At 62.1% G+C, this 57,671-nt stretch carries 49 protein-coding genes and 1 pseudogene (1 of these 50 running past the window's edge); 13 read left to right on the top strand and 37 right to left on the bottom strand.

Annotated elements, in window-relative coordinates; all coding sequences use genetic code 11:
• The 3 genes in view from E4Q08_RS08205 to E4Q08_RS08195 are tightly spaced (at most 40 nt apart) and all read right to left on the bottom strand, a layout consistent with a single transcriptional unit that may run on beyond the window.
• Positions 1-408, bottom strand: partial view of a multifunctional CCA addition/repair protein gene (locus E4Q08_RS08205; protein WP_169070015.1) — the start only. The gene continues 816 nt to the left of window position 1, outside the view; 408 of the gene's 1,224 nt are visible here — the first part of the coding sequence; its start codon is at positions 406-408; its stop codon lies off the left edge, out of view.
• 31 nt (positions 409-439) lie between these two features.
• Positions 440-1,405: a complex I NDUFA9 subunit family protein gene (locus E4Q08_RS08200; RefSeq protein ID WP_169070014.1), complete on the bottom strand. Its 966-nt coding sequence runs from the start codon at positions 1,403-1,405 to the stop codon at positions 440-442.
• Positions 1,406-1,445: 40 nt separating this feature from the next.
• On the bottom strand, positions 1,446-3,344 hold the full coding sequence (locus E4Q08_RS08195; protein WP_248594776.1) for a lytic transglycosylase domain-containing protein: 1,899 nt from the start codon (positions 3,342-3,344) through the stop codon (positions 1,446-1,448).
• Positions 3,345-3,434: 90 nt separating this feature from the next.
• On the opposite strand from E4Q08_RS08195, the gene E4Q08_RS08190 reads away from it, so the two are divergent.
• Positions 3,435-4,058: a 5-formyltetrahydrofolate cyclo-ligase gene (locus E4Q08_RS08190; RefSeq protein ID WP_169070013.1), complete on the top strand. Its 624-nt coding sequence runs from the start codon at positions 3,435-3,437 to the stop codon at positions 4,056-4,058.
• A 25-nt stretch (positions 4,059-4,083) separates the two neighbouring features.
• Here the strand turns inward: E4Q08_RS08190 and E4Q08_RS24540 are convergent, their stop codons facing one another.
• Entirely contained in the window at positions 4,084-4,629 is a 546-nt protein-coding gene (locus E4Q08_RS24540) for an HDOD domain-containing protein (protein WP_308240087.1), read from the bottom strand.
• 16 nt (positions 4,630-4,645) lie between these two features.
• Positions 4,646-4,903, bottom strand: a pseudogene (locus E4Q08_RS26040) (HDOD domain-containing protein); the annotation flags it as partial.
• Between the two features lie 198 nt (positions 4,904-5,101).
• On the opposite strand from E4Q08_RS26040, the gene E4Q08_RS08180 reads away from it, so the two are divergent.
• From E4Q08_RS08180 to dnaE, 5 genes are all read left to right on the top strand, one after another.
• The gene (locus tag E4Q08_RS08180) at positions 5,102-7,291 is read left to right on the top strand and encodes a UvrD-helicase domain-containing protein (protein WP_169070011.1); all 2,190 of its coding nucleotides are present in this window, start codon (positions 5,102-5,104) and stop codon (positions 7,289-7,291) included.
• A gap of 181 nt (positions 7,292-7,472) precedes the next feature.
• A complete protein-coding gene (locus E4Q08_RS08175) occupies positions 7,473-8,447 on the top strand; it encodes a quinone oxidoreductase family protein (protein WP_169070010.1) in 975 nt (324 codons plus the stop codon).
• Positions 8,447-9,787 carry a TAXI family TRAP transporter solute-binding subunit gene (locus E4Q08_RS08170; RefSeq protein ID WP_169070009.1) on the top strand — a complete coding sequence of 447 codons (1,341 nt, stop codon included), beginning with the start codon at positions 8,447-8,449 and terminating at the stop codon, positions 9,785-9,787. Before E4Q08_RS08175 ends, E4Q08_RS08170 begins: the two co-directional genes overlap by 1 nt.
• A complete protein-coding gene (locus E4Q08_RS08165; RefSeq protein ID WP_034909855.1) occupies positions 9,784-10,407 on the top strand; it encodes a nucleotide-binding protein in 624 nt (207 codons plus the stop codon). The genes E4Q08_RS08170 and E4Q08_RS08165 overlap by 4 nt, the downstream gene beginning before the upstream one ends.
• 120 nt (positions 10,408-10,527) lie before the next feature.
• The gene (gene dnaE, locus E4Q08_RS08160) at positions 10,528-13,998 is read left to right on the top strand and encodes a DNA polymerase III subunit alpha (protein WP_169070008.1); all 3,471 of its coding nucleotides are present in this window, start codon (positions 10,528-10,530) and stop codon (positions 13,996-13,998) included.
• Between the two features lie 45 nt (positions 13,999-14,043).
• On the opposite strand, the gene E4Q08_RS08155 is transcribed toward dnaE, so the two are convergent.
• Positions 14,044-17,247, bottom strand: coding sequence for a PAS domain S-box protein (locus E4Q08_RS08155; protein WP_169070007.1), 3,204 nt, complete (start codon positions 17,245-17,247; stop codon positions 14,044-14,046).
• Positions 17,248-17,511: 264 nt separating this feature from the next.
• Here E4Q08_RS08155 and E4Q08_RS08150 point away from each other — a divergent pair, with 264 nt between their 5' ends.
• The 4 genes from E4Q08_RS08150 to E4Q08_RS08135 all read left to right on the top strand — a co-directional run bounded on the left by E4Q08_RS08150 (position 17,512) and on the right by E4Q08_RS08135 (position 22,806).
• The gene (locus E4Q08_RS08150) at positions 17,512-18,039 is read left to right on the top strand and encodes a hypothetical protein (RefSeq protein WP_034911629.1); all 528 of its coding nucleotides are present in this window, start codon (positions 17,512-17,514) and stop codon (positions 18,037-18,039) included.
• Positions 17,961-19,340: a hypothetical protein gene (locus E4Q08_RS08145; RefSeq protein ID WP_169070006.1), complete on the top strand. Its 1,380-nt coding sequence runs from the start codon at positions 17,961-17,963 to the stop codon at positions 19,338-19,340. The genes E4Q08_RS08150 and E4Q08_RS08145 overlap by 79 nt, the downstream gene beginning before the upstream one ends.
• Positions 19,337-19,918, top strand: coding sequence for a plasmid pRiA4b ORF-3 family protein (locus tag E4Q08_RS08140; protein ID WP_034908670.1), 582 nt, complete (start codon positions 19,337-19,339; stop codon positions 19,916-19,918). The genes E4Q08_RS08145 and E4Q08_RS08140 overlap by 4 nt, the downstream gene beginning before the upstream one ends.
• Before the next feature lie 62 nt (positions 19,919-19,980).
• Positions 19,981-22,806 carry an nSTAND1 domain-containing NTPase gene (locus tag E4Q08_RS08135; RefSeq protein ID WP_169070005.1) on the top strand — a complete coding sequence of 942 codons (2,826 nt, stop codon included), beginning with the start codon at positions 19,981-19,983 and terminating at the stop codon, positions 22,804-22,806.
• A gap of 185 nt (positions 22,807-22,991) precedes the next feature.
• Here E4Q08_RS08135 and E4Q08_RS08130 read toward each other — a convergent pair whose 3' ends face one another.
• Positions 22,992-23,312 (bottom strand): sodium-independent anion transporter, encoded by a 321-nt coding sequence (locus E4Q08_RS08130; RefSeq protein ID WP_169070004.1) that lies wholly within the window; start codon positions 23,310-23,312, stop codon positions 22,992-22,994.
• Positions 23,313-23,492: 180 nt separating this feature from the next.
• Here E4Q08_RS08130 and hrpA point away from each other — a divergent pair, with 180 nt between their 5' ends.
• Both hrpA and E4Q08_RS08120 read left to right on the top strand, forming a co-directional pair.
• Complete coding sequence (gene hrpA, locus E4Q08_RS08125) at positions 23,493-27,425, top strand: ATP-dependent RNA helicase HrpA (protein ID WP_169070003.1); 3,933 nt, start codon at positions 23,493-23,495, stop codon at positions 27,423-27,425.
• Between the two features lie 18 nt (positions 27,426-27,443).
• Complete coding sequence (locus tag E4Q08_RS08120; RefSeq protein ID WP_034915787.1) at positions 27,444-28,199, top strand: competence/damage-inducible protein A; 756 nt, start codon at positions 27,444-27,446, stop codon at positions 28,197-28,199.
• Positions 28,200-28,263: 64 nt separating this feature from the next.
• Here the strand turns inward: E4Q08_RS08120 and E4Q08_RS08115 are convergent, their stop codons facing one another.
• From E4Q08_RS08115 to E4Q08_RS08085, 7 genes are all read right to left on the bottom strand, one after another.
• On the bottom strand, positions 28,264-28,812 hold the full coding sequence (locus E4Q08_RS08115) for a phasin family protein (protein WP_034915789.1): 549 nt from the start codon (positions 28,810-28,812) through the stop codon (positions 28,264-28,266).
• 51 nt (positions 28,813-28,863) lie between these two features.
• Positions 28,864-29,415, bottom strand: a complete 552-nt coding sequence (locus E4Q08_RS08110) for a phasin family protein (RefSeq protein ID WP_211203356.1) — start codon at positions 29,413-29,415, stop codon at positions 28,864-28,866.
• 217 nt (positions 29,416-29,632) lie between these two features.
• Positions 29,633-30,247: a lipopolysaccharide transport periplasmic protein LptA gene (gene lptA, locus E4Q08_RS08105; protein ID WP_169070001.1), complete on the bottom strand. Its 615-nt coding sequence runs from the start codon at positions 30,245-30,247 to the stop codon at positions 29,633-29,635.
• The gene (gene lptC / locus E4Q08_RS08100) at positions 30,244-30,837 is read right to left on the bottom strand and encodes an LPS export ABC transporter periplasmic protein LptC (protein WP_034915799.1); all 594 of its coding nucleotides are present in this window, start codon (positions 30,835-30,837) and stop codon (positions 30,244-30,246) included. The genes lptA and lptC overlap by 4 nt, the downstream gene beginning before the upstream one ends.
• Positions 30,834-31,388: a KdsC family phosphatase gene (locus E4Q08_RS08095; protein ID WP_169070000.1), complete on the bottom strand. Its 555-nt coding sequence runs from the start codon at positions 31,386-31,388 to the stop codon at positions 30,834-30,836. The genes lptC and E4Q08_RS08095 overlap by 4 nt, the downstream gene beginning before the upstream one ends.
• Complete coding sequence (locus tag E4Q08_RS08090; protein WP_169069999.1) at positions 31,388-32,371, bottom strand: KpsF/GutQ family sugar-phosphate isomerase; 984 nt, start codon at positions 32,369-32,371, stop codon at positions 31,388-31,390. Before E4Q08_RS08090 ends, E4Q08_RS08095 begins: the two co-directional genes overlap by 1 nt.
• 105 nt (positions 32,372-32,476) lie before the next feature.
• On the bottom strand, positions 32,477-33,175 hold the full coding sequence (locus tag E4Q08_RS08085) for a prepilin-type N-terminal cleavage/methylation domain-containing protein (RefSeq protein WP_034917772.1): 699 nt from the start codon (positions 33,173-33,175) through the stop codon (positions 32,477-32,479).
• 239 nt (positions 33,176-33,414) lie between these two features.
• Between E4Q08_RS08085 and E4Q08_RS08080 the strand changes: the two genes are divergently transcribed.
• Positions 33,415-35,130 (top strand): ATP-binding protein, encoded by a 1,716-nt coding sequence (locus E4Q08_RS08080; RefSeq protein WP_169069998.1) that lies wholly within the window; start codon positions 33,415-33,417, stop codon positions 35,128-35,130.
• Here the strand turns inward: E4Q08_RS08080 and E4Q08_RS08075 are convergent.
• From E4Q08_RS08075 to E4Q08_RS24535, 23 genes are all read right to left on the bottom strand, one after another.
• A complete protein-coding gene (locus E4Q08_RS08075; protein WP_034917768.1) occupies positions 35,127-36,407 on the bottom strand; it encodes an adenylate/guanylate cyclase domain-containing protein in 1,281 nt (426 codons plus the stop codon). The two genes, E4Q08_RS08080 and E4Q08_RS08075, sit on opposite strands and share 4 nt — an antisense overlap.
• Positions 36,407-37,144, bottom strand: a complete 738-nt coding sequence (locus E4Q08_RS08070) for a prepilin-type N-terminal cleavage/methylation domain-containing protein (protein ID WP_034917766.1) — start codon at positions 37,142-37,144, stop codon at positions 36,407-36,409. Before E4Q08_RS08070 ends, E4Q08_RS08075 begins: the two co-directional genes overlap by 1 nt.
• A complete protein-coding gene (locus E4Q08_RS08065) occupies positions 37,141-38,340 on the bottom strand; it encodes a hypothetical protein (protein ID WP_169069997.1) in 1,200 nt (399 codons plus the stop codon). Before E4Q08_RS08065 ends, E4Q08_RS08070 begins: the two co-directional genes overlap by 4 nt.
• A gap of 109 nt (positions 38,341-38,449) precedes the next feature.
• Entirely contained in the window at positions 38,450-38,908 is a 459-nt protein-coding gene (locus tag E4Q08_RS08060) for a hypothetical protein (protein WP_169069996.1), read from the bottom strand.
• A gap of 18 nt (positions 38,909-38,926) precedes the next feature.
• Positions 38,927-39,529: a hypothetical protein gene (locus E4Q08_RS08055; RefSeq protein ID WP_169069995.1), complete on the bottom strand. Its 603-nt coding sequence runs from the start codon at positions 39,527-39,529 to the stop codon at positions 38,927-38,929.
• Positions 39,526-41,058: a hypothetical protein gene (locus E4Q08_RS08050; RefSeq protein ID WP_034917756.1), complete on the bottom strand. Its 1,533-nt coding sequence runs from the start codon at positions 41,056-41,058 to the stop codon at positions 39,526-39,528. Before E4Q08_RS08050 ends, E4Q08_RS08055 begins: the two co-directional genes overlap by 4 nt.
• A 4-nt stretch (positions 41,059-41,062) precedes the next feature.
• Positions 41,063-42,265 (bottom strand): type II secretion system F family protein, encoded by a 1,203-nt coding sequence (locus E4Q08_RS08045; RefSeq protein ID WP_169069994.1) that lies wholly within the window; start codon positions 42,263-42,265, stop codon positions 41,063-41,065.
• A 5-nt stretch (positions 42,266-42,270) separates the two neighbouring features.
• Positions 42,271-43,995 carry a GspE/PulE family protein gene (locus E4Q08_RS08040; RefSeq protein WP_169069993.1) on the bottom strand — a complete coding sequence of 575 codons (1,725 nt, stop codon included), beginning with the start codon at positions 43,993-43,995 and terminating at the stop codon, positions 42,271-42,273.
• Between the two features lie 67 nt (positions 43,996-44,062).
• A complete protein-coding gene (locus E4Q08_RS08035; RefSeq protein ID WP_169069992.1) occupies positions 44,063-45,283 on the bottom strand; it encodes a tetratricopeptide repeat protein in 1,221 nt (406 codons plus the stop codon).
• Positions 45,280-47,109, bottom strand: coding sequence for a type II secretion system protein GspD (locus E4Q08_RS08030; protein ID WP_211203355.1), 1,830 nt, complete (start codon positions 47,107-47,109; stop codon positions 45,280-45,282). Before E4Q08_RS08030 ends, E4Q08_RS08035 begins: the two co-directional genes overlap by 4 nt.
• Before the next feature lie 84 nt (positions 47,110-47,193).
• Entirely contained in the window at positions 47,194-48,603 is a 1,410-nt protein-coding gene (locus E4Q08_RS08025) for an AAA family ATPase (RefSeq protein WP_211203354.1), read from the bottom strand.
• Positions 48,603-50,060: a sigma-54-dependent transcriptional regulator gene (locus E4Q08_RS08020; RefSeq protein ID WP_169069989.1), complete on the bottom strand. Its 1,458-nt coding sequence runs from the start codon at positions 50,058-50,060 to the stop codon at positions 48,603-48,605. Before E4Q08_RS08020 ends, E4Q08_RS08025 begins: the two co-directional genes overlap by 1 nt.
• A gap of 153 nt (positions 50,061-50,213) precedes the next feature.
• The gene (gene murA, locus E4Q08_RS08015; RefSeq protein ID WP_169069988.1) at positions 50,214-51,473 is read right to left on the bottom strand and encodes a UDP-N-acetylglucosamine 1-carboxyvinyltransferase; all 1,260 of its coding nucleotides are present in this window, start codon (positions 51,471-51,473) and stop codon (positions 50,214-50,216) included.
• Positions 51,466-51,711 carry a BolA family protein gene (locus E4Q08_RS08010; protein ID WP_169069987.1) on the bottom strand — a complete coding sequence of 82 codons (246 nt, stop codon included), beginning with the start codon at positions 51,709-51,711 and terminating at the stop codon, positions 51,466-51,468. The genes murA and E4Q08_RS08010 overlap by 8 nt, the downstream gene beginning before the upstream one ends.
• Positions 51,712-51,714: 3 nt before the next feature.
• Entirely contained in the window at positions 51,715-52,467 is a 753-nt protein-coding gene (locus E4Q08_RS08005; protein ID WP_169070092.1) for an ABC transporter permease, read from the bottom strand.
• Entirely contained in the window at positions 52,467-53,390 is a 924-nt protein-coding gene (locus E4Q08_RS08000) for an ABC transporter ATP-binding protein (protein WP_169069986.1), read from the bottom strand. The genes E4Q08_RS08005 and E4Q08_RS08000 overlap by 1 nt, the downstream gene beginning before the upstream one ends.
• A gap of 37 nt (positions 53,391-53,427) precedes the next feature.
• Positions 53,428-53,715: an STAS domain-containing protein gene (locus tag E4Q08_RS07995; RefSeq protein ID WP_248594774.1), complete on the bottom strand. Its 288-nt coding sequence runs from the start codon at positions 53,713-53,715 to the stop codon at positions 53,428-53,430.
• Positions 53,712-54,332 (bottom strand): MlaC/ttg2D family ABC transporter substrate-binding protein, encoded by a 621-nt coding sequence (locus tag E4Q08_RS07990; protein WP_372703566.1) that lies wholly within the window; start codon positions 54,330-54,332, stop codon positions 53,712-53,714. Before E4Q08_RS07990 ends, E4Q08_RS07995 begins: the two co-directional genes overlap by 4 nt.
• Positions 54,333-54,377: 45 nt before the next feature.
• Entirely contained in the window at positions 54,378-55,103 is a 726-nt protein-coding gene (locus E4Q08_RS07985) for an MlaA family lipoprotein (RefSeq protein ID WP_169069984.1), read from the bottom strand.
• A gap of 15 nt (positions 55,104-55,118) precedes the next feature.
• Positions 55,119-55,589, bottom strand: coding sequence for an outer membrane lipid asymmetry maintenance protein MlaD (gene mlaD / locus E4Q08_RS07980; RefSeq protein ID WP_169069983.1), 471 nt, complete (start codon positions 55,587-55,589; stop codon positions 55,119-55,121).
• On the bottom strand, positions 55,589-56,401 hold the full coding sequence (gene mlaE / locus E4Q08_RS07975; RefSeq protein ID WP_169069982.1) for a lipid asymmetry maintenance ABC transporter permease subunit MlaE: 813 nt from the start codon (positions 56,399-56,401) through the stop codon (positions 55,589-55,591). The genes mlaD and mlaE overlap by 1 nt, the downstream gene beginning before the upstream one ends.
• Positions 56,388-57,206 carry an ABC transporter ATP-binding protein gene (locus E4Q08_RS07970; protein WP_169069981.1) on the bottom strand — a complete coding sequence of 273 codons (819 nt, stop codon included), beginning with the start codon at positions 57,204-57,206 and terminating at the stop codon, positions 56,388-56,390. The genes mlaE and E4Q08_RS07970 overlap by 14 nt, the downstream gene beginning before the upstream one ends.
• Before the next feature lie 213 nt (positions 57,207-57,419).
• Positions 57,420-57,671, bottom strand: a 252-nt coding sequence (locus E4Q08_RS24535) for a DUF6399 domain-containing protein (RefSeq protein WP_256435963.1), incomplete at its 5' end; no start/stop codon positions are given.

Below are 57,671 nucleotides of genomic sequence, written 5' to 3'. Positions count from 1 at the left end.
AAGAACGCGCACCGGGTCTTCGGTGAAAGCCGGGCCGACATGACGCAGGACTTGCGCAGCGAGGTCGTCGATGCCGCGATAGGGGTCGATCAGCGAACCGTCGGCAGCGCGCGCGATGGCGTTGATGGTCAGGTCGCGGCGCGCCAGATCCTCGCTCAGGGTGACCTCGGGGGCAGTATGAAAGGCAAAGCCCTGGTAGCCGTGACCGGTCTTGCGCTCGGTGCGCGCCAGCGCATATTCTGCATGTGAATGCGGGTGCAGGAAGACCGGGAAATCCTTGCCCACCGGCTTGAAACCGCGTGCCAGCATCTCCTCGGCGGTGGCACCAACGACCACGTAATCGCGATCCTGGACCGGTAAGCCCAGCAGCTCGTCGCGAATCGCACCGCCAACGGCGAAGATCTGCATGCTTGCCGCGACTCGTGCTTAAATCATTGGCTCAGCGACCGGCACGGTAGCGAAAGCGGTCGAGACGTAGCTGGACTATCTCGTTGGGCGAGAGATAGCCGGGCGCCACGGCTTCGAGGGCTTCCGGATGCCAGCCGGGATAGTCGTGCGTGCCATCGCTGACGCTATCGACTTCCATCGAGCGCAGGTTGTCGGGCGACAGCGGCGGATTCGGCAGCAGCCACATCAGACCGGCCTGCAGGTACGCCCAGCCACCGCTCCCGAGATCGATGATCCTCGGGGATTTGCCGACCAGTTGAGCGGTGTACTCGACCAGTTCGCGCAGGCTGTAGACCTTCGGTCCACAGAGCTCGTAAGTCTTGCCAACAGACGCGCCATTACCCAGGCAGTCGGTGAAAACGCTTGCGACGTCGCCGACATAGACTGGCTGGAAGCGCGCCGTGCCACCGCCAAGCGGCAGGATCGGGAACAGCCTGATGAGCTTGGCGAACATGTTGAGAAAGGCGTCATCCGGTCCGAAGATGACCGAAGGACGAAACACCGTGATTTCCAGTTCCTGCATGGCGGCGTGGACGATCGCTTCGCCCTCGCCTTTCGAACGGAGATACTCCGATGGCGCGTTGGTGGCGGCCTTGAGCGCGCTCATGTGTACCAGGCGGCGAACGCCGCTTTGCCGCATCGCGGCGACGATCTTTCTCGGCAGGTCGACATGCGCTGCAGCAAAACTCTTGCCATACGGCAGGCGCGAATCATGATCGTGGAGAATGCCGACGAGGTTGATGACCGCATCCTGACCGCGCATCAACCGGACGAGTGCCTGTGGGTCGTGCACATTGGCCTCGACCATGCTGATCGTCGGCAGCATGGTCAGCTTTTTGGTGTTGTCACGATGGCGGGTTGGTATGGTCACCCGGATACCACGTTCCGAAAGGCGGCTGGCAATCCAACCGCCGACAAAACCACTCCCGCCGATCAACAACACGTTCTCGAGTTCCATAGTGTCCTACCGGTAAATTGAATGTCAGAAAACCGTCATTTTAGGGCAAATCGTCGATCCTCGCCTCGCCACCTGTGCGCGGCGCAATCACGCCAAGCCGGTTCTTGAGGGTTTGCGGTTTGCCATCGAAGAGGGCCGCGTAATAAACGGAATTGCTCATCACCTTCTTTACGTAGTCGCGGGTTTCGCTGAAGGGAATGGTTTCGGCATAGATGGCGCCTTCCATCGGCCGCTCGGCACGCCACCTGCGCGCCCGACCGGGGCCGGCGTTGTAGGCGGCCGAGGCGAGCACCGGGTGATTGTCGAGGCTTTCGAGGACCAGGCGCATGTAGGTGGTGCCGAGCAGCACATTGGTTTCGGTATCGTTGACCCTGGCCGGCTGGAAATCCTTGAGACCGATCTTGTTGGCCACCCATTTGGCGGTCGCCGGCATCAGTTGCATCAGCCCGGAAGCGCCGACGTTCGATCTGGCGCTGCTGATGAAACGGCTTTCCTGGCGCATCAGGCCATACACCCAGGCGTCATCGAGCGCCTGGTTTCGCGCGGCCGGCCGAACCTGGTCGCCGTAGGGCGCCAGATAGCGTAGCGAGTAGTCGTGTTCATTGCGAGTGCGGTCGGCGGCGGCAATCGCACGGTCATAATTGCCCGCGCGCACGGCGATTTCGGAGGCCGCCAGCAGTTCCCGATCGCTCATGCTGCGCAGAGCCCAACTCCATTCCTTGCTGCCCTCGCTGCGCAGGTTGAGGCGAAAGAAGGTCTGCGCACGCCGCACGCCGGGAATGGCACTGACTTGCGCCAGCTCTTCCCGGCTCGGCGGTGATGCCTTGGGCGGGGTCATGGTGCTGCGGCCGAGTTCATCGTTGGCCAGGCTGCCGTAGAAGTCGGGTTGTCCGGCGATCTTCGCGAACAGCGTGTTGGCGTCTTCCAGGCGTCCGCCGGCGCGGTACGCGCGACCCAGCCAGTACACCCAGGCAGGTTGCGCGGCCAGCGCCGGCGGCATCCTTTCGATGCTGGCGCGAACGCTGCCCCAGTCCTGCACGCGCAGCGCAGCGCGCACCTTCCACTCGGCGGCCTCGTCGGAAAGGGGTGCGTCGCCGGCCTGCCGGTACCACTCCATGGCTTCCGGCAGATGCCGTTGTGCCGCCTGCAAGCCGATCTGACTCCATGCCCAGGCCTTTTCCCCAGACTTCATCGATCCCCCGATTTTCTCGAGTTGATCGGCGGCCATCCGCGGATCATTGCGGGCAAGGCGCTGGATCGCCAGTGCCGCCAGCTCGCGCTGCCCGCGACTACCCGAGAAATCGCCCGGCAATCGCCCCAGCCAGGGGAGTGGCGTGTCGACGACCGTCTGTGCCAGCTTCTTTTCCGGCATCTGGCTGGCGGGCAGGTAATTCATCGTGTACAGGGCGGCTGCGATCTTGTTGGCCTCGAACTGGCGGCGAATGCGCGCCCATACCGCATCGGCCAGCACCCGCTTGTCGATGATCAGCGCTTCGAGGACCGGGTAGCAGGGTTCGGGTGGTTCGAGCAGGGTCAGCCAGAGCGGCAGGGCATCGTCGAGGACGCGCGCGTCGCCCTGCGCGCGCCGACTCTGCAGCGCCTGGCAGGCGAGTTCCTGGTTGGCTTGCGCCAGGCGCGGATACTCGCTGTCAAAGAGCGACCATTGCTGTTTTCTGGCGAGCTGGCGGAGCCAGTCAGTGCGCAGTTTCTCGGCGATGTAGCTGTTTTCGTGGCGGCTGAGGAAGGCCTGCACAGTCGCCGGCTCGCTGTCCTTGAGGTCCGGGAGAAGCTGCCAGTATTCGACGTAGGCTTCGAGTTCATGGTCCTGCAGCAAAGGCGCCAGACGTTCCAGTTTGGCCCGGTCGCCGGCGCGTGCAGCGTCGCGCGCGGCCAGGAACTGCTCGTCGGGCGTCAGCGCGAAGGCCAGGGTGGGTGCCAAAAACAGGGGGGATGAGGACGAGCAGGATCGACTGAGGGAACTTCATGATAAGCTGGGTTTCTCGAAACACACTGCATTTGAGCATATCACATGGCTGCCGGGTTGATGCCGGGAATCGTTGCCGACCGGCGTGCGCTGCGCAAGCTGCTGATCGAGCGTCGGCTGGCCTTGCCGGCCGACGCCTGGGATGGCCATTGCCGGCACATCCGTGCGCTCCTGCAAGCCGGTTTTCCACAGTTCTCGGGAATGCGCGTCGGTTTCTGCTGGCCGTTCAGGAAGGAGCCCGACCTCAGGCCGCTGATCGAAAGCTGGGTCGGCGATGGTCGGCAAGGCTTCGCGGCGCTGCTGCCGGTGGTGATCGATGAAAACCGGGCGCTGGCCTTTCGCGCCTGGTCGCCAGACACGGCGATGGTCATCGACCAGCATGGCATCCCGGCGCCGGCGGCAGGTGATTTCCTGATCCCGCAAGCCTTGCTGATCCCGGTGAATGGCTTCGATGCCGCCGGCCATCGTATCGGCTACGGCGGCGGCTACTTCGATCGCACGCTGGCTTCGCTCTCGCCGCGTCCGCTTGCGGTTGGTGTCGGTTTTGAACTGGCCCGGCTGGAGTCGATCCACCCCGAGCCGCACGATCAGCCGCTCGACGTGATGGTCACCGAAGCCGGAATCTTCTTCCCCTCGCCAGGCGCCGCAATGCCTCGATCGGCAGTATGACTTGTGCGCGGAAGGGTGAGGTCGTTCATTTGAACATGCTGATCAAATCTTCCCGCAGGTCGCAATACTCGTCATCCCGCAGTCCCAGATGATCGAGTACGCGTGCGCCGATCATTCCCCAGCGGCTGTTGCCGCGCATGAAAAAGTAGTCGTCCTGAAAATGCTCGGCCATGGCGTTGATTGCGATCAGGGTCAGTGCCTGCGGGTTGACGCTGTCCTTGTCGTCAAAGACCAGGGGATCATGATGGTAGAGAATGCCTTCGCAGATCGCCTCGGGCAGGAACCAGCCCTTGGCCACCAGATAGCCAACGGTCGCATGGTCGGTCGCGTGCCGCTCATCTTCCACGGCGGTCGATGGCCGGCTGCTGTCCTTGTCCGCCAGCGCCAGCGTCTGCCGGTAATCCGGGAATTTCTGCATCAGGATCGGAATGCCCACGTCGTGGAACAGTCCGAAGCAGTAGGCGTCGTCGCGAGGCCCCCTGGGGATGGTCGATGCGATGTAACTGGCAATGCCGGCAACTTTTTCGGCGCTGTCCCAGAAACGTTCCAGCGACGGTTCCTTGCCCCCCACGGCAGCCCTCAACACCCAGTCCGGTGACGATTTGCGCAGCGGCTTTCATGCCCAGCAGGCTCACCGCCTGAGCAACCGAGCTGATTTTTCTGGACAGGCCGAAGAAAGGAGAATTCACCGTTTGTAGCACGGCCGCCGAGAGGCCGACGTCGCCGCTGATCAGACGCACGATGACCCGCGGGGCCGGGTCGTCTTTCTTGAGTTCGTTCTGGAGATGGAGCAGTGCCTGCGGTCTGGCTGGAATCACGATTCCCTTCAGGGTTTTTTCGATCATCTCGGCTGGGATCAACTTCGCCATTTTTTCCTTCTCCGAGCAGGTGCATTTTTGATGGATCAACAAGGTACTCCACTCCGCTGTGCTCAGCAATGCCACGCACCGATGCCGCCCGCCCCCGTTTGCATTGCGGCAAAGCCGAAGCCAGCACAGCGCGCCCGTTATAATCAGGGCTGCCTTGTCGGGAAACCCTTCGCCATGTCCGATCTGCTCGCCCATCTCAACGCGCCACAACTTGCCGCCGTCACGCTGCCAGCGCAACATGCCCTGATTCTTGCCGGTGCCGGCAGCGGCAAGACGCGCGTCCTGACCACGCGCATCGCCTGGCTGATCTCGACCGGGCAGGTCGGGCCGCAGGGCATCCTGGCGGTGACCTTCACCAACAAGGCGGCAAAGGAAATGCAGTCGCGACTCGCGGCGATGCTGCCGATCAACACCCGCGGCATGTGGATCGGCACTTTTCACGGTCTCTGCAATCGCCTCCTGCGCGCGCACTACCGCGAGGCCGGGCTGCCCGCGCAGTTTCAGATTCTCGATGCGGCGGACCAGTTGGCAGCGATCAAACGCCTGCTGAAGAACCTCAATGTGGACGACCAGAAGTTTCCGCCACGCGAGCTGATGCACTTCATCAACGCGCACAAGGAACAGGGCCTCCGCGCCGCCCAGGCCGAAGCGTACGACGCATTCACCAGCCGCCGGGTCGAGCTGTATACCGAATATGAGGCGCAGTGTCGGCGCGAAGGGGTGGTCGACTTCGCCGAACTGTTGCTGCGCTCGTACGAACTGCTGCAACGCAACGAGCCGCTCTGCCAGCATTATCAGGCGCGTTTTCGGCATATCCTGGTCGATGAATTCCAGGACACCAACCGCCTCCAGTATGCCTGGCTGAAGCTGCTCGCCGGACGCGGCAGCGTCATTCCGGAAAGCAGTGCTGCCTGTCTGTTCGCGGTCGGCGACGACGACCAGTCGATCTACGCTTTCCGCGGTGCCGAGATCGGCAATATGCGCGACCTGCAGCGCGAATTCGCGTTGCCGAACGTGATTCGGCTCGAACAGAATTACCGCTCGCATGGCAATATCCTCGACGCCGCCAATGCCCTGATCCAGCAGAATCGCGGTCGGCTGGGCAAGAAGCTATGGACCGAAGCCGGCGCTGGCGAACCGATCCGTGTCTTTGAGGCGTATTCGGATGTCGACGAGGCGCGTTTCATCGTCGAAGAGCTGTCCGAACTCGTCCGCGAAGGTGTTGGACGCCATCAGATCGCCCTGCTGTATCGCTCCAACGCACAGTCACGCGTCCTCGAGCACCATTTGTTCACGCAGGGAATACCCTATCGCGTACATGGCGGCCTGCGCTTCTTCGACCGGCAGGAGATCAAGCATGCGCTGGCCTACCTGCGCTTGATCGCCAACCCCGATGACGATACGGCTTTTACACGGGTGGTCAACTTTCCGACGCGCGGGATCGGCGGTCGCAGTATCGAAGCATTGCAGGATGCGGCACAGCAGACGAATTCCAGCCTCTACAACGCGGCCGCGAGCCTCGCCGGCAAGGCCGGGAGCGCGGTGGCCCGATTCGTTCGCCTGATCGAGACACTGCGCAGCGAAACCCGCGATCTTCCCCTGCCGGTAGTGATCGATCAGTTGATTGACAAGAGCGGTCTGCGCCAGCATTACCTGGCCGACAAGGAAGGCCAGGACCGACTCGAGAACCTCGATGAACTGATCAACGCCGCAACTGCGTTCCTGCACGAAGAGAGTGGCTCGCCAAGTGATTCGTCGAGTGACGGCGAAGTGGCGCCGGATGGCGGTCCGCTCGCTTCCTTTCTTGCGCACGCCTCGTTGGAGGCCGGCGAGCATCAGGCCGGCGAAGGCGAGGAGGCGGTGCAGTTGATGACCGTGCATGCTGCCAAGGGACTCGAGTTCGATGTGGTCTTCATCACCGGCCTCGAACAGGGTCTTTTTCCGCACGAGAACGCGGCGCAGGAGCGCGACGGCCTGGAGGAGGAAAGACGGCTGATGTACGTTGCCCTGACGCGTGCCCGCCGCCGTCTCTATCTGAGCCACGCGCAGACGCGCCTGCTGCACGGGCAGACGCGCTACTGCCTGCCTTCGTCCTTTCTCGAAGAACTGCCGGCAACGCTGTTGCGCAGGATCAACCGCGGCGGCGGCCAAGTTTCTGCCCGCCCGACCGGCAGCCCCGGCGGGGAGGCGCAGACCGCAGTCGGCGGTCTGCGGATCGGCCAGAACGTGCGCCATGCCCGGTTCGGTGCCGGGGTCATCGTGGCCACCGAAGGGTCGGGGTCCGAAGCACGCGTGCAGGTCAACTTTGGTGCCGGCGGCATGAAGTGGCTGGCGCTCAAGTACGCCCGGCTGACGCCGGCCTGACGGGCGCGCAGTGGGGAGAGCGGTGGATATCTGGCCTCTTTGCCCACCGATTGTGTGGATAAGTCTGTGGAACACCGGTCGCTTAGGGGGTCAAATGGCAGCCCGCAAGGGCTTTTTTGCACTTGCCTAAGAAGCGGGCGCCACACTAGACTGTCGCGTTACGTCAAATGAGGAGATCGCCATGCCATTTGCCATTCGTATGCACCGCACCGGTGGCCCCGATGTGATGTGTTGGGAAGAGCTTGAAGTCGCCGAACCGGCGCCTGGAGAGGCGCGCGTACGCCATCAGGCCGTCGGCCTCAACTACATCGACATCTATCATCGCAGCGGTCTTTACCCGCTGCAGTTGCCGAACGGTCTCGGCCTGGAAGCTGCGGGCGTCGTCGAAGCGGTCGGCGCCGGCGTCAGCGAGCTGCGCCCCGGCGATCGCGTCGCTTACGCCGGGGGTCCGGTCGGCGCCTATAGCCAGGTCCGCTGCCTGCCCGCCGACCGTCTGCTGAAGTTGCCGGATGCGATCGATTTTCGCACCGCGGCGGCGATGATGTTGCAGGGTCTGACCAGCGCCTATCTGCTGCGCCGCACCTATCGCGTCCAGGCCGGTGACAGCGTGCTGATTCATGCGGCTGCCGGCGGTGTCGGTCTGATCGCTTGCCAGTGGGCCAAGGCGCTCGGTGCAACGGTGATCGGTACGGTGTCGACCGCGGCCAAGGCGGCGCTGGCCGCCGCGCATGGCTGCGATCACGTCATCGACTATACACGCGAGGACTTTGCCCGCCGGGTCCGTGAAATCACCGTCGGCGAGGGCGTGGCCGTGGTCTATGACGGGGTCGGCAAGGATACCTTTGCCGGTTCGCTCGACAGCCTGCGCACCTGTGGGATGCTGGTCAGCTTCGGCAATGCCTCCGGTCCGGTGCCGCCCTTCGACCCACTGTTGCTGTCGCAGAAGGGTTCGCTGTTTCTGACCCGGCCGACACTGATGCATTACACGGCCAAGCGCGAGGATCTGCTCGCGCTCGGCGCCCAACTGTTCGACGTGGTCGGTAGCGGGCAGGTGAAAATCGAGGTCCACCAGACTTACCCCCTGGCAGAAGTGGCACAGGCACATCGTGACCTCGAAGCGCGCAAACATAGCGGATCGACCATCCTGCTGCCCTGATGCAGCATTTGCGCGCCCGGCTGATTGCCCTGCGCTATTTGCTGGCGACGGCCTGGCCGATCGTCCTGATCACGGCGATCGGTCTGGCCGTCGCCTACCAGTTCGTCGCGCCCGAGCCGCCCCGACGCATCACCATCACCACCGGCAGCGACACCGGTGCCTACTATGCCTATGCCCAGCGCTACGCCGTCCTGCTGGCTGCCAAAGGCGTCACGCTCGACATCCGGACCTCTGCGGGTTCGCACCAGAACCTCGAACGTATCGAAAAGGGTGAGGCCGACATCGCCTTCGTGCAGGGCGGCATTGTGTCACCAGCCGTTGGCGAGGACGAAGAAGAAGGTCCGCTGCGTTCACTGGGCAGCGTTTCCTACGAACCGGTGTGGGTGTTCTATCGCGGAGAACGACGTGTCGACAAACTGCACCAATTGGCGGGTCAGCGGATCGCCGTTGGTGAGGAGGGCAGCGGTATTCGCGGGCTCGCGCTGAGCTTGCTGGAGGCCAACGAGATCCCGGCCAACAGCCCCAACCTTTTGCCGATTGCCGGCCTGACCGCCGCCGAAGCCCTGCAGCAGGGGCAGATTGATGCTGCCTTCATCGTTGCCGCCCAGGAAGCGCCGGTCGTGCAGGTGATGCTGCGTTCGCCGGGCCTGCGGGTGGTCAGCCTGAGCCAGGCCGAAGCCTATCTGCGCCGTTTTCCGTTCCTCTCGAAGATCGTGCTGCCGCGTGGGGTCGTCGATCTGGTGCGCGATGTACCGCCACGCGATACCCTGCTGCTGGCGACGACGGCCAATATCATCGTTCGTGACGACCTGCATCCGGCGTTGGCGAGTCTGCTGCTGCAGGCGATGAGCGAGGTCAACGGCAAGGGAGGCTTTTTCCAGCGTGCCGGCGAATTCCCGGCCTACAAGGACCACAGCTTTCCGCTATCGAAAGATGCCGAGCACTACTACAAGTCGGGGCCTCCGTTTCTGCAGGTGTATCTGCCTTTCTGGCTGGCGGTGCTGGTCGAGCGCCTGTTCGTGATGATCCTGCCATTGTTGATGTTGTCGCTACCGCTGTTGAAATTCGCGCCGGCGATCTATAGCTGGCGTGTGCGCTCGAAAATCTTTCGCTACTACGGTGATCTGAAGTTCCTAGAAAACGATCTGCGTCATCACTATGACCCGGCTTGCCACCAGCAGTACGTGGGCCATCTCGATCGTATCGACGAAGGGGCTAGTGCGCTGAATATTCCACTGGCCTTCAGCGATCTGCTTTACACTTTGCGCGAGCACATCAATCTGGTGCGTGATGAGCTTCGCCGGCTTGCCACCAACCATGACAAGGACAATAAACAATGAAATCCTTCCTGATTGCGAATCCCAAGGGCGGGTCGGGCAAGTCGACGCTGGCCATCAATCTGGCCGGTCATCTCGCACGCAGTGGCCAGCGTGTGATGCTCGGTGACGTCGATCGTCAGCAGTCGTCGCGGGAATGGCTGCGTTTGCGGCCATCGATCCTGCCACAGATTCGGAGTTGGGAGATCGAGCCCGGAAAAACCGCCAAACCACCGAAGGGCACCACGCATGTGATTCTCGACACGCCCGCTGGTTTGCACGGCAAAGCGCTCGACACCGTCGTCAAACAGGTCAATCGGGTCATCGTTCCGCTGCAGCCCTCGCTGTTCGACATTCTTGCGACAGGCCATTTCCTGGAGACGCTGCTGGCCGAGAAAGCGATCCGCAACGAACAGGCTTTCGTTGCCGTGGTCGGCATGCGCGTCGATCCGCGTACCCGCTCTGCCGCCGAGCTGGAGCGCTTTCTCGCGAAGTACGACCTGCCGGTCCTCACCCATCTGCGCAGTACGCAGCTCTACGTGCAGACAACGATGCACGGGATGACCATGTTCGACCTTTCGGCATCCCGTGCAGCGAAGGATCTGGAGCAATGGCAGGCGATCATCGACTGGGTGAACAGTTAGCACACCGATTGCCTGATCGATCCGGGTCAGGCCAGCAATTCAGCAGTGCGACAGCGCAACGACTGCCGGCAGCATAGCGATCATCGCGTTTGTCGTTTCGCCTCGGGGTAAAATGGCCGGATGCCTGAAGCCCCGTTCATCCACCTCCGCCTGCACAGCGAGTATTCGATCACCGACGGCATCGTCCGTCTTGCCGATGCGGTTGCCCGTGCTGCCCGCTACGGCATGCCGGCACTGGCGCTGACGGACCTCGCGAACCTCTTCGGTCTGGTCAAGTTCTATACCTCGGCGCGCAGTCAGGGGATCAAGCCGCTGCTCGGCAGCGATGTCTGGATTGCCAACGACAGCGACCCCGACCGCCCCTATCGTCTGCTGCTGCTCTGTCGCTCGCGGCAGGGCTATCTGCAGCTCTGCGAGCTGTTGTCGCGCGCCTACCTGGCGCCGCGGGTGCGTGGGCGGGCCGAAATCACGCGCCGGATGCTGCAGGAAATCGGTGTCGATGGGTTGATCGCTCTCTCGGGTGCCGCTGCCGGCGACGTCGGCGAAGCCCTTTTACAGGGCAACCACGAACAGGCTGCGAAGCGCGCGCGCCGCTGGGAGCAACTGTTCCCTGCTGCCTTCTACCTCGAAGTGCAGCGCTATGGCCAGGCGCAGCAGGAGTCGCTGGTCGCCGTCACCGCCGATCTGGCGGCCGATCTTGAACTGCCGCTGGTTGCCACGCATCCGATCCAGTTTCTCGAACGCGAAGACTTCAAGGCGCACGAGGCAAGGGTGTGCATTGCCGAGGGTTATATGCTCGGTGATCCGCGCCGCCCAAGCCTGTATACCGAGGAGCAGTATTTCAAGTCGCCCGACGAAATGGTCGAGTTGTTTGCGGATCTTCCCGAAGCGCTCGAGAACTCGGTGGAGATCGCCAAGCGCTGCAATCTGCAGATCATTCTCGGCAAGAGCTACCTGCCGGCTTTTCCGACCCCGGACGGGGTGACGCTCGACGATTATCTCCGCCAGGAGGCAGTTGCCGGCCTTGAGCTGCGCCTGCAGCAGCTTTTTCCTGACCCGGTCGAACGTCTCGCAGAGCGCCCGGCCTACGACGCTCGCCTGCAGCTCGAGACCGACACCATCGTACAGATGGGATTCCCCGGCTACTTCCTGATCGTTGCCGATTTCATCAACTGGGCCAAGCACAACGGCTGTCCGGTGGGGCCGGGCCGCGGATCGGGTGCGGGTTCGGTCGTCGCCTACGCTTTGGGGATTACCGACCTCGATCCCTTGCGCTACGCGCTGCTCTTCGAACGTTTTCTCAACCCCGAACGGGTGTCGATGCCCGACTTCGACATCGACTTCTGTCAGGACAACCGCTGGCGGGTGATCGAGTACGTGCGCCAGAAGTACGGGGCAGCAGCGGTCTCGCAGATCGTCACTTTCGGCACCATGTCGTCGAAAGCGGTGATTCGTGACGTCGGCCGCGTCCTCGATCTGCCGTACAACTTCTGTGACCAGCTTTCCAAACTCATCCCGGTCGAGACCAACAAGCCGCTGTCGCTGGCCAAGGCGATCGTCGCCGAGCCGCAATTGAAGGCCAGGATCGACGACGAGGAAGAGGTCCGCAATCTCTTCGATCTGGCCGCACGCCTCGAAGATCTGACGCGCAATGTCGGCATGCACGCCGGCGGCGTGCTGATTGCGCCCGGCAAACTCACCGACTTCTGCCCGGTCTATTCGGCCGACGGCGGCGGTTCGGTGGTTTCCCAGTACGACAAGGACGATGTCGAGAAGGTCGGGCTGGTGAAGTTCGACTTTCTGGGTCTGCGCAACCTGACGATCATCAAGCTGGCGCTCGACTACGTCGAGAAACTCAGTGGCCAGCGTCCCGATCTGACTGCGCTTTCCTTCGACGATCCGCTCGCCTATCAGATTCTCAAGGACGGCAATACCACCGCGATTTTCCAGGTTGAATCGGAGGGCATGAAGAAACTGGTCCGGAAGCTCGCTCCCGATCGCTTCGAGGACATCATCGCGGTGCTCGCGCTGTACCGGCCGGGACCGCTCGGTTCCGGAATGGTCGACGACTTCATCCTGCGCAAGAAGGGCCAGCAGAAGATCGACTATTACATCGACGATCTGAAGGTCTGCCTCGAACCGACCTATGGGGTCATCGTCTATCAGGAACAGGTGATGCAGATCGCGCAGATCATCGGCGGCTATACGCTCGGCGCCGCCGATCTGTTGCGGCGTGCGATGGGCAAGAAGAAGGCCGAAGAGATGGCCCTGCACCGCGACCTGATGCGCGAAGGGGCGAGGAAGAAGGGTTACGACGAAAAGCTGGCGATGCAGCTTTTCGACCTGATGGAGAAATTCGCCGAGTACGGCTTCAACAAGTCGCACACTGCCGCCTACGCCGTCGTCACCTACCACACCGCCTGGCTGAAGGCACACCATTGCGCCGCCTTCATGGCGGCCACGCTGTCGTCGGACATGGACGTCACCGACACGGTGAAGATCGTTCATGACGACGCCATCGCCAATGGCCTGCGCATCCTCGGGCCGGATGTGAATGCCTCCGAATACCGCTTCACGCCGGTGGACCGCAGCACGATTCGTTACGGTCTCGGCGCCGTCAAGGGAACCGGCGAACAGGCGGTGAACGCGATCCTGAGGGCGCGCGAGGCCGGCGGTCCGTTCAAGGATCTGTTCGATTTCTGTCGACGCGCCGACAAACGCCTGGTCAACCGTCGCACCATCGAAGCCCTGATTCGTGCCGGCGGTTTCGATTCGCTCGACAGGCATCGCGCGCGTCTGCTGGCTTCGGTCGGCATCGCCATGGAAGCCGCCGAACAGGCCGAGCGCAACGCCATGCAGGTCAGCCTGTTCGACCTCTTCGATGCCGGCGAGCAGAGGGACGAACTGGGCCCGAGGTATGTCGAAGTGCCACGCTGGAGTGAGCGACAGCAGCTCAACGAAGAGAAGCTGGCGCTTGGTTTCTACTTCTCCGGCCATCCCTTTCATGGCGTTCAGGCCGAGGTGTCGCACTTCGTGCGCAAGCCGCTGGCCGCGCTCGAAGCGAGGAAGGAAACGCAGTGGCTCGCCGGCCTGGTGGTCGGCGTCCGCAGCAAATTCACGGCACGTGGCAAGATGGCCTTCATCCAGCTCGACGACGGCACCAGCGCACTCGAAGTCTCGGTGTTCAACGAACTGCTCGAAGCCGAACGTGCCAAGATCAGGGAAGACGAGGTGCTGATCATCGAAGGCCGCGTCCAGCGCGATGATTTCGCCGGCGAAGGCCGCGTCAAAATCGTTGCCGAACGTCTGTTGACGCTCGCCGAAGCGCGCGGCCGTTTTGCCCGTCATCTGCGCCTGTCGCTCAACGGCCAGGCCAGCGGCAGCAACGCGCGCACCGCCGTACACCGCCTGCAAACCCTGCTGGCGCCTTACACTCCCGGCGATTGCCCGGTGCGGCTGGCGTATCGAAACGGGAACGCGACCTGCGAACTGGCTTTCGGCGACGCCAACCGGGTTCGCCTCGAAGACGACCTGCTGACAGCGATACGCGAATGGTTGGGGAGCGACAATGTCAGCGTGGACTACGCGTGAAGGGATGGTCGCGTAGCGCCGGCGGTCCGCTCGCGATCCCGCTCGTCACTCCGGTGTGAGCGGGCCGGTGAGTGCGGCAATCGATGCCGGCCCTGGGGTGAGCGCCCTGGCCAGCGCTGCGACTTCGCCGCCGACGGCATCCATTGCGGCACGCAGCGGAGCGTCGGGAGCCCGCAGGTCGTCGTTGGCGCGCAGCATCTGCTCCAGGCGCGCCGCCAGTTCCGCCAGCCGCCTGGCTCCCATGAGGGCGCCGCTGCCCTTCAAGGTGTGCGCCACGCGTATCGCGCTGACGTGATCCCCCTCGGCCAGGCTCGCCGCCAGCAGCGACATGTCATCGGCGTGCGAGGCGAGAAATTTGCCGATCAGGGCCAGATACTTTCCGGTGTTGCCACGCAGGGCGACGAGAATTTCCTCCGTGTCCATGCCGGGCAAAGCGGTCAGGCGTGCCATGGCGGCTTCAGCCGCTTCTGGTGACGCTGGCGTTGCCGGTAGCGTCACCGCCGATGCTGGCGCCATTCCGCTGTCCGTCACTATGAAAGTCGCGAGCGACTCATGAGCCATCGCGTCAGGCAGCCACTTCAACAAGGCCGCATAGAGCAGGCCGGGAGTCATCGGTTTGCCGACAAAGTCGTTCATGCCCGCCTGCTCGCAGGCACGGCGGACCTCGTCGAAGGCGTTGGCGGTCATCGCCACGATCGGTCTGGTTTGCCAGCCGGGCAGGGTGCGGATGGCACGGGTAGCCTCCAGACCGTCCATGTTCGGCATCTGCATATCCATCAGGATCAGATCGTAGTCGGTGCCCTGTACCATCGCCAGCGCCTGCTCACCATCGGCCGCCGCGTCTACCGCCAGGTCGACGGCACGCAACAGTTCCTCTGCCACCTCGCGGTTGATGGCATTGTCTTCCACCAGCAGGATGCGTTTCCTCGCGCAACGCTGGCGTAGCCTGACCTCGGCATCGGCAATCTCCAGGGTCGGACTGACGGGCACGATGCCACGACCGCGCAGCAGGCGGGCGGTCAGCCAGAAGGTGCTGCCGACGCCGGGCGTGCTTTTGACGCCGATTTCGCCACCCATCAGGTGTGCCAGGCGCGCGGTGATGGCGAGTCCGAGGCCGGTGCCACCGTACTTGCGCGTCGTCGAGGTGTCGGCCTGTTCGAAGGCCTGAAACAGTCGCGCGCTCTGATCGTCGGTAATACCGATACCGGTGTCCTCGACCTCGAAGCGCACCAGCAATTTGTCATCCTGCTCTTCGAGCAGCCTGGCGCGCAGGGCAATCCAACCGTGGTCGGTGAACTTGACCGCGTTGCCCGCGTAATTGAGCAGTGCCTGGCGCAGCCGCGTCGGGTCGCCGCGCAACCACAGCGGCACGGCATCACGTTCGAGGTCGATCCGCAGGCCCTTGCGGCGTGCCGATTCGCCGATGATCGAAGCGACGCTGTCGAGAATCGCCGAGAGATGGAAATCCGTGCTCTCCACCTGCAATCGGCCGGCTTCGATCTTGGACAGGTCGAGGACATCGCTGATGATGGCGAGGAGGTGCTGCGCGGCGCCGTCGATCTTGTCGAGTCGCTCGGCCTGTGCCGGCGTCGCTCCGGTACGCCGCAGGAGGTGCGTCAGGCCGATGATGGCGTTCAACGGCGTGCGGATCTCGTGACTCATGTTGGCCAGGAACGCGCTCTTCGCCCGGTTCGCGGCCTCGGCCGCCTCGGCCCGGCGCGCGAGTTCCGCCTGCATCTCGGCGATCTCACGCTCGCGCCGGCTGCGCTCGCTGTTGTCGACCATCGTCGACCGGCTGAAGAGGAACTCTCCCGCGGCATTGCGCACCAGGTCGGCGCTGATCAGCACCGGCAGGATACTGCCGTCCTTGCGCAGCCAGTCAAAAGCCAGATCACGTACGCGGCCGCTGCGGCTGAAGACGGCAAAGCGCTGATTGAACAGCGCGCGGCTTTCGGCGGTCATGAACTCGCCGACCTTGTGGCCGACGAACTCTTCCCGGGAGTAGCCGAGCAAGTCGAGTTCAGTCTGGTTGACCGCGATGATCGTCCCGTCGGCGGCCAACGAGTGATAGCCGCAGGGTGCGCGATCGTAGAGGTCGGTGATTTCCTCGGCACGCTGCGTCAGTGCGAGATTTGCTTCCGCCAGTTCGGCGGTCCGTTCGGCGACCAGTTGTTCGAGGTGATGGCGATGGCGAGCGAGTTCGTCGCTCATTAACTTCTTCTCGGTGATGTCCTGCACCGTTCCGATCATGCGCCAGGGCTTGCCGTCGGCATTCCTTTCGAGGGCGCCGTGGCCGAGCAGCCAGCGGCTCACCCCGTCGATCGGGCGTGTGCGAAATTCCAGACTGGACATGCGCTGTCCTGCCAGGCAGGCGGCAGACCAGTCGTGCATGCGCGGCCGGTCGTCGGGATGCAGCAGGTCGACGAAACGATCGAAGCTCAGCGATTCACCTGGCCGCGGCGGCAGACCATACAGCCGGAAGGATTCTTCGCTCCAGATCACCTGGCCGGACGCGATGTCCACCATCCAGCTACCGACATGCGCGATGGCCTGCGAATCTGCCAGTAGCCGTTCCTGTTCGCGCAGCTTGTTCTCGGCCTGCTTGCGCTCCGTGATATCGCGGGAGATACCGAACAGTCCGATGACCTTTCCATCGCCATCGCGCAGCGGCCCCTTGGTGGCCAGGAAGGTGCGTGCCCCATCGGCGGTGGAAAGCGTTTCCTCATACGTATTGATCCGGTTTTCGTCAATTGCCCGGCGGTCGTTGGCACGGAGCATCGCGGCCTGTTCTGGCGGAAAGAGCGCCGTGTCGTCGCAGCCCGGAATCTCCTCGGCTTTCCTGTCGATCAGTCGGGCCGCTCCCTGGCTGAAGGCCAGGTAACGACCTTCGAGATCCTTGGCGAAGATGGCGTCGGTCGACGCCTCGACGATCGAGGCGAGGAATTGCTGGCTGCGGAGGCCCTCCTCACGCGCTTCCTGCTCGCGCCGCGACCAGTCCAGCGCTTGCTGGAGGAGGCCGCGCACCAGGCCATAGAGCAGCATCGACGTCACGGCGACGAAGAGCCAGCCCTTCAGCGTGCTGGCGAGAAGGATCCGGTTCGGATCCTGGAAAAGCCAAGCCACCGCCTTGTCGGAGAGCACGATCCAGAGTCCGGCAAAGATCGCGTAGATGAGGACGAGACGCAGGGCGCCGCGGGTTGGAGATGGTCCGGTCGTCGCCTGGGTCGGCCCGGCTCTTGAGGGATTCATCGCTGCGGTTTCCAGGAGGTTCCAGAATCGACCCTTTCGGACCATCGAGGTCTTCGCGTGAATCGTCGACGATCAGGAAGGTGGCACGGTGTTGCGCGGTCATCAACGGTTCTTCTCGACAGAGAAGAAAGCGCAGACGTTGGTTCATTCCAGCAGTATGCACCTGGATGGGGCCTCATGCCAGTACGCTGACCATCGCCGATGTCGCCGACCGGAAGGGGTTTGCTAGAATGCCCCACCTACCAGCCGGTTACGTCGCTCGCCATGCTCTCTGCGGACAATCCCATCCTGAATTCCCCCTATGACGAGCCGGCCCGGCACTATGCCACCGACGCCCAGGGCAACCTGAACTACCGGGACATTCGCCCGGGCCGCCGCCTCTTCACGCCGGATGTGCCGCAGGTGCCGATCGGCCAGCAGAACCAGGGCAGCATGTTCGACCTGAACGACTTCCAGGCCGAGTACGGCGAACACCTGATCAACCGGCTTCGGGACGAACTGCGCACCTGGCGTGACTCCGGCTACCGGGGCGTTACCAGCCGCGTCACGCGCGATCTGCTCGACTACTGGTTTGCCAACCCCGAGCGGGCCGCGCACCAGAAGCTGTTCTTCGCGCAGCAGGAAGCCGTCGAGGCCGCGATCTGGCTCAACGAAGTCGCGGAAAAATCGAACACCGGTACACATCTTCAGAGCGCGGCGAAGATGGCAGGAAAGTGGAAAGCCGAGAGGACGAAAACCAGGTGCTGCGCCGCGTTCTCGGCAGCTTCAAGGCCGGGCGCCGGCTGCTGGTGATCAATGACGAAGCGCACCATTGCTACCTGCCGCGCGCCAAGGGCAGGGATACCGAACTCGACAATTCGGAAACCGAAAACGAACGCGCCGCCGTCTGGTTCTCCGGCCTGCGCGCCTGCACCCGGCGCTTTCAGGTGCGTGTGGTCTACGATCTGTCGGCAACTCCCTACTACCTTTCCGGCTCGGGGTTTCCGGCGTACTCGCTGTTTCCCTGGGTGGTCAGCGACTTCGGCCTGATCGAAGCGATCGAAGCCGGGCTGATCAAGATTCCTTTCCTGCCGATCGACGACAGCAGCCAGGCGATCGACGAGCCGGTCCTGAAAAACCTCTACGAAAACTGCAAGGCAGAACTCCCGCGCAAGGGGCAGCGTACGCAGCGTCGCGAGGTGCAGGAAACCTCCGTCGGCGAAGCCGCGCCCAACTTGCCGGCCGGGCGCTGCGCCGCCGCTACTACTTTATCGACCCGAAGACCGGCAAGTTCCCGCCCGAGTACGCGCACATCATCGGCATCCCCTTCAAGCTGTTCAAGGCCGGCCAGAGCAGCCACACCGAGCCGCCCGAATACGCCACGCTGCGCGCGCTGCGTGAGCGCGACAGCCTCGAAATCCGCTTCCCCAACCGGCTACCGCCTGCAGACCGACAGCGACCACCTTGCCGCCGACTTCACCGGCACGCCCGATTATTGCCTCGACACCACCCGCCTGCCGGTCGAAACCACGCTCGGCACCGCCGTCTCGGCAGACCGCCAGACGATGCGCCTCAAGCTCGACGAACTGCGCGACCAGACCGTCATTTACAAGCTGACCCGCGACTACCTGCGGCGCATCCACGGCGACGAAGCGCAGCGGGCCGACCTGCGTCTCTTCCAGCAGGTCAGGCAGATCGTCGAGCGCTGGTACGAGGAAAAGCTCAAAGTCGTCGGCGAAGACAACCCGATCTACAAGCGCCTGGTGATCTACGAAGACCCGCAGCCGGTCGTCGAGAGCATCAACCGCGGCATCGTTGCGCACGCCGCCGAACGCGAGCGCGTGCTGCCGATTCTCAACCACTACAACCCGCAGGGCAGCACGCGGCACGTCTTCGGCCACACCAGCCGCAATACCTGGCCAACCAAAAAAAGCCACGTCAATCTGGTCGTCGCCGACACCGGCACCTGGGTCAGGATCGAAATCGACGCTGAAGCCTTCGACCGCCTGTATGGCTTCGTTTCCCATCCCATTCCTTTCCGGGCCGGCAGGCGCGTGGCGGTGCGCGTGGTCAGCCAGTTCGGCGAGGAATCGACCAAGGTACTGCAACCATGAACGCAACAGCGAAGAACGCCGGTGGCCGCCTGCGCCTCAAGATCAGCCTCGACTCCTGGGAACCGGCTATCTGGCGCCGCGTCGAGGTCGACAAGGATCTGACCTTCTGGGAGTTTCACCGCGTGATCCAGGAGGCCATGGGTTGGGACGACGACCACCTGCACGAGTTCCGGGCGGCCGGCCGGGTGGTGGGCATGCCCAGCCTCGACGACAACATGTTCGGTGGGCAACCGGCGCTTCCCGAAGACACCACGACGCTCGGCGAGTTGCTGGCGCGACAGCGCAAGTTTCGCTACTGGTACGACTTCGGTGACGACTGGTGGCACACCATCGCCATCGAGACGCGCCTGCCGCCCGACCCGGCGGCGCCGCGCGCCGTGCTGGTCGCCGGCGAAGGCGCTTGCCCACCGGAGGACTGCGGTGGGGTCTATGGCTACGCGAATCTTCTCGACGTCCTGAAGGATCCGGAGCACGAGGATCACGAGGAGATGATCGAGTGGCTGGGCGACGATTTTGACCCGAACCGGTTCGATTTGCCGACACACGCCCAGCGCGTCAGTCAGGTGGTGGCGAGATGAAAAGGACCCTGGCCGGCACCGGCCGGCAGCAGCCGTTCCTTGCCGATCAGGAGGGGTGAGCGATGCCGCCAGCCGACCAGCAGACGACGGAACGCGTCTTTCTCAGCTACAGCCGCGCTGACCAGACGGTGGCGATCGCCTTGCGCACGGCGCTCGAACAGGCCGGGCTGAGTGTCTTCAAGGATGACGATTCGCTGCGCACCGGCGACAGGTGGCTGGAGCGCCTGCAGGAGGCCCTGCACGGCTGCTCTGCGTTCGTCGTTCTCATCGGCAGGGAAGGCGTGCGCCGCTGGGTCGGCGCCGAGGTGCAGGTGGCCCTGATCCGCCACCTGGCGCCGGCGAAGGACGCCGAGCGCCTGCCGCTGTTCCCGATCTTCCTCGAAGACGCCAGGCCGGAGACGCTGCCGCCGTTTCTCGTCCTCTTCCAGGCCACCCGCTGGCGGGCGGCCGAGGCGCTGCCGGCCACACTGCTCGACGCCATCCGGGCGCGCGCCATCCGCCTCGACTCGCCGCCGGCCATCGAAGGCTGCCCCTTCGTCGGCCTCAACGCCTTCACCAGCAAGGATTCCCGGCTGTTCTTCGGACGCCGCAAGGAAACCCTCGAGGCGCTCGCGTGCCTCGGCGAGCAGCAGCCGGCCGACCCCGACAGGCTGCGCGCCGGCGGCGCCGGCTTCTGCCGCTGGCTGCAGATCGAGGGCAACAGCGGCGCCGGCAAGTCGTCGCTGGTCAATGCCGGCCTGTTGCCGATGATCGAACAGGGAGCGCTGTGGGCGCGCACCGGCTGCGAGCGCTGGCGAATCCTCGGGCCGATGATGCCGGGCAGGGACCCGCTGGAGAAGCTGGCGGAGGTCGTCGAGCACGCCCTGATCGCCGCCGGCGAGCGGCGCGACACCCGCGCCCGCGCGCAGCGCTTCGCACAGGACGAGCGCGCACGCGTACTGGCGCTCGACCTGCGCGACGCACGGGAAGAGCAGACCGCATTCCTGCTGATCGTCGACCAGTTCGAGGAACTGTTCACCTTCGCCGACCCGGCAGCGCGCAAGCAGTTCGACGCCCTGCTCGCCGGGGCGCTGCAGGACCCCGAGTGTCCGCTGTTCCTGATCAGTACCGTGCGCGCCGATTTCCTCGATCGCTTCGAACAATTGCCGCGCCTGCAGGAAATCTACAACAGCCTCTGCAAGCGCTACTTCCTGCCGACGATCTCCGAGCACGGGTTGCGCGAAGTCATCGAGCAACCGGCGCGGCTCGCCGGCCTCGACGTCAGCGAAGTCAGCACGGCGATCCTCGCAAACGCGCTTGACGAGATCGGTTCGCTGCCGCTAGTCGAGAACGCGCTCTACACGCTCTGGCAGCAGCGCCAGGGAAATGTCCTCAGCGGCGAGCGCTACCGCGAGTCGAACGGCATCGCCGGCATGCTCAGTGCGCAGGCCGACGCGCTGCTGGCGCGCATCGACGGCGAGGTCGCCAAGGGCAGGCAATCGGCGCTCGAACTGCTGCTGTGGCTGACCCGCATCAACGACGAGGGCCGCCACACGCGGCAGCGCATCCCGCGCGACCAAGCGGCGAGGATTGCCGGTGACGGCAAGGCGGCGGCCGGCGAGCGCGTGCTGCGACTGCTCTCCGGCGAGCGCCGCGCCGACGTCGCCGCGCCAACGCACGCCGGTTCGCTGCGGCTGATCACGATCGGCACCGAGCAGGACCAGCAGTACGTCGACCTGATCCACGAGACGCTGATCCGCGCCCGCGTCAAGGATCCGAAGACCGGTAAGGCGATCGGCTACTGGCCGACGCTCCACGACTACATCGAGAAGAACCGCGATCGCGACATGCTTCGGCAGCAGCTTCGTTTCCAGGCCGAGCAGTGGGGCCGCAGCGGTTCTCTCGGACGCTGGTGGAACCTTGCCGGCTGGTACGACCTCTGGCGCTACCGGCGGCTGCGCATCGACCTGCTCGGTGCGGAAGAACGCCGCTTCGTGCTGTGGAGTCGCTGGTCCGGAGCGATGAAGCTCGTCGTCCTGCTGGGGGTGTTCGGCAGCGTGGGCGAAGGCGTATGGTGGGCCAGCCGCAACAACCTGCCATTCGACTACGCGGTGCAGAAGCCGCTCTGGTTCTTGAGGTCGCTTGCCGGCCATCCGCTGCTGCCGGAGATGGTGGACATCCCGCCGGGAAGCTTCACGATGGGCTGTCTGGCGGGACGCGACGACGTCGAAGGCGCGACCTGCGGCAAGGACGACGTCGCGCATCAGGTGACGCTGTCCCGGCCGTTCGCTCTCGGCAGGTACGAGCTTACCTTCCGCGAGTACGACTACTACGTGTGGGACCAGCAGCGCCACGGAAAGGAGGTCGAATACCCGTCGGATGGCGGCTGGGGACGTGCCGATCGCCCGGTCATCAACGTCAGTTGGCACGACGCCAGGGCTTACACGCAGTGGCTGAGCCAGCAGACGGGCCAGGCCTACCGATTGCCGACCGAGGCCGAGTGGGAGTACGCCGCCCGCGCCGGGACGGATACGGCGTACTGGTGGGGGAAGGACTTCGCGCAGGACAAGGCCAACTGCCGGGGACGCAGGACGACGCCGGTGCGGGATCGTCATCCGAACCCCTGGGGACTGCACGACACCGCCGGCAATGTCTGGGAGTGGGTCGAGGACCGCTACGCCCCGTATTCTGCAGATCCGGCAAGGGATCCGTCGGGACCAGACGAAGGCGTGTCCCGCGTGCTGCGCGGCGGGTCCTGGAGCAATAACCCGAGGTACTGTCGCGCGGCGAACCGCGTCGACCTCGCTCCGGACGACCGTTACGACCTCATCGGCTTCCGGGTGTGTCGTGGTGCCCCCATCGAACCGCTGCGCGCTGCGCCGCTGGCCACTGAAACGCTGCCGCGCTGATCACTGGGCGCCGCGTAGCGGCGCCCGCGAAATTTTTTGACCCCGTCGTGGCATCACCCCGGCTTCGCGGCACGTCGCCAGGCGTCAGCACCAACGGTGCCAGCAGGTGCTGGCGCAATCCCCACGATTCATCCACCGGGCCAGGGATACTCGCTCGCTTCGCTGCCTGCCTGCGCCACTGATGGTCAGTGGGGCTGACCGCCGAGTTTCTCGAAAGCTTCATTGGCCGACAGAAAGACCTCTCCGGATAGCGATGCCCAAAGGGGCGACTTCATCAGCCGGTCCTGGACCGGCCCCTTGACCTCGGCAAGGTGCAAGCGCTTGTTTCGTTCGGCGAGGGCCTGGTTGAGTTCGCTGAAGACCGCTACTGCCGTGGCATCCATCCGGTTGACTGCGCTCATCACCAGCACCAGGTCGCGGATTGCGGGGGACGCTTCCAGTTGCTGAGTCAGGCGAAGTTCGACGGCGCCGAGGTTGCCGAAGAAGAGGCTTTCATCGATGCGCATGAACCTAGTTCCTTAGCCAGGCGGGAAGAAATCGGTTTGCGAGAGGCATTGCGCGCTTGGCAATCCAAGAAGGTGGTAGTCTTGACAGTCCTTCGACAGTATCTGTTGTCGACTTGGACCCTGTCAATCGACGAATCGAGAACCCTTTTCAACTCGGTTGTACGCCTGCTTCGCTGACCGATGACCCCAAAAACCGCATCTTCCTCGCACACCCGCCAGCCAGCCAATCCCTTTGCCGATTGCCTGGCGCTCGATCAGCGCCGGCTGCGCTCGCTGGCGCGCGATCTCCGGCACCTCTTCGGGACGAAACGCGATGCGCTGCAGGCCGAAAGCGACCGCCTGCTCGACCGTTCGCAGGCGGCCGTCGTCGCCCGCCGCGCACGGCTACCCCGGCCGGAGTTTGCCGATGATCTGCCCGTCAACCTGCGCCGCGACGAGATCACGGCGCTGATCGTCAGGCATCAGGTGGTGATCGTCTGTGGCGAAACGGGTTCAGGCAAGACCACCCAGATCCCGAAGATCTGTCTCGACATTGGACGCGGAACGACCGGTCTGATCGGTCACACGCAACCACGCCGAATCGCTGCGCGCGCCACCGCCGCGCGTATCGCACAGGAGTTGCAGAGCGAGTTCGGCACGCTCGTCGGCTACAAGATTCGTTTCAGCGACCGTACTTCTCCAGACGCCTTCATCAAGCTGATGACCGACGGCATCCTGCTCGCCGAGACGCAGGGTGACCCCTGGCTCGAACAGTACGATACCTTGATCATCGACGAGGCGCATGAACGCAGCCTGAACATCGACTTTCTGCTTGGCTACCTCAAGCAGCTCTTGCCGAAGCGGCGCGACCTGAAGCTGATCATCACTTCGGCGACGATCGACGCCGAGCGTTTTTCGCAGCATTTCGACGCTGCGCCGGTCATCGAGGTCTCGGGCCGCCTGTATCCGGTCGAAGTGCGCTATCGCCCGCTGCAGGTGGAGAAGGAGGAAGCGGCTCCCGACGACGAACGCGATCTCTACGATGCGATCGCAGACGCCTGTGATGAGTTGCATCGCGTCGGGCCGGGCGACGTGCTGGTGTTTCTGCCGGGTGAACGCGAGATCCGCGAGGCGGCCGAGGCGCTGCGCAAGCACCACCCGCCACACACCGAGATCCTGCCACTGTTTGCTCGCCTTTCGGCAGAGGAACAGAGCCGGATCTTCAAGCCGCACGTCGGTCGGCGGATCGTGCTGGCGACCAATGTGGCCGAGACCTCGCTGACCGTGCCGGGAATCCGCTACGTCGTCGATTCGGGTCTGGCGCGCGTCAAGCGCTACTCGTATCGCAACAAGGTCGAGCAACTGCAGATCGAAAAGATCGCGCAGGCTTCGGCCAACCAGCGGGCCGGGCGCTGCGGCCGGGTGGCGGCAGGGGTGTGCATCCGTCTCTACGAAGAGCAGGACTTCGCGCTGCGGCCGGCATTTGCCGATCCGGAAATCATGCGCTCGTCGCTGGCCGGGGTGATCCTGCGCATGAAGGCGCTGCGCCTCGGCGACATCGAGGATTTCCCGTTCATCGAGGCGCCCCCGCGCAAGGCGATCAGCGATGGCTACCAGTTGCTGCTCGAACTCGGTGCGGTGAATGCCGAGCATGCGCTGACCGCGACCGGCCAGGAACTCGCGAAGATGCCGCTCGACCCGCGGCTCGCGCGGATGATCGTCGCTGCTCGCGACGAAGGCTGCCTGCGCGAGGTGCTGGTGATTGCGGCCGCACTTTCCGTACAGGATCCACGCGAGCGGCCACAGGAGCGACAGGGGGCGGCCGACGCCGCGCACCGGAAATTCGCCGACGAGAGGTCGGAGTTTCTTTCCTGGCTCAGGCTCTGGGACTGGTATCAGGCCGAATTCGAGCACCGCAAGTCGCAGCGCAAACTCGTCGAGGCCTGTCACGACCATTTCCTCTCGGCCCTGCGCATGCGCGAGTGGCGCGAAGTGCACAGCCAGTTGCACGCCGTCGCAGCCGAGCACCAATGGCAGGAAAACCAGTTGCCGGCGACTTACGACGCAATCCATCGCGCGCTGCTCGCCGGCCTGCTCGGCAACCTGGGATGCAAGTCGGAAGAATCTGCACACTACCTCGGCGCGCGCGGCATCAAGTTCCTGATCCATCCGGGATCGACGCTGCAGAAGAAGGCCGGCAAATGGATCGTCGCCGCCGAGATCAGCGAAACGACGCGGCTCTTCGCGCGCTGCGTCGCGCGCATCGAACCCGCATGGCTTGAGCAGGTCGGCGCACACCTGCTCAAGCGCAGCTGCTTCGACCCACACTGGGAGAAGAAGGCGATGCAGGCGATTGCTTTCGAGCGGATCACCCTGTATGGCATCGTCGTCGATGCGCGCCGGCGAGTGAACTTCGGGCCGTTGAATCCACAGGAGGCGCGCGAGATCTTCATCCGCCAGGCGCTGGTCGGCGGCGAGGTCAGTGAAGAGTTCGAACGGCGCTGGGCCTTCCATCAGCACAACCAGCAGTTGATGCTCGAAATCGAGACACTCGAACACAAGTCACGCCGGCCCGACGTGCTGGTCGACGACGAGCTGATCTTTGCCTTCTACGATCGGATCGTCCCCGCGGGCATCTACAGCGGTGCCAGTTTCGACAAGTGGCGACGCGACGCCGAGCGCGCCACGCCACGTCTTCTGTACCTGCAGCGCGAAGACCTGATGCGGCACGAGGCTGCCGGCGTGACCAGCGAGGCCTTTCCGCATCAACTGCGGCTCGGCGGCGTCGATTATGAGCTGGCTTACCACTTCGACCCCGGCAGCGCGCGCGATGGGGTGACGCTGAGCGTGCCGCTGGCGCAACTGAACCAGATTCCGGCCGCGCGCTGCGAGTGGCTGGTGCCGGGATTGCTCAAGGAAAAGGTCGTGCAGCTGGTGAAGACGCTGCCACAGCGCTTGCGTGCCAAACTGGTGCCGGTGCCCGACTTCGCGGCCGAGTTCGTCGCGCAGGTGTCGCCTTCGGACAAGCCGCTGGTAATGGCCTTGATCGCCTTCATCCTGCAGTCGCGAGGACTCAACGCGCGCGGCTGGGAGATCACGCCCGATGCCTTCCGCCCCGACGCCTTGCCCGCGCATTTCTCCCTGAATTTCCGCCTGCTCGACGAAAACGGGCGCCAGCTCGGAATGAGCCGTAGCCTCAGCGATCTGCGCGCCGAGTGGGGTCGTGAAGCGAAGCAGGAGTTCTCCGAGCTGCACGAAACGCCTGGCGAGTACTCGGGAATGAGCGACTGGACCTTTGGCGAACTGCCCGAGCGGATGGAAATCGGGGTGGGCGGCGGACAACGGCTGCTCGGCTACCCTGGATTGGTCGACGATGGCGACAGTGTCTCGCTGTGCGTCTTCGATTCTCCCGAAGAGGCGCGCCAGGCGCATGCAGCCGGGCTGTTGCGACTGTTCATGTTGCAGTTTCGCGAACAGCAGAAGTATCTCGAGAAAAATCTGCCGGGGCTCAACCAGATGGCACTGCAGTTCATGGCGCTCGGTACGCTCGATGAGTTGCGGCGGCAGTTGATCGATCTGAGCTTCGCACGTGCGTGCCTGCTCGATCCCTGGCCGAACGATGCGGCCACTTTCCGCGCGCGTTGCCTCGAAGCCAAGCCGCGGCTCGGGTTGCTGGCGCAGGAGATCTGCCGTCTGCTCGGGCAGATTCTCGGCGACTGGCAGGCGCTGCAGAAAAAGCTGCCGGCATTCAAGGCCTTCGCCAGTACGCTGCAGGATATCGAAGGACAATTGGCGCGCCTGATCCACAAACGTTTCATTGCCGAGACGCCTTTCGAACGCCTGCAGCAGTATCCGCGCTACTTCCAGGCGATCGCCCTGCGTCTCGACAAACTGAAGGCGGGCGGTGTTCCAGGTGCAATTCGGGATGCACGCCTGCTGGCCGAGTTCGCACCGCTCTGGACAAATTACGAGCGCCGTGCCAGTGTGCTGGCCAGGCAGGGGGTGAGTGATGTGCGGCTCGAACAGTTCCGCTGGTTGCTCGAGGAATTGCGCGTGCAGTTATTCGCGCAGGAACTGCGCACGCCGGTACCGGTATCGAGCAAGCGCTTGCAGAAGATGTGGGAAGGCCTGTGAACCGTTGAAGGAGTGAGCATGAGTTTCGGGGCAATCATCATCGGTGACGAGATCCTGTCGGGGAAACGCGTTGACCGGCACTTTGCGAAAATCGCCGAACTGCTGTCGGTGCGTGGTTTGCGCCTGGCGTGGGCCGAATATCTGGGCGACGAACGCGCACGCATCACGGCGACGCTGCAGCGCAGCCTGGCTGCCGGGGACGTGGTCTTTTGTTTCGGAGGCATCGGCAACACGCCCGACGACCACACCCGGCAAGCGGCGGCGGCGGCGCTCTCCGTCGATCTGGTCCTGCATCCCGATGCGGAGCACGAAATCCGCGCCCGCTTTGGCGCCGAGATCACCGACGTTCGCCTGCTCCTGGGCACCTTCCCGCGCGGTGTAGAGATCATTCCGAACCCGTTCAACCGCATTCCCGGATTTCGCGTACGCGATCACCACTTCCTGCCGGGCTTTCCGCAAATGGCGCATCCGATGGCCGAATGGGTGCTCGATACTTTCTACGCGCCTTTGTTCGCCCCGCAGGCTTGCGTGGACAAGGCATTCTTGCTCACTGGAGCGAATGCCTATGAGAGTGCGCTGCTCGATCTGATGGAGCGAATCGTCGCCGACTTTCCTGCCTTGCGGCTGTACAGCCTGCCGTCGATGTCCGACGAGGGGCAGCGACGTTATCTTGAACTCGGGGTCGAAGGGGCTCCGCCACTCGTTGACGCAGCCATGGAGTCGATACGGCAAGAGGTAGAGAGGCGGGGCATCCGTTGGCAATGGCGGGCCTGATCCTGTAAACGAACAAACCCCGGCCGTAGCCGGGGTTTGCGGAAGTCAGGTGCCAGGGGGCGGATTACTTCTTCGGGGTCAGGGCGGCAGCAGCCTGAGCGGTGGCGTTGGTAGCCGCCTTGACATTGGTGTCGACGATGTCGGTCATCTGCTTGGCCATCTGCGAGATGTTTTCAAAGGCCGTGCTCGAAGCCGTCATCATCTGCTTCATCGCTGCGCCGAAGACATCGCTCGAGATCGGGTTGGCAACACCGACCTTGTCGATCAGGCCGGAAGCGTTGTGCCGCATGGTGCTGTACTGATCTTCCATCACCGAGGTGATTTCGCGCTGCATGTTGGCTGCCAGATCGTAGAGGCTGCGGGAGTACTCCATCAGCTTGTCGACGTTGGGGCGGGCCAGAGAACCGGCGATGTTGCTCAGCTCTTTTGGATCCTTGACGCCCAGCAGTTGTTGCGCACCGCTGGCAGTGCTGTTGAACAGCTCGCGGCTGGCGGCGAGGTTGAGTGCTGACAATTGTTCGAGACCGTGGAAGGCCGTGCGGACCAGCGTCATCATGACTTGGGCGTTGGCTTTCTGGCTCTGGGCGAGTTGTTCGAGGTCGATGGTGCTCATGGAGTTCTCCGTGAATGGCAATGGTAAGGCGTATGCAGGATGCTAACAGGCCTATTTCTTGGCGGCTGCAGCGGCGGTGCCAACTGCCTTGACGGTGGCGTTGGTTGCTGCGGCGACGTTCGTTTCTGCAATATCAGCCACCTGCTTGGCAGCCTTGTTCATGCTGTCAAAAGCGGAGGTCGCTGCGGCGATCGCCGACTTGACGGCGTTAACCGCAACATCTGAGCCAGCGGGGGCATTCTTGGTTGCCTTTTCGAGCAGACCGAGAACCTGCTTCTGGAAGTCACTGAATTGTGCTTCGAGAAGTTTCGAGATCTCTTCCTTCGATTGCGCCGAGATTTCATAGACGCTGCGGGAATAGGCCACGGCCTTTTCGAGGCCGGGTTGTGCCAGCGAACTCTGCAGCGAGAAAAACTCCTGCGGGTCCTTGGCACCAAGCATCGCCTTGGCGTTGGCAACGCCATCCTCGAGCATCGAACGGGCGGTATTCAGGTTGAGCGCAGCAATGCGCTCGGCACTGGCCAGCGCGGTATTGGCAAGGGTCAGCATCGCATCAACGGAAGCTTTGTTGGCGGCGGCGAATTGTTCTGGGGTGTTGAACATGGTCAATCTCCTCGATTAAAGTGGGGGCACAACACAACATGTGCAATGGTTAACTCACCGATCGCCGCGCCATTCCGCTTGACGATCTTTTTGCTGCACTGCACCATGCGTTGCATTATAGACTTTCGTTGAGCCATGTCAAGCATTTTTGTTGCGCCGCACCAAAATGGCCGGGGTTTCTTTTGACACGGTCCTTCGTGCCATGTGGCAGCTCGCTTCAGTCGGCTCTGGGGCTGATTTTTGCAGCGGGTTTGAGGGTCAGGGGCTCGCTCTTCTTGTCCGCTGGAGAGGGCTCTACGTTCTTGGCTTTGGGCTGGATGATTGCGCGCACGCGTGCCTGCCCTGTGCCGGTGGCGCTTTTGCTGGTGCCGCCAGCGGTGGTGACCAGGTATTTTTCGTTGAGTGCATCATAGGAGATGTACGCCCCCTTGACCTCGTCCAGGCCGTTGCGGACCCAGGCGCGAACAAAAAACTGCGTGATCTCGCTGCGTGCATCGTATTCGATGCGCTCGGCCTCGCCTTCGGTGAATTCATCGACGCCCTCCCGCTTCTGCCTGAAATGCGCAAGCCCGTTGGCACCACCAGTGGCGACGGCTTTCTGGAAGCCATCGGCGTCCTGGGTAACCACCAGGCGACTGGTGCGAAGCTCCATGCTGCCCTGGATCAGGACCGCATTACCCTCGAGAATCTTGACGTTTTTGATGTCATCGATGCTCAGGCGGTCCCCTTCCAGGTGGATCGGCTTGTCGCGGTCCGCGCGCTCGGCTTGCGCCGGCAGGGAAAGAGCGAGCAGGAGGCTGCTCGCGCAGGCACCGTAATGGATCTTGTTCATGTCAGAGGTTTCTTCCTGGCGAAATGGCTTTCGATTTGTCCGGTGACCGCGGATTCCAGCAGGTAAGTCTGCAACTTGTTGTTGACCTGCATGCCGACACCTTGCACCCAGGAGTTGGTCTGGGTGATCAGCACTCTGCTCTTGGTGAAAGCCCTTTCCTCGTCGGTCAGCACCGTCAACTCGGACATCGTGGCCACCAGTGGCCCGTCTTTGGCGGTCGCGGCACGGTGTATCTCGACCTGTTCCCAAAGCTCGATTCGCTCGGCTTGCGAACTCGTATGGCCATGCACCGAGTGGATGCTTACTGGCGGTCGCTTGGGGTCCAGGTAGATCAGCGTCGGCTTGAGCAGGTCGGTGGTATCATCGTCAGGGTAGTGACGAATCTCGTCAGCGGTCAGTATGTACAGCAGGTTTCCTGCGGTATCGAGCTTGCGCCCCCGTACATCGCTGATGATGTAGTCGGGATCGTGACGATTCCTGCCGTCATTGCGCACTTCCGGGAACTCGGTGACGTAGCGCAGCCAGGTAGTCAGGGCGACCAGAACGAGCAGAATACTCAGCGGCAGCAGCGCGCTACTCCACTTCCTCATCGGCCGGTCATCGTCAGATACGGTGCCAGCGCGGCAGCCAGCTTGTCTTGCGCATCGAGAATGAACTCACAGGCTTCGCGTACTGCACCGCGGCCGCCGTGACGTGCGGTGGTGAGCGCTGCATAACGCTGTACCAGCACATGACTATCGCCCGGCGTCGCAGAGAAAGCACATGCGGTCATCACCGGCAGGTCGAGCACATCGTCGCCCATGTAACCGGCATCATCGGCAGCGAGTCCGAGTTCGGCAAGTAGCGAACGCATGCAATCGAGCTTGTTGTCGACCGCCTGATAGAGGTGCTGGATGCCCAGGTCCTGCGCTCGCAGCTCGACGCAGCGAGCACGCCGGCCGGTGATGATGGCGACCCTGATCCCGGCCTGCTGCAGCATTTTCAGGCCAAGCCCGTCGAGCGTGTTGAAGGCCTTGATCTCGATCCCGGAGTCGCTGTAGAACAAGGAACCGTCGCTGAGTACCCCGTCGACGTCAAAAGCCATCAGTTTGATCCGGCGCGCGCGCGCCCTGGCGTCGTCGTGTTCGGAATCGTCTGGCATCAGATGACCTTGGCCTTGAAGAGGTCGTGCATATTGAGTGCGCCGACGACAATGCCCATCCCGTCGACCACGGGCAACTGGTTGATCTTGTGCTGCTCCATCATCTCGACAGCTTCCACAGCGAGCCGATCGGGACCGATCAAACGCGGCTCTCGCCCCATGATGTCGCTTGCCGACAGGGTGCGCAGGTCCAGGTTCATGGCGAAGGCACGCCGCAGGTCGCCGTCGGTGACGACGCCGATCACCCGTCGTTCGGGGCTGAGCACGGCGGTCATGCCGATGCCGCCGCGTGACATCTCACGAATGGCATCAGGCAGGCTGGTGCCGGCAAGCACTGTCGGAATGGCCGAACCGACGCGCATCACGTCGCGCACATGCGTCAGAAGGCGACGACCGAGCGAGCCGCCAGGGTGGGAACGGGCAAAGTCTTCCGGGCCAAAACCGCGCGAATCGAGCAGGGCTACCGCCAGCGCGTCGCCGAGGGCGAGGGCGGCGGTGGTACTGGCGGTCGGTGCGAGATTGAGCGGGCACGCTTCCTGCGCAACTGCGGCATCCAGGTGCACATCGGCTTCGATCGCCAGTGACGACTGCGCATTGCCGGTCATGCTGATCAGCCTGGCACCCTGACGCTTGATGCTCGGCAAGATGGCCAGCAACTCTGCGCTCTCGCCGGAATTGGAAAGCGCAATCAGTACGTCGTCGCGGGTAATCATCCCGAGGTCGCCATGGCTGGCCTCGGCCGGATGAACGAAAAAGGCGGGGGTGCCGGTGCTGGCCAGGGTCGAAGCGATCTTGCGTCCGACATGACCGGACTTGCCCATGCCGCTGACGATCACGCGCCCATGGCAATTGAGAATCAGCAGCAGTGCCTGCATGAAGTCGCCATCGATGCGGTCGACCAGCGCCAGTACGGCGTCGGCTTCTATGTGCAGAACCTGGCGGGCCAGGTCGAGCGCTTTCGGCGAGGGCTGTATTGGGCTCATGAGGTTGTAGTGGTGATCATGGGGCGAGTATAGCAGAAGCCCTTGGAGCACTCATCCCGAGCCGGCAGTACGGTGTGATCGCATTCGCCGGGCGACGATCCCTGCTCAGAAGGCGGCGCAGACCGTATACGGGGTGCCATCCTGGATGGCTTGGGTCGCCACGGCTGCAGTGCCGCGAGCGGCACCATTCGTTACCGCCTGGACCGATCCGCCAGCGGTATTGCCGTCGTCCATGGTGGTATCGATCTGTTTGACATGGCGGCCGAGGATGCTATCCGAGCAAACAAAAAACGAGCCACGCATGCCGGAAATGTATGGCGTCGGAACGCCGGCACTGTCGGTAATCACTCCCTCGATACCGATGAAACCGCCATCGGCATTGGTCGGGCGGTAATCGGCAGCAGCAGTTGCCGTGGGGCCTGTGGCCAGATTGGCGAAGCGAACGTGCTGCCAGAGCATGAAGCTCTCACTGTTGACGGTGGTCGCATTCCATGCGCCGTCGATGCGACCGTTGTTCGGTACGCAGCTACCGGCAGTTATCGTGCATTGAATCGCGGTATTGGCGCCAAAAGCATCCGTCAGTTGCGTCTGATTCTGGTCGCCCGGGAAGGCCTTGAAACGATCCTGGTAGGCATAGATCAGGGTCGAAACGGTGCGAAAGTCATTGATCAGATTTTTCACCTTGGCGCTGTTGATCAACTCCTGTCCCTTCAGCACCCCGCCGAGCAGCAGGCCGATGATGACGAGTACAATGGCAATCTCTACGAGAGTAAAGCCTGACTGTTGTTTGCTTGGCTGGTTCATGTCATTCTCCGGCGACTGTCGAATATGGTGTTCCATTCAAAGCACGTTTCGTGCCCGCGTTGGTGCCCGCGTTGGTGCCCGCGTTGGTGCCCGCGTTGGTGCCCGGATATGTGCCGGGAAAGTACCGGCGATTTGTCCGCCAGGGTCTTTGGACCTGTCGGTTTTTCGACACCCCTGACCAGAGTTGGACTGATTCCAGGCTTGCGAATCGGGCCGCCGGCAGTCGGCAGGAGCGCTGCATGACCCTGCTCCAGCGCATGGGTGGCGCTTTGCGTCAGCGCCAGCGCTGGCTTTTGATTTCCTTGCTGGGGGTGTTGCACCTGGCGCTGGTCGCCGGGGCCAATACGACGATCGGTTTGCCGTGCTGGCTGATGAGTGTCGGACTGTTCATTCTCTGGCAACCATTCACTTACGCCGAACGAAGTGTCGATTTGAGCGGGCTGGCGGTGCTTGCCCTGGTGCTCGGCTGCGGCGTCGCCTGGTACGGCTGGTGGCTGTTGATCGTCTGGGTGGTCATGCTGGCTGCCCTGGTCGGCGGGCGGGTGATGTTCATCGATCATCGACCGACCCGTATATTCTACCTGGTCGCCTTTGCCTACCTGCTGGCCGCGCTGCTGCTCTGGCTGGTACCCCAGGTGGTACCCAATGCCGCCTTGACCGGTCCGGCGCTGGATCGCGAATTCGCCTGGGGAATGCCTCTGTTCTTGCTGGTGATGTTGTTGCTGCTGCCACTCTCGCGGGAAAGCGATCGGCCCGGCGGCAGGATGATCGACCTGTTCTACAGCCTGTTCATCTTTCTGTTGATTGCCGTCCTGATCCTCGGTAGTCTGTCTTTCATGCTGATGCGCCAGTCCGGGTATCTCGAGGCGGTACTCAACGCCTTGATCTCGATTGCCCTGCTGCTGTTGCTGATCGGCTGGACCTGGAATACGCGGCCCGGCTTCACCGGTATTGGCGTCTTCTTTTCGCGCTATCTGTTGAGCATCGGCCTGCCGTTTGAAGCGTGGCTACATCGCCTGACGACCCTGGCCGGCAACGAAAGTGAGCCGGACCAGTTCCTGGCAAAGGCTCTCGCGGAGATGCTCGATCTACCGTGGGTCGATGGTGGCAGCTGGACTGCCGGAGCGCGCAGCGGCGCCTTTGGCAGGGAGTCGCGCTTTCATCATGATTTTTCGGGACAAGCCCTGCAACTCACGCTGTACACTCGCCACAAGCTGAGTCCGGCGCTGGTCTGGCATTTTCATCTGCTGGCGCAACTCGCCAACGAACACTACATCGCCAAGTTGCGCGCTCGCGAGTTGCAGCAGGTGAGCTATCTGCGTGCGATCCATGAAACCGGCGCTCGCCTCACGCATGATGTGAAGAACCTGTTGCAATCGCTGAGCAATCTGTGTTACTTGGCACAAACGATGAATGGCCAGGATGGCCGGCTCGATCGCTTGTTGCAGCACCAGTTGCCACAGATCACACAACGCCTGCAGCAGACCCTGGCCAAGCTCCAGAAGCCACAAACCGAGGTGGGTGGCGTCCTGCCACTTGCGATGTGGTGGCAGATCCAGCAGCAGCGTTACGCCACTTCGCCAGTCATTTTCCTTGCCAGAGACCTGGACCCCGATGCCTTGCTGCCGGCTGCGCTTTTCGACAGCGTTACCGACAATCTGTTGCAGAACGCGCTGCAGAAGGCGCAAGCGGATGGCTCTGTGCAGGTGCGCGTCGCGATCAACACCGACGCCTCGGTATTGCGCATCTGCGATACCGGCAGTGCGCTTGACCCGAGCCTTCTTGGCGATCTGCTGCGCGCGCCCGTGCCCTCCGAGAACGGTCTTGGGGTCGGGCTCTATCACGCGGCTCGACAGGCGGAAAGCTGCGGCTACGAATTGCGACTGGCAAGCAATGTCCCGGGCCAGGTGTGCTTCGAGTTGCAGCGACTGCGGCCGGGCATGCCAGCCGTTTAAACGCTTCCTGCGGTGCGGCGGCCGATCAGGCGATGCACGACCATGTTTCCTTTGCCCTTCAGATAGATGGTCCGGGGTTCCTGAAAAGTGAAGCTCTGCTGCAGGCGTCGATAGGTTCGCTCATCGACCTGGACCATGCCGGGAATGCCCTCGGTGGTCACCCGGCTGGCGATGTTCACCGTGTCACCCCAGAGGTCGTAGATGAATTTCTTCTTGCCGACGACGCCGGCAACCACCGGGCCGGTACCGATGCCGATGCGCAGTTCGAGATGCATCTCGTTGATACTGAAGTCATGGCGAAGCAGATTGCACATTTCCAGCGCCATATCGGCCAAGGCCTCGGCTGGATTGCCGACCGCAGCGTCGAGACCGGCGGCGACCATATAGGCATCACCAATGGTTTTGATCTTTTCGAGGCCATACTTTTCGGCGAGTTCGTCAAAGCAGGAGAAGATTTTGTTCAACATGGCGAAGACCTGTTGGGGGGTCAGACCTTCGGCAACGCGGGTGAAGCTCACGATGTCGGCGAACATCACCGAGACTTCGGCAAAGCCATCCGCAATCGTCTGGTCGCTGTTCTTCAGGCGCCTGGCGATCGGCGCGGGAAGGATGTTCAGGAGGAGGCGTTCGGAGCGATCCTGTTCGCTTTGCAGCAGTCGGTGGGCTTCCTGCAGGCGTTGCTGGGCCCGGTGCTTTTCGGAATCCGAGTAGCGAAGCAGCAGAAAGACAATGGTCGATACGGCCGCAAAGTTGAGGGCGAAGAAGAATGCGGTGGTCTGCAGCGGCACTTTGTGCTGCGTCACACTCAGCGAGTCGGCGAGGTAGTAGTCGAAGGCGCCAGAAAGCGCAGTGAGAAATACATAGGCAAAAAACCAGGCCCCCGACTCTCTCGGGCCAATGAACAGTACCGCGCCGATCGGTGCCAGCAAGGCCCAGAGGCTGATGCCGCTGGCGGTGATGAAACTGCCGATGCTCCATTGCGCGACGAAGGGTGTGAACAGGAACAGCGACAACTGGATCCAGCGGAAGGCATTGAAGTTGAGCGTTTTCAGGTAAATGAGCAGATTGCCGACGAGCAGCAACTGCAAGGCAAAAGACAGGTTGGAAGGGAACCGGGGTCCGAGTTGCCAGTAGAGAAACAGCCAGACGACCGAGGCCAGGCAGATCAGACCAGTTGCAAAAAACAGCAGGGACTTCTGCAGACGCAGTTCTTCATTGTCGGTGTCAGCGATGCCGGCGTTGCGCAGCCGGTCAAGAAAGGTCCGGCCGGCAGTCATCAAGGCAGTTTGCCGGCAGTGATCATGCGGTTGAAGAGGACACCAGGGGAGATCCACACGACTTCATCGTCGTAAGTGGCAGTCGGTGCCGCTCGTTTGACAAACTCCTTCGCAACGGAAGCGTCCGACCATGTGCCTGTAGACGTGATCAAGACCCGGTTTTCGAGTTCATCCACATCGCTGCCTGCGGGTAACTGTGTTCCTTCTGCGGTGAAGGCTGCGTTGCCATTCTTGCCGTGCGAGATCACGACTGCCGGTACGGCGGTGGCGACAGCGATGCCGCCGGCTGAAGACGAGACCTTGATGTCGCCGGTGGACGAGAGTTTGAATAGGGGCAGGGGAGGGGCGTTGCTGAATTCCGGGGTCACCCGGTAGCTATAGCGCCGTCCCCAGGCGTCTTTTTCTGCCACTCCCAGTGTTGCCCATGGCAACACCCCGGCAGGATTGACGCAGGCGCCGGCATTGCGGGCGCCGGCAAGTCCGGCATTGGGACTGCCGCTGGCGATGGTCGGTAGAGCTGGGCAGGGGAAGTAACCGTTGACGGCGACATAGCCCAGCAGCGCCTCACGGATCTCGGCCATGGCTGCCTTGGTGTCATTGCTGTTGCGCATCTCGATCTGCGACGACAAGGGTAGCAGCAGCCCGCCGATCAGGATAGAGATGATGACCAGGACGACTGCCAGTTCGGTCAAAGTGAATCCTTGCCTAGTCGGAGTCTGGCAGGGCAAGCTATTCATGGCAGGCACCTGACGAGATCGGTACTCGGGCTGGCCGCGTTGAAATTCCCTGTGCTGCCGCTGAAGCTTGTCGAAGACGCATTGGGTACATTGAACGAAGTGAGGTTGTTGCCTTCCAGGTAGTTGTTCTTGTCCGCCTTTTCGGTTGCCGTGTTGCGAATCTGGCCGACCGTCTTGCGGCCGCCGAAAATCAGGACTCGGCTGCAAATCTGCGAAGACGGCAAGCCGTTGATCGTGATCTGCGACGGCGGAGAGAGTTGCGCAAGAAACAGCATCTCTTTCCAACTGTTACAGAAGTCGTCATCCGGGGCAAAGCTGCTGCAGCTGAGTTTGTCGGTGCCCTTGCTGCCAGTCACATCGATGCTTCGCAAGTGGTTCTGGAATGCTGGATCGTCGAGCAGCCTGCCGATGGCATCGCTGAAGTCGTTGCGGCGGATCAAGGGCTTGAAGATGTCGTCAACCGTGATGTAGAGAAACAGGTCATTGTAGTGGTCGCTGTCGGCGATCACGAAACGCTTGTTGTTGGTATTCGGGGCAAGCCTGTGGTTCGTGCTGCCGGCAAAGTAGTTGACTTGAGCGCTGGTGGACTCAGTGGCATTGAAGGAATCGAGATAATTGCGGGCGTCGTAGTTGCCCCCGCATTCGGTATAGATGGGATCGGCCAGCGCACGGTTCTGGCCGTCGAGCGCCTGCCCTGGAGCCACCAGCAGCGCGGCAAGGTTAGTAGCAATGAGATTTCCGTTGCTGTCGATGATGTCGATCTGCCCTGCTGTGTCCCAATTCATTGCGTCCGTCTTGGGGACGATCTTGAAACGCCCTGAAACTACATACCATAGACATTCTTGCTGCGCATCACGAAGGGGCGGAGAGGCCAGTTGGCCGGTTTTGGTTTTCCAGGGAAATTTTCCGATTACCGAGAGATCTTTCTGGTTGCCCAGGAAGCTGGGTGAAGGGCCGCCCTCAGCCGGCACCCAACCGACTCCGGAATCGAGATCGGCACCCAGGTCGGGCAAGCGCAGATATCCTGCATCGCTGACAGGTGAGCGCGAGATTGCATCGCCGATCAGGGCGTCTCTTGCCTCTGCCATTGCTGCCAAAGCACTCTGCGTACGCCCCATCCTGACCTGGAATGTGCTGAGTTGACCGAGAAACAGGTACATCCCCCAAAGAGTCAGCAGGGTCAGCATTGCCAGCATGGCGACGCCACGCTGGCGCTGCCGGTAAACTGCCCTGCCGGCACCTGGCCGACTCGCCAGCATGCGCGACCGCCAGTCGATCATCGCACGAGGTCTTCTGCGCATGCGCTTACTTCGTCGCCAGTGGCCGCGAATGTACCAGCACCCGACCACCATTCAGCAGGTCGTTTGCTTCGCCGGTGTTACGGTTGAGCGTATCGCCGATGCGCGCCGTGACGTTCGGTGAAACACCGGATTGCACCACCAATCTTCCCGGATCGCCGCGCCGCTGGGTCACGGTCAAGCCGTTACCGGTCTCATTCTCATGCTGTGGGCTGCCGTTGATCCAGGTCGTGCGCTTGCCGCTGCTGCGGGTGACGATGCCGTCTACCGTGAGCGTCGGAACCGTCATGATCTGCGGTTTGTCGAGTGTGTTCCTCTCGCGCTGCTGATCGAGCTGCTGGCGGAGTTCGGGGGTGAAGAACAGACGACCCAGAGCCTCCTCGGCAGTGACCGCCGGAGCCGCCAGCAGCCAGCCAGCCAGCCCCATACAGAGGGTTTGCTTTGCTGCGCGCGCGAACCTGGTCATGGACTGGCCTCTCCTTCCCTACTTCCGGCTCACTTCGTGCAAGGTCAGCCAGTCGATTTCACAGTTGGCGAGAAGATTCTCTCGGCCACCCCAACGTTCGTCAGCGTTGGCCGGCAGGCGCTCGACGGCGCAGGCCTTGATCAGGATCAGCGCCTTCGCCTGACTGCGCAAATCGCCGAGTAGCCGCGTCAGATCCTCTTCGTGGAGCAATTTCAGCTGCACTTTCATGGTACTGACGGCAAAGGAAAAATCGCCGGCCGAGTTGCTGTCGAGCAAACGTTGTGGAGAAATCTCGTACTGCAGATCAAGCAGGCGACGTGTGTCACGAATGTCCTTGAGCAGTTCCACCCAGTCCAGACGCTGCTCTTCACCAATCATGCCACGCTCTTGCAGCTTGTTGAAAAGAATTGACTTCTGCCTGATCTCGCTTTCCTCGTCACGCACCCTTTTGAGCTTGCCGTCCGCCTCTTCGCGCTGTGCGGTGGCGACCAGCCTGGCGAGTTGTTCGCTGTCCAGGGTGTGCTGCGAGACATACAGCACCGCCAGCGCTGCGGCAAACATCGCCACGCTGGCCAGGATGCTCGCCTGCAGCTTGCGAAGGTCGGTGAGGTCGATTTTCATGAGCCGGCCGTCTTCTGGATCTGCAGTTTGAACGAGCGCGGCCGCAGGTCGTCGACCGCCGCATCACCACCTTTGAGCGACTTGCCCGAATCCAGGTCAAAAGGCTGTTGCAGTACCTCCACCTGCAGTTTCGGATTGCGCTTCAGGGTTTCGACCAGTTGCTTGAAAACGCTGAGTACCTGCCTTGGATGGCTGTCCGGACCTGGCCGCAGAGTGCCGTGCACGATCGCGATCTCGCTGCCGACAGGAGGCGTATGCAGCGCCTCTGCCGTGGCGGCCTCACGCGACGCCAACGCAGCCACTCTCCAATCGATGCCCTCGACTTCGACCGATGCGTCGCCCTGCAGGGCGTGACTGATTTCACGCCACAGGTACTCGGGCGAGGTGCTGCCTTTTTCCAGCTCGACGTAGCGATCGATGACTCGACGCAGGTTCTCGGTGGAGGTCGGAATCGCCGGGAAGGTTTTGACGATGTCATCGTAGCGCTGGCGGGCCAGAGTGGTTTCCTGTTGGATCATTGCCACTTCCCGCTTGAGCTGGTAGGCATCGTGGAACTGTTTGACGGACCACAGCAGGCAGCCGAGCAGTACGACTGCGCCCGTATTCTGGAGAACCGAGCGGATCAGCCAGAGATGATAGTTGTGGCGCTGCTGGTCGCTGGCAAACTGGGCACCTGGCGGGGCAGTGGCCAGGAGATGGAGGATGAGGGTCTCGCAGCGAGTATCCGGTGGCGGTGTTTTGAGGTGGCAGATGCGCGCGCAGTCCTCCATGTCGAGGATCGCAAACGACAAGGTTTCGCTGTTCACACAATGCCTCTCGATGGCATTTCTGGCGTTCGCATGCACGAGAAGATACGCGCTGATCGGCTGTTGGCGACCAAGGAGGCGCTGACTGACGAGGTACTGTTGCAGTTTGCGCGCTTCACTGGAAAATATCTGCGCAATGCCGTCAATGCTGTAGTTTTGCAGAGGAGTGAGGCGGCTGAAATGCAGTTCGCCCTTTTCCACGTAGGTCTGCCGGATGCTCTGGTCCTGAATCGTCAGCAACAGGCAGCGCTCGTCCAGAACACCAATTTTCCTGAGCAGCAAGGGGCCCAGCAAGGGCAGCGAATAAACGCCGGCGAGGGCCACCTCGGCACCGGCCAGAGCCGCCAGCCAGGGAGCGAAGGCCTCCTTGTTGGTGAGTGCGGCAAGCATGATGCGCTCGTCTCTGCGCCGGGATTTTTCATGTCCGAGCGAGATCGATGTGGTCAGTGAAGCATTGAAAAACTGCTGCCCGAGCTTGCGCGTGATGATCGAGCGTCGGTCCTCACCACGCAGGAAGGGGATCGTTTCCATGTGGAAACCTTCTTCCGAGACATTGGCCAGGAGGGTAAAGATGCTCTTCGAATGTTCTGCAAGGTAGCGGGTGAATTGCAGCCTGCCAGCTTCCGTGGCTTCGAAAACGCCCTCGTTGGTCAACACCCCGGCTCGCCAGTGGAAGGCCGTCAGCCGATGCGCACAGAGATAGATGAGGCGGCGGGCGGGCATGGCCTCAGGCCTTGATCTTGCTGATCACGTCGTAGACCGGCCCGAGAACAGACAGCATGATCCATCCGAGCAGGCTGCCCATCACCACGGTCAGCAGCGGTTCAATCAACTGCTGCATTTTCTGGACCGATTCCCGGACGTCACGAGTATAAAAATAACTGACATTCAGGAGTGCCTCGTCAAGCGCGCCGGTGCTTTCGCCGACGCGCAGCATACGGATCACCAGCGGCGGGAAGAAGCTGGTGCTGCGAAAGGCAGCCGTCACGTTCTGTCCATCACCAATCAGTTGTTCGACACGCTCCAGACCCTGGCGAATGACCAGGTTGCCGACGACGTCCTGCGTCGTTCGGATCGACTCGAGGATCGGTATTCCGGAGGCGTAGAGGAGGGCGAAAGTGTTGGCGAAACGCGAGAGGACGATCTTTCGCTGGATGTCGCCAAGTATCGGCAGGCTCAGCTTCAGGCCATCGAACCGGAAACGTGCCAGGGGATTGCTGTGCAGCAGTATTCGCAGCCCGAGAACCGCCAGTACCGGCAGTAGCAGTAGCAGGTACCAATAGGCGACCATCAGGTCGGAAATGAAAAAGAGGATCTGCGTCTGCATCGGCAGGACTTGCCCCATGTTTTTCACAAACATCTTGAGCTGTGGAACCAGGAAGACCATCAGGAAGAAAGTGGCGGCAAGAACCGTCGCGGCGACGAACGCCGGGTAGGCGATCATCTTCTTCAGTTGCGATGCGAGTTCGTCCTCCCACTTCAGCGATTCGTCGAGGCTCTGCAAGACTTCCGGCAAGCGGCCAGTGGCTTCGCCGGCGCGAATCAGGCTGACAAAGACTTTGTTGAAGACGCTCGGATGACTGTCCATGCCTTGAGAGAGTTTCTGGCCACCTTCGATCGATTCGATCAGGCTGGCCACCACCTCGCGGAAGCGCGGGTGTTCGAGACTGTCGCGCAGATCAGTCAAGCCTTCCAGGATGGGCACGCCGGCACGCACCAGTTGCTGCAGATGGAAGCAGAAGTGGATGAGTTCCCGGCGCGGAACCTTGTTGCTGGCAAGCCCGCTGCGGGTACTGAGCGGCTCGCCGTTGACCAGGTCAAGCTGCATGCGCCGCAGTCGCATTTCCAGATCCACGAGGTTGATGGCGTCCATCCTGCCCAGAACCATGCGTCCCTCGGGACTGACCGCCTTGTAGGTGTAGAGCGGCACGGCGGCTACATCCGGTTGGTCAGGTCGACGACCCGAGCGACTTCTTCGAGCGCGGTGGATCCGTCGAGAACGCGGCGCAGACCGTCATCGGCGAGGCTGACGAAACCCTGGCGGTCGGCGAGCTGGCGCATTTCGCGGAGGGTGCTGCGACGAGAGATCAGTTCGTCCATGTCGCCGTTGATCCGAAGCAACTCCATGATCGCCAAGCGTCCACGATACCCCTGGAAGTCACAACGTTCACAGCCGCCTGGCCGGTAGATGACCGGCCGCGGTGCATCGGCCGGGTTGCCCAGCAGGCGAGTCTCGTGCGCTTCGGGCTGGTAGGGGATCTTGCAGTGCACACAGAGACGCCGCACCAGCCGTTGCGCGATGATGCCGATGATGTTGCCGGCCATGATGTCCGGCAGGATGCCGATATCCAGCAGGCGCGGAATGGCCCCCAGTGCCGAATTGGTGTGCAGCGTCGAGTACACCTGGTGACCGGTCATTGCTGCACGCAGCGCCATCTCGGCGGTGTCGGCATCGCGTACTTCGCCAACCAGGATGATGTCCGGGTCCTGACGCATCATCGAGCGGATGCCATTGGCGAAATCGAGCTTCACCGAGTCGGCAGCGGAGGTCTGCCGGACCAGCGTCATCGGGTACTCGACAGGATCTTCGAGCGTCATGATGTTTACGCCCTCGGAATTGATGTGGTTGAGTACCGAATAGAGTGTTGTCGTCTTGCCGCTGCCGGTTGGCCCAGTCACGAAAACGATTCCTTCGGGACGGGCGATCATCAGTTTGAGCTGGTTGAGCTGCGTCTCGGAAAGACCCAGTCCTGCGAGCGGAACGATCCCCTTCTGACGGTCGAGAATACGCAGAACGATGTTCTCGCCGTGAATCGTCGGTTGTACCGAAGCCCGAAAATCAACCTGTCGGCCGCGCATGTTGAGCGAGATGCGGCCGTCCTGGGGGGCACGCGTTTCGGCAATGTTCATTCCCGACAGAACCTTGATGCGCACCGCCATCGCTGGCCAGTAGGTCTTGTGCAGCGAGCGAATCTGCCGCAGCATGCCGTCGATCCGGTAGCGGATGCGCAGGAATCTCGCTTCCGGCTCGAAATGGATGTCGGAAGATTCCTGCTTGACGGCATCCGTCAGGATCGAGTCAATCAGGCGGACGACCGGCTGGCTGTACTCGTCAGAGGAAGACTGCAGGCTGCGGAAGTCGATCTCGCCGGTTTCGATTTCGTGCAGGATGCCGTCGATCGACAGCTCATGACCATAGCACTGGTCGATGCTGCGATCGATTTCGCTCTCGCCGGCGAGCAGAGTGTCGATCACGATTTCATCGCCGGACAGGCTACGGATCCTGTCCAGTGCAACGATGTCGTTGATGTCGGCAATGGCTACCGTCAACCGCAGATGTTCTGCATCGTAGTCGAGCGGCAGCACATGGTGACGCTTGGCGAGGTCGCGCGGGACCAGCTTCAGCGCCGAGGGATCGATAATCGCATTCGATAAATCGACACCCTGTTTGCCCAGGCTTTCAGAGAGCGCGTCGCGCAGCGTCGCCTCGGAGACGAAGCCGAGTGAGACCAGGAGCTTGCCAATCGGGTGATTCGACTTGACCTGCTCCAGCAAGGCGATGCGCAACTGATCCTCGCTGAGGATGCCCTTGCTGATCAGGATCTGACCCAGCGGCCGCGAATGGGAATGGTCGGCAGGAGAGTTCGTGTAATTCATCATCGAGTGGGTCTGACAAAGCCATGACTCTTGGGCAAGCGCATGCAAGGATCGCTGCACGCGGGCAGGATCACGGTTGCAATTCAAGGATGCGTTTCTCGGCGGCTTGCCGGTCGAAGGCACTAGGCCGCGTTGCAGCGACGCTCAGCGCCATCTGGTAGTATTGTGTTGCCAGCTTGCTCTGGCGCAGATGGTCCAGGCTGACCGCGACGTTGAAAATGTAGTCGGCGTTATCGGGGTCCGCCGCATAGGCCTGAAAATACGCCTGTTGCGCGTCGCTCCAGCGACCCTGCCGGGCGTACAGATTGCCCAGCGTGAAATGCAGAGCCGACGAGTCCGGCTGGCTGGCGAGCAGGGTCTTCAAACGGCTTTCGGACGAACCCGTGTCGTTTTGCGCGCGCAGGTTGATCAGTGCCGCCTGCGCGCTGACGTCGCCGGGGTCGGACTCGAGGACCTGCAGGTACAATTCCTGCGCACGCTCGAACTGGCCGCGGCGGGTGGCGATCGCCGCCAGGCCGAGGAGCGCGTCCGAATTCCTGGCGTCGCTACGCAGTACCTCTTCGTAGCCGCCTTGTGCGTCACCGAGCCGATTTGCCTGCCATGCTTCGTAGGCCAGGCTCAGCGTCTGGTTCTGGATGGCCCGCTGGCTACCCGGACGGAAGACGCCCGCAGCTTCGCCTTGATGGGCACTCGCTGCACCCCTGCGCAGCCGCTCCGGATGCATTGCAAGCTTGCTCGGCGCTGGCTCTGGGCGCGGCAAGCCCGCAGCGCTTGGCGGCCGGGCCGGAGGTGCCTCTGCCACCGCCATCAGCGGTGGCGGCCGCGGCGGACCTGGCGGCTGGGCGGCCGGCAAGGTGGCGACCAGTGGTCTGGCCAGCGAGCCTGCGGAGATGGCCTGTAACTGCCACCAGAAGTAGACGCCGATCGCCAGCGTCGCGATGCCGCCGAGCCCGAGAAAAAGCCATAGGGCGGTGCGCGACCGCGGTGCCTGCTTGACGGCAAAAACATTTCTTGCCGCTGCCCGTGCCGCGGCGTCGTTACTGCGGGGGTCGGCCGGTGTCGGTCCCGGCAGGGGTCGGCTCGGCGGCGACCGGGTGGCTTCGGCTGCCGGGCCCGTGGCGTCTGCATCGGGGGGGCTGGAGAGCGGCGGCAGTGTCCAGGGCTGAGGACCAGACGGTGCTGATTCCAGCGGGTCTAGGCTCAGTTCGAGCGGGTCGTCGCTGCCGGTCGGGCTGGCGGCCTGCCGTTTGGCTTCTTCGGCGCGACGCAGCGCATCCATCAGCAGGCTCACTGCAGCGGCTCCGGAGGCTGGCCAGGCGGCGAGAAAGGCCGGTAGACCTGGTCGTTCCTGAAGAACTCCCGGTTCGGCAGGGACTCCCTGAAGCTGCTGAAGTCGCCCTCCACCGAAGCGTCCCGGATTACCGTCGGGCGCAGGAGAACGACGAGTTCCGACTTGGCCGAGGAGTTTGAGCGGGTATTGAACACCTCGCCAAGAAACGGGATGTCGCCGAGGCCTGGCAGGCGACCGTCACGGTTATCGAGCCGGTCTTCCATCAGGCCGCCGAGAACCGCGATGTCGCCACTCTCGACACGCATCATCGACTCGATCTCGCGCATGCGAATCTGCGGCACCAGGTTTTTGATGTTGTTCTTGGCGAGTTCCGGATTGGGATCCTGCTTCAGTTCGGCGATACTCGAAATCGATGGCCGAACGCTCAGGGTGACGGTGCCGTTGTCACTGATCTGTGCGGTCAGGCTCATGAAAAAGCCGATGGAAACGGACTGTGGCGTCGTCGTCGTGGTCACGGTGGCGTTGGTGTTGGTGTTGCCGGGAACGACGTCCTGCTTGACGTTGAAGTAGACGAAATCTTCAGAAACCTTGAGCGTTGCCGTCTGGTTGTTGAGCACCGCGAGCTTGGGACTGGAGAGTACCTTGACGGTGCCAAAAGCACGCAACAGCTCCACGGTTGCCAGCAGATTCAGCGGGTTGATCTGTCTGTACTTGATGACATACGGCGTCACGGCACTGGGCACGTTGGTCGTCAGCGTCGGTTTGTTGATGCTGTAGTCGGTTCCACTGGTCAGGCGGCTCCACTCGATACCTTGCTGGTAGCCATCGCTCAAGGTGACTTCGATGATCGTCGCTTCGATCAGCACCTGCCTTCTTGCGCCACTCATGACCCGATCGAGGAACTCCTGCACTTTTTCATGTTGCCTGGCGGTGGCCCTGACAGTGATCACCCCGCCTTCCGGATTGGCGATCACCGACGCCGCTTCGCGGAAGGTCATGTGCTTGACGATCGTTGCGCCAGCGTTCTGCACTGCCGCGGGATTCGGACTGGCCGCCAGCGACGGCACGATCTGGCTGCCGCGAGCAGCGGCGATTTTTGCAGCAGGCGCACCGGTGCCGGTCGTGCTCTGTGATGAGCTTTGCTCGGTCACCGTTTCGGTCGAGCCTTCCGGGAAAATCTTGTCGGTTTCGTGCAGCAGTTCTTTCAGGTTTTTCTCGAGAGTTTCCCAAAAGCGGTTTTTCGACTTGTTGTCGATCTGGATGCGCGAAGTGTTGCCGGTGCCGGCGGCACCCCCGCCACCGGTCGTCAGCGAGCTGGTCGAAATCTGCGTACTGGTCGATACCGTTCCCGTGACATCGCGGGCGATATTGACGTAATCGACCCTGTAATTCTTGAGGTATGGCGAGTCAGGCATCACCACCAGGTTCGGGCCATCCATCTCGAAGCGCATGTCGACCTGCTTGGCAATGCGGGTGAGCAATTGTGGCAGCGTCTGGTCAATGGCGTTGAGGGTCACCAGCCCGGTGAGCCCAGGATGGATGTCTACGTTCAGCCTGGCATCCCGGGCGAGGGCAAACAGCAGGTCGTGAACCTGCACGTTGTTGACGACGACGCTGTAGGTTTCCGTCTTGCCGGTGACTTTCGGCCTGGGTAGTGAGACGCTTTGCTGAACGGGCTGGGGAATTGCCCCCTGGCTCCTGGACACACTGTCGGCCTGCAGATGTCCGGCCGATGGCCCCTTGCTCAGCGTGGTCGGTGTGCAGGCGCAGAGCAGCAGTGCAAGAGAGATGAAACCAGGAATGCGCAGTATGCGCAGTTTGTTCATGGACACGCTCAAGCTTGATCCAGTCAAAGGGTGGTTTATGATACCATGCCGACACGTCGATACAAGTACATGATTTTTAGTGTATTAAGGATTGTCCATCGGGGCTCGCGAGAGCCGCTGCGAGCGAACTTTGGCGACCGCTCGCACATAGGGCTTGCTCGACGGGCTGATCTCTCCAAGCATCGCCAGCGCCGCGTTCGCCTGTTCGCGGGAAGGGTAGTCGCCGTAGATGACGCTGAGTCTTTCTCTGCCGCCGAACCGTGAACGATAAACCCGAACTTGCCGTAAATCGAGCGTCCTCATGTGCTTGATGATGAAATCGCTCACCTCCTGCTGGCTGCCGGCGTCAGTCATCAACAGTTGAATGAAATAATGACTGTCCGGGGTCTGCGTCAGCCAGTCCTCGGTCGCGGCAATTCGCTCGGCGAGCGTGCCTGGTTTGGTAGCACCGAGTGTTGCCGTCATTGGGGAAACCGGCTCAGGCGCTGCCACGGAAGAAACGGGCGAGGTCGTGCTGTCCAGCGGCCTGGTCATAGCCCATGCTGCTGCGTCGATCGCCGCTGCTGCCGGTAGGCTGCTGGCATGGTGGCTGCCGGCGAGATAGGCCAGACCGCCTGTCGTGCAGAGGGCGGTGGCGGCGCCAGCCCACAGCCAGCGTGCGCGCGCCGGGCCAGCGATGCGCTGGAACCGGGCGTCGCGAATTGCCGCCCGGACCTGCCTGCCATTGACCTGATGCAGCCCTTCGGAAAATGCAGCAAGCAGGGCTTTGTCGGCAAGAATGTTGATGCGCCGGGTCAGCCCCTCGGAGGCCCGGCTGATCAATCGAATGGCGCCCTGGGTAAACAGATCCGGGCCGTGGTAGCCGGCAGCGCGCAGACGGAACATCAGATAGACGGCGACGTCGTTGCGGTGCAGCGGTTCGAGCCTGAAATGATGGGTGATGCGGTCGTTGAGCTGGCGCATGGCGGTTTCACCCAGGCGTTGATCCAGCTCGGGTTGACCGAAGAGCACGATCTGCAGCAGCTTGTGCCGGCTCGATTCCAGGTTGGAAAGCAGACGAATTTCTTCGAGTGCTGCCGGTGGCATGGCATGCGCCTCGTCGATCAGGGCGACCACCTGGCGACCGTCAGCGTAGATTTCCAGCAGACGTTCCTGCAGCGAACGCAGCAGCAAATGAGCATGCCCTTGCTGCAGCGGCGGCGTCACAATTCGCAGTTCCCCGGCAATGGCCAGGAGGATTTCGTCCTGCGACAGCAAGGGGTTGGCCAGATAGACCGTCTCGACGTGGCCCGGAAGTTTTTCGAGCAGCATCCGGCAGAGCATCGTCTTGCCACTACCGACCTCACCGCAGACCTTGACGATTCCCTCATCGTGGGTAATCGCATAGATCAGCGCCTCGAGCGTGGCACCTCGCTGGGCCCCTGCGAAAAAGAACTCGGTGTGCGGTGTAATGCGAAAAGGCGCCTGCTGCAATCCGAAATGATCCAGGTACATCACTGCTCCCGCGCCGAGGATTCCATGCGATTGTAGAGCGTCGTGCGATGGATGCCGAGCAGGCGTGCCGCCTGACTGACATTCCCGTGCGCCAGCTTCAACGCGGCCTCGATGTAGCCGCGCTCCGTGGCATCGAGCAGGCGATCGAGGTTGAAGGGATCTTTTTGCCGCAGGCGATGCATTGCCGCAGCGATGAGCGCATCGCTGGTCAGTGCATCCGCACCGCTGGGCGAATTCACCGTGAACTCCTGCGGTTCGTCGGGGAGATCGAGTTCTGCGGCCAGCGCTGTGGCGTCGACGAGCCGACCCGAGTGCCGGGTGGTCAAGCGGATGACGATGTTGCGTAGCTCACGGACATTGCCGGGGAAGGGGTAGCTGCACCACAATTCTGCCGCTTCTGCAGAGAGGCTGAACGGCTGCTGCTGAGTTTGTGCCGCATAGTGTTGCCGGAAGTGGTCGAGAAGGACGAACCGGTCGTCGCCCATCTCGCGCAAGGGCGGGGCGACGATTGAACAGACCGACAGCCGATGGTAGAGATCAGCACGGAAGTTGCCCGCTTTGACCTCCTTGCGCAGGTCGCGGTTGGTGGCGGCAATGATGCGCGCCCGGCTGACACGCTTCTGGGTTTCGCCGACGCGCTGGTACTCGCCATTTTCCAATACTCGCAGCAGCTTGGCCTGGAGATCGAGTGCCAGTTCACCGATCTCGTCGAGGAAAAGCGTGCCGTCGGCAGCGTCTTCGAAATAGCCGGCTTTCTTCGTTACTGCACCGGTGAAAGCACCTCTGGAGTAGCCGAATAAGGTCGCTTCAACCAGGTTGGGCGAGATCGCGGCGCAATTGATCGCCAGGAATGGCCGGTAGCGACGACTGGTATCGTAATGCAGACAACTGGAAGCGATGACCTCCTTGCCGCTGCCCGATTCCCCCTCGATCAGCACCGGGAACGGTAAGTCAGCATATTGCAGGAGTTGCAAGTGCAGTTTTTGTATGGCCGGGCTGTTGCCGAGCAGTGGCGATGAGCCCTCGTGGCGCCCGTTGTCCACCGCACGAAACTCCAGCGCGCCCGTGAGGACTTGCTGCAGGTCGCCGGGGCTGCACGGTTTGGCGACAAAATCGGCAGCGCCGAGCGTTCGTGCATGGCGTGCATTACCCTCGTCGCTTTGTCCGGAGAGGACCACGATACGTATCCTGGGTGCAAGCTTGAGCAGGTCGGCAATCAGCGCAAAACCCTCATCGGGACGGTGCGGTACGGGTGCCAGGCCGAGGTCGACCAGCGCCAGTTCGGGCGCTCTGCGCAATTGTCGAAGCAGTTGCAGACAATGCGGACGCGAATGGCTGGTGAGCACTTCGAAAAGCGGGCTCAGCGAAATACTCAAGGTGTCACAGATCAGCGCATCGTCATCAACGATGAGCAGTAGTGGCTTTTCGGGCAGAGAATTTCCTGGGAGGGTGGGCATGCAATGCTTGTGATCGTGACCGAAGGGGGCTGTCGGACATTATTTCACAATTCTGGGCGCCCACCAGGCGCTGGTAACGCTCGAACCAATGGTCGCCAGCACCGACAGGAGGTGTGCACGGAGCGGCCATGGTGACGGTCAGGCGTCGTCGTCTCAGCGAATCCGCCTGACCTGCGCTCCGATCTGACCGAGTTTTTCCTCGATCCGTTCGTAACCCCGGTCGAGATGGTAGATCCGCTCGATCAGCGTCTCACCCTGCGCCACCAGCCCGGCGATGACCAGGCTGGCAGATGCGCGCAGGTCGGTGGCCATCACCGTCGCGCCTTGAAGACGCTCGACGCCGGTGACCATCGCGTTGCTGGCATCGATCTTGATGTCCGCACCGAGGCGGATCAGTTCGACGGCGTGCATGAAGCGATTTTCGAAAATCGTTTCGCGGATCACTGCGGACCCTTCGGCAACGCAGTTGATGGCCATGAATTGCGCCTGCATGTCGGTCGGAAAGGCCGGATAGGGCGAGGTGCGAATGCTGACTGCCTTGAGCCGCTGCGGTGCCTTGAGGGTGATCGCTGCGCGCTCGGTAACGATCTCGCAGCCGGCGTCGAGCAACTTGTCGACCACGGCGTCAAGGCAGGCTGCCGAAGTCCCGGTCAGACGAATGCTGCCACCGGTCGCTGCTGCGGCACAAAGATAGGTACCGGTCTCGATGCGATCGGCCATGATCGGATGCGCGGCCCCGTGCAGGCGTGTGACGCCGCGGATGCGAATCTTGTCGGTCCCGGCACCGGAAATCTGCGCGCCCATGGTAATCAGGCAGTTGGCCAGATCGACCACCTCTGGCTCACGCGCCGCATTCTCGATGATCGTTTCGCCCTCGGCGAGGACCGCCGCCATCATCAGGTTTTCGGTACCGGTGACGGTGACCATGTCGGTCACGATGTGCGCCCCCCTGAGGCCTCCGGCACCTGCCGTGGCATGGATGTAACCGTGCTCGACATGGATTCTGGCACCCATCGCCTGCAAGCCCTTGATGTGCTGTTCCACCGGCCGGGCACCAATCGCACAGCCGCCCGGCAGCGATACCCTCGCTTCACCATGACGCGCCAGCAAGGGGCCGAGCACCAGGATCGAGGCGCGCATGGTCTTGACCAGGTCGTACGGGGCAAGCGGGTTGTTGAGGCCGAGGCTGTTCAATAGCACGCCATCGTCGCCCTCGTGAGCAACCATGACGCCCATTTGCTCGATCAGGCGCAGCATCGTCGAGATGTCCTTGAGCCGCGGCACATTGCTCAGATGCAGCGGCTCGGGCGCGAGCAGGCTGGCGCAGAGAATCGGCAGCGCCGCATTCTTGGCACCGGAAATGGCGATTTCTCCACGGAGCGGCGTACCGCCCTGGATCAGCAGCTTATCCACGCGCCGCACTCCACTCTTCAGGGGTCTGGGTTTTCATCGACAGGGCGTGCAGTTCGCCGCTGTCGAAATGCCCGCGCAGCACTTCGTTGACGCGCTGCTGCCGCTGCACGCGATTTCTGCCGACGAACTCGGCACTGACGATCAGCGCCTCGAAGTGATGGCCGTCGCCCACGACTTGCAGATGCTCGCAGGACAGACCTGCGGCGATGATGTTCTGGATTTGTTCAGGCTGCATCATGATTCAGGACCTCAGTTTGTAACCACTGCGGAGGAGCGCCAGCGTCGCCGCAGATACCAGCAGGAAGCTCATGCCAACGACCGCCAGACTGTTTTCTGGCGGCACATCGGAGACGCCGAAAAATCCGAAGCGAAAACCGTCGATCATATAGAAGACGGGATTGAAACGCGATACTTGCTGCCAGAATTCAGGCAGCGAATGCAGCGAGTAGAAAACGCCGGAGAGCATCGTCAGCGGCATGATCAGGAAATTCTGAAAACCCGCCAATTGGTCGAACTTGTCAGCCCAGATGCCGGCGATCATGCCCAGTGCTCCCATCGTTCCGCCACCGAGAACGAGGAACGTCAGAATCCATAACGGTGCCACGAAGGTCGGCACGGCAAACCAGATCGTCACCAGCAGCACGCCCAGGGCCACCATCAAGCCGCGCAGCATCGCCGCGACGACATAGGCGAGAAAGAATTCGACGTAGGAGATCGGTGGCAAGAGAACGAAAATCACGCTGCCAGTCACCTTCGACTGGATCAAACTCGAAGAACTGTTGGCAAAGGCATTCTGCAGCGCCGACATCATCACCAGGCCGGGAACCAGAAAACTGGTGTAGGCGACACCATGCACCTGCACGTGCGCTTCGAGGACATGCGAGAAAATCATCAGATAGAGCATTGCCGTCAGCACCGGCGCGGCTATCGTCTGAAAGTTCACCTTCCAGAAGCGCAGCACTTCCTTGTAGAGCAGGGTCTGGAAACCGGATATCACGGTGCGGATTCCTTCCGGCGGTCACTGCTCTGCATCACGCCCAGGAACACATCCTCCAGGTCGGTCTGCGTCAGGCGCAGATCGTCAATCACGCAACCGGCCTCGCGCACGGCGGTGAGCAACGGTTCGATCTCGCCGAGATTGCCAAGAGGAAAGGTCCAGGTGCTCTCGCTTTGTGTTGCGCGCGCAGAGAGCATCGCTGGCAAGCTCGCGGCAGGCGCCAGGCGCAGGGTCAAAGTGTGGCCGGCGAAGCGTGCCAGCAGGTTGCTGGTCGTATCCAGAGCCACCACACGCCCCTGTTTGAGCATCGCAATCCGTCCGCACAAGGCTTCCGCTTCCTCGAGATAATGCGTGGTCAGGATCACCGTGTGCCCGTCGCGATTCAGGCGCCGGACGAATTGCCACAAGCCCTGCCGCAGTTCGACGTCGACCCCGGCGGTCGGTTCGTCGAGAACGATCACCGGCGGTTTATGCACCAGTGCCTGGGCGACGAGAACCCGACGCTTCATGCCGCCGGACAGGCGGCGCATGTTGGTATCTGCCTTGGCGGTCAGATCCAGGTTGGCGAGAATCTCGTCGATCCAGTCTTCATTGTGGCGAATTCCAAAATAGCCGGACTGAATGCGCAGGGTTTCGCGTACCGAAAAGAACGGGTCGAAAACGAGTTCCTGAGGCACCACGCCAAGCAGGCGGCGTGCGCTGCGGTAATCGCTGAGCACATCATGCCCCATCACCATCAGCTTGCCGGCATCTGGACGGGAGAGACCAGCCAGGCAGGAGATCAAGGTGGTCTTGCCGGCACCGTTGGGTCCCAGCAGACCAAAGAACTCCCCTTCGGCGATCTGCAGCGACACGCCGGCCAGTGCCAGCAGGGAGCCAAAGCGCTTTTCAACGCGCTCAATTGCAACTGCGACGCGCATGGAATTACGTTTTTCGACGGAGAATTTGCGGACCTGCTCAGGCGAGCGGGAGCAGTTCGGCGACGCCGTAAAGCGTCGCCAGGCTGATCAGATTTGCCGGCGGATGGGTAATGCGCAGGGCAAAGCCGTGCGCATCGGCCGTGCGCAGCCAGGCCAGAAGTACGCTCAGGGCCGAGGAATCCACTTCGGCGACCGCTGAAAGATCGACCTCCGTTGGCAACATGCGTGCCCGCAAGACAAGGCGCCCGGCCTCAAGCTGGGTGCGGGCGTTGGCGATGACCATCGGCGCGATGACGCGCAGGCCGCCCTCTGCCTGTTCGATCATTTCCTGCCGGATTCGAGTTGCTTGTTCCGATTGCTCAGCATCGTGATCAGCCCGTCGATGCCGTTGTTACTGACCTCCTGCTTGAAGGTGTCGCGATAATTGGTCACCAGGCTGACCCCGGCGACGATGACGTCGTATACCTTCCAGCTGTCGCCCAGCTTCTCCAGCGAGTAATCGAGCTGAACCGGCCGGTTTCCCGGCTGCACGATTTCGGTCTTGACCACCGCTTCGGCGTCGCCGGCCGCCACCTTGCTCGGCTTATAGACCACTGTCTGATTCTTGTAGGAAGTCAGCGCGTTCGAGTAGGTACGCACGAGCAGGGTCTTGAATTCCTCGGACAAGCGCTTCTTCTGTTCCGGAGTCGCTTTCTTCCAGTCTACTCCGACCGCCAGCGCGGTCATTCTCTGGAAATTGAAATACGGTAGAACCTTGCTTTCGACCAGATCGATGGCCTTCCGGGTATTGCCGCTCTGGATGTCCTTGTCCTGGCGAACGACGGTCAATACATCCTCGGTGACCTGCCGGACCATGGCGTCCGGTGCCAGTTCCTGCGCACTGGCGGAACCCAGCACGAGCAACAGACCAAACAGCAGCGACAGTAGGGACTTCATGGGCATTTCCTGGCAAATGGTGAGTGATGCTTGACGCTGCGCCTGAGCGGTCTAGCGGAGCGAGTCATCGTCAGACAGCTCGTGCGGCAACGCGCCATCGAAAATCTCGCTGCGGCGATGTTGCAGGTAGGCGTCCCTGATGTAGTCGTATTTGTCGAAAGCGGCTTCCTCGACCACCTTGTCGGAAGGCAGCAGGCTTGCGCGCCGGTCGATATATCGCGTCGCCACGAGGCTGTTGCGCCAGGCGATGTTGTCGATGCGCCATACCGGGTCGAAATAGGTGTCGGCCAGCCAGCCGAAGCTGTCGCGCGTCGTGCGCGGTCCGATGATTGGCCAGTAGAAGTAGGGGCCGTCACCGATTCCCCACTTGCCAAGTGTCTGGCCAAAGTCTTCGGAATGCTTGGTCAGGCCCACTTCGGAAGCGACGTCGAAAGCGCCGCCGATACCGGCGGTGGAATTGATCAGGACCCTGCCGACGTCTGAAACTGCCTGCCCAGCCTTGCCCTGCAGCAGATTGTTCACCGCCGTCCAGGCGTCCCAGATGTTGCCGAAGAAGTTGCCGATGACGACCTTCACGGGCAGCGGAGCCGCCGCGTCGTAGCCCTGTGCGACGGGCTTGACGATGACATCCAGGCCTTCATTGACGGCGAACATCGCCCGGTTGAAGCCCTCGAATGGATCCTTGGGGTTGTTCGCAGTGGTCGCGCAGCCGCTGCCAGCAAGGATCGCTACTGCACAGGCCAGGCAAGATACCGAGTTTGAAAGGGATGGCTTCACTGATTCTCCTTTGCGTTATTTATCGCTCTGCCCTTCGGAAGCCTTGTTGAACATGAACTGGCTGATCAGTTTTTCCAGGACCACTGCCGACTGTGTCTTGGCGATCGTGTCGCCGTTCTGGAGCATCTTTTCGTCACCGCCCGGATCCAGTCCAATGTACTGCTCGCCGAGCAAGCCGGCGGTCAGGATCAAGGCAAAGGTATCCTTCGGAAAACGATAGCGTGCGTCGATGGTGAAGCTTACCACGGCCTCGTACGTTTCCGGGTCGAAACGGACCTCGGCCACCCGGCCAACGACGACACCGGCGCTTTTGACCGGGGCACGCACCTTCAATCCGCCAATGTTAACAAACTTGGCCGTCAGTGAGTACGTATCGGAAAAGTTTGCTGCGGAGAGATTGCCGACTTTCAGTGCCAGAAAAAGCACTGCAGCCAAGCCCAGGGCAACGAAAAAACCGACCCACAGGTCGAGTAACTTGCGACTCATCAAGCCTCCCGGAGCATGAACGAGGTCAATACGAAGTCGAGCGCCAGAATCGCCAAGGCCGACTTGACGACTGTACCCTTGATCGAGCTTGACACGCCTTCAGCGGTTGGTTGCGCGTCGTACCCCTCAAAAACGGCAATCAGGGAAACGGCAATCCCGAAAACAAAACTCTTGACGATACCGCTCCAGATGTCGTGACGAAAATCAACCGAAGCCTGCATCTGCGACCAGAATGCCCCTTCATCGACGCCGATGAAAATGACTCCGATCAGATAGCCGCCGAAGACCCCGGTGGCAGAGAAAAGCGCCGCCAGCAAGGGCATGGAGATGACGCCTCCCCAGAAACGGGGCGCCACCACACGGGCAATCGGATTGACCGCCATCATGTCCATTGCGGTGAGTTGCTCGGTCGCCTTCATCAACCCGATTTCGGCCGTAATCGATGAGCCGGCGCGCGAGGCGAAGAGCAGGGCAGCCACCACCGGGCCCAGTTCTCGGACCAGCGACAGAGCCACCAGAATTCCCAGTGCATCGGCCGAGCCGTAACGCTGCAGGGTTTCGTAACCCTGCATGCCCAGCACCATGCCGATGAACAGTCCGGAGACCATGATGATCAGCAGCGACTGGAAACCGGAAAAATAAATCTCGCGGATCGTCAGGTGCAGACGACGGAAGGACTGTCCGGAGTGACGCAGCAGCACGAAAAAAAAACGGGTCGCAAAGCCCAGGCGCTGCAGGGCGTCGTTGACGCGGTGCCCCAGACCGGCAATGGCCGGCAGGATGGAGCCCCGGCGCTGGCTAGGAGCGTCCATTTGCGCCTCTCCCCAACAGTTCCCGAGCAAGAGGATCTGCCGGATAGTGGAAGGGTACCGGTCCGTCTGCCTCCGCGAAAACGAACTGATGGACGAAGGGATGCCGGGAGGCCCGGATTTCGTCCGGTGTCCCGAGCGCGACGATTTTTCCTTCAGACATGAAATAGATGAAATCGACGATCAGCAAGGACTCCTGAATGTCATGGGTGACCATGATCGTCGTCGCGCCCAGTGCGTCATTGAGCTGGCGGATCAACTGACCGATGACGCCCAGTGAAATCGGATCGAGACCGGCGAACGGCTCGTCATACATGATCAGCATCGGATCGAGAGCGATCGCCCGTGCCAGCGCTACCCGTCTGGCCATGCCACCGGAAAGCTCGGCCGGCATCAGATGATGCGCGCCGCGCAGGCCAACGGCGTTGAGTTTGAGCAACACCATGTCGCGAATCAGTTCTTCCGGCAGGTCGGTGTGCTCGCGCATCTGGTAGGCGACGTTGTCGAATACCGAGATGTCGGTGAACAGCGCACCGAACTGGAAGAGCATGCCCATGCGCCGGCGCAGCTCGTAGAGATCATCATCCTTCAGTTCGGGAACCGACTGGCCGTCGACCAATACTGCCCCGCGGCTCGGCCTGAGCTGTCCGCCGATCAGCCGCAATAAAGTGGTCTTGCCACACCCGGAACCACCCATGATGGCCACGACCTTGCCGCGCGGGATCTGTAGACTGATGCCCTTGAGGATCGATCGATCCTCATAGGCAAAGTCGAGATCACCGATCTCGACGAGATTATCTGCAGTCACAGCATATCACTCTGAGCAAAGCACGAATTATACCTGAGCACTGCGGCGATTCACCGTGAAATACTTGCCGCCCAGGGCAATCGCTTACACGGATAGCATGATGTCTTCGCTCGCCGTCGCCGAGAAAGCGAGACTGATCAAGGATTCGCGGTAATCCTGATGCCGGTCGGCGTGAACGCGTCGGCGGCGCAAACCCATCTTCGGGCTACCCACTTAAGCCGGGACAGATTGCAATTTCAATGGGTTACGCACGACCCGTTGGCGGGCTTTCCGAGGCATGGGAAGTTCCCCCATCTGGCTGACCAGCCAGTCGAAAAGATCAGGGAACGATGTACCAAACAAGCGTGCGGCCGCCGTAGTTCCGTCATGGCGTCTCAACCCATAGTGGTGGATGACCGTCAAAGCCTTCAGACGCCTTTCCGTCCACCCACGCCCGTTATGGTACATCTGGGAAAGGCAACCATT

Source organism: Candidatus Accumulibacter contiguus (genome assembly GCF_012940005.1).
In the GTDB taxonomy this organism is placed as follows: Bacteria; Pseudomonadota; Gammaproteobacteria; order Burkholderiales; family Rhodocyclaceae; genus Accumulibacter; species Accumulibacter contiguus.
This window is presented reverse-complemented; position numbering and strand designations above follow the sequence as displayed.

What these genes read in the sequence shown, in the direction of transcription:
- E4Q08_RS08200 (WP_169070014.1), bottom strand. Translation starts at nt 1,405, where the DNA reads ATGGAACTCGAGAACGTGTTGTTGATCGGCGGGAGTGGTTTTGTCGGC.
- E4Q08_RS08190 (WP_169070013.1), top strand. Translation starts at nt 3,435, where the DNA reads ATGGCTGCCGGGTTGATGCCGGGAATCGTTGCCGACCGGCGTGCGCTG.
- E4Q08_RS08180 (WP_169070011.1), top strand. Translation starts at nt 5,102, where the DNA reads ATGTCCGATCTGCTCGCCCATCTCAACGCGCCACAACTTGCCGCCGTC.
- E4Q08_RS08175 (WP_169070010.1), top strand. Translation starts at nt 7,473, where the DNA reads ATGCCATTTGCCATTCGTATGCACCGCACCGGTGGCCCCGATGTGATG.
- E4Q08_RS08170 (WP_169070009.1), top strand. Translation starts at nt 8,447, where the DNA reads ATGCAGCATTTGCGCGCCCGGCTGATTGCCCTGCGCTATTTGCTGGCG.
- E4Q08_RS08165 (WP_034909855.1), top strand. Translation starts at nt 9,784, where the DNA reads ATGAAATCCTTCCTGATTGCGAATCCCAAGGGCGGGTCGGGCAAGTCG.
- dnaE (WP_169070008.1), top strand. Translation starts at nt 10,528, where the DNA reads ATGCCTGAAGCCCCGTTCATCCACCTCCGCCTGCACAGCGAGTATTCG.
- E4Q08_RS08155 (WP_169070007.1), bottom strand. Translation starts at nt 17,247, where the DNA reads ATGAATCCCTCAAGAGCCGGGCCGACCCAGGCGACGACCGGACCATCT.
- E4Q08_RS08150 (WP_034911629.1), top strand. Translation starts at nt 17,512, where the DNA reads ATGCTCTCTGCGGACAATCCCATCCTGAATTCCCCCTATGACGAGCCG.
- E4Q08_RS08140 (WP_034908670.1), top strand. Translation starts at nt 19,337, where the DNA reads ATGAACGCAACAGCGAAGAACGCCGGTGGCCGCCTGCGCCTCAAGATC.
- E4Q08_RS08135 (WP_169070005.1), top strand. Translation starts at nt 19,981, where the DNA reads ATGCCGCCAGCCGACCAGCAGACGACGGAACGCGTCTTTCTCAGCTAC.
- E4Q08_RS08130 (WP_169070004.1), bottom strand. Translation starts at nt 23,312, where the DNA reads ATGCGCATCGATGAAAGCCTCTTCTTCGGCAACCTCGGCGCCGTCGAA.
- hrpA (WP_169070003.1), top strand. Translation starts at nt 23,493, where the DNA reads ATGACCCCAAAAACCGCATCTTCCTCGCACACCCGCCAGCCAGCCAAT.
- E4Q08_RS08120 (WP_034915787.1), top strand. Translation starts at nt 27,444, where the DNA reads ATGAGTTTCGGGGCAATCATCATCGGTGACGAGATCCTGTCGGGGAAA.
- E4Q08_RS08115 (WP_034915789.1), bottom strand. Translation starts at nt 28,812, where the DNA reads ATGAGCACCATCGACCTCGAACAACTCGCCCAGAGCCAGAAAGCCAAC.
- E4Q08_RS08110 (WP_211203356.1), bottom strand. Translation starts at nt 29,415, where the DNA reads ATGTTCAACACCCCAGAACAATTCGCCGCCGCCAACAAAGCTTCCGTT.
- lptA (WP_169070001.1), bottom strand. Translation starts at nt 30,247, where the DNA reads ATGAACAAGATCCATTACGGTGCCTGCGCGAGCAGCCTCCTGCTCGCT.
- lptC (WP_034915799.1), bottom strand. Translation starts at nt 30,837, where the DNA reads ATGAGGAAGTGGAGTAGCGCGCTGCTGCCGCTGAGTATTCTGCTCGTT.
- E4Q08_RS08095 (WP_169070000.1), bottom strand. Translation starts at nt 31,388, where the DNA reads ATGCCAGACGATTCCGAACACGACGACGCCAGGGCGCGCGCGCGCCGG.
- E4Q08_RS08090 (WP_169069999.1), bottom strand. Translation starts at nt 32,371, where the DNA reads ATGAGCCCAATACAGCCCTCGCCGAAAGCGCTCGACCTGGCCCGCCAG.
- E4Q08_RS08085 (WP_034917772.1), bottom strand. Translation starts at nt 33,175, where the DNA reads ATGAACCAGCCAAGCAAACAACAGTCAGGCTTTACTCTCGTAGAGATT.
- E4Q08_RS08080 (WP_169069998.1), top strand. Translation starts at nt 33,415, where the DNA reads ATGACCCTGCTCCAGCGCATGGGTGGCGCTTTGCGTCAGCGCCAGCGC.
- E4Q08_RS08075 (WP_034917768.1), bottom strand. Translation starts at nt 36,407, where the DNA reads ATGACTGCCGGCCGGACCTTTCTTGACCGGCTGCGCAACGCCGGCATC.
- E4Q08_RS08070 (WP_034917766.1), bottom strand. Translation starts at nt 37,144, where the DNA reads ATGAATAGCTTGCCCTGCCAGACTCCGACTAGGCAAGGATTCACTTTG.
- E4Q08_RS08065 (WP_169069997.1), bottom strand. Translation starts at nt 38,340, where the DNA reads ATGCTGGCAATGCTGACCCTGCTGACTCTTTGGGGGATGTACCTGTTT.
- E4Q08_RS08060 (WP_169069996.1), bottom strand. Translation starts at nt 38,908, where the DNA reads ATGACCAGGTTCGCGCGCGCAGCAAAGCAAACCCTCTGTATGGGGCTG.
- E4Q08_RS08055 (WP_169069995.1), bottom strand. Translation starts at nt 39,529, where the DNA reads ATGAAAATCGACCTCACCGACCTTCGCAAGCTGCAGGCGAGCATCCTG.
- E4Q08_RS08050 (WP_034917756.1), bottom strand. Translation starts at nt 41,058, where the DNA reads ATGCCCGCCCGCCGCCTCATCTATCTCTGTGCGCATCGGCTGACGGCC.
- E4Q08_RS08040 (WP_169069993.1), bottom strand. Translation starts at nt 43,995, where the DNA reads ATGATGAATTACACGAACTCTCCTGCCGACCATTCCCATTCGCGGCCG.
- E4Q08_RS08030 (WP_211203355.1), bottom strand. Translation starts at nt 47,109, where the DNA reads ATGAACAAACTGCGCATACTGCGCATTCCTGGTTTCATCTCTCTTGCA.
- E4Q08_RS08025 (WP_211203354.1), bottom strand. Translation starts at nt 48,603, where the DNA reads ATGTACCTGGATCATTTCGGATTGCAGCAGGCGCCTTTTCGCATTACA.
- E4Q08_RS08020 (WP_169069989.1), bottom strand. Translation starts at nt 50,060, where the DNA reads ATGCCCACCCTCCCAGGAAATTCTCTGCCCGAAAAGCCACTACTGCTC.
- E4Q08_RS08010 (WP_169069987.1), bottom strand. Translation starts at nt 51,711, where the DNA reads ATGATGCAGCCTGAACAAATCCAGAACATCATCGCCGCAGGTCTGTCC.
- E4Q08_RS08000 (WP_169069986.1), bottom strand. Translation starts at nt 53,390, where the DNA reads ATGCGCGTCGCAGTTGCAATTGAGCGCGTTGAAAAGCGCTTTGGCTCC.
- E4Q08_RS07995 (WP_248594774.1), bottom strand. Translation starts at nt 53,715, where the DNA reads ATGATCGAACAGGCAGAGGGCGGCCTGCGCGTCATCGCGCCGATGGTC.
- E4Q08_RS07990 (WP_372703566.1), bottom strand. Translation starts at nt 54,332, where the DNA reads ATGCCCATGAAGTCCCTACTGTCGCTGCTGTTTGGTCTGTTGCTCGTG.
- mlaD (WP_169069983.1), bottom strand. Translation starts at nt 55,589, where the DNA reads ATGAGTCGCAAGTTACTCGACCTGTGGGTCGGTTTTTTCGTTGCCCTG.
- mlaE (WP_169069982.1), bottom strand. Translation starts at nt 56,401, where the DNA reads ATGGACGCTCCTAGCCAGCGCCGGGGCTCCATCCTGCCGGCCATTGCC.